48 protein-coding genes and 2 tRNA genes (1 of these 50 only partly in view) are annotated in these 57,060 nt (G+C 68.1%); 21 read left to right on the forward strand and 29 right to left on the reverse strand.

Going from position 1 to position 57,060, the window contains the following annotated elements; all coding sequences use genetic code 11:
- The 5 genes from EPN98_RS20240 to EPN98_RS20260 all read right to left on the reverse strand — a co-directional run.
- Positions 1–749 (reverse strand): hypothetical protein (locus EPN98_RS20240; RefSeq protein WP_293364741.1); only part of this gene is annotated, 749 nt, incomplete at its 3' end.
- Between the two features lie 161 nt (positions 750–910).
- Positions 911–1,444, reverse strand: coding sequence for an ATP-binding protein (locus tag EPN98_RS20245; protein ID WP_293364742.1), 534 nt, complete (start codon positions 1,442–1,444; stop codon positions 911–913).
- Positions 1,445–1,610: 166 nt separating this feature from the next.
- A complete protein-coding gene (locus tag EPN98_RS20250) occupies positions 1,611–2,666 on the reverse strand; it encodes a 2-oxoacid:ferredoxin oxidoreductase subunit beta (RefSeq protein WP_293364743.1) in 1,056 nt (351 codons plus the stop codon).
- Positions 2,663–4,486, reverse strand: coding sequence for a 2-oxoacid:acceptor oxidoreductase subunit alpha (locus EPN98_RS20255; protein ID WP_293364744.1), 1,824 nt, complete (start codon positions 4,484–4,486; stop codon positions 2,663–2,665). The genes EPN98_RS20250 and EPN98_RS20255 overlap by 4 nt, the downstream gene beginning before the upstream one ends.
- A gap of 28 nt (positions 4,487–4,514) precedes the next feature.
- Positions 4,515–6,299: an FAD-dependent oxidoreductase gene (locus EPN98_RS20260; protein ID WP_293364745.1), complete on the reverse strand. Its 1,785-nt coding sequence runs from the start codon at positions 6,297–6,299 to the stop codon at positions 4,515–4,517.
- Positions 6,300–6,641: 342 nt separating this feature from the next.
- Between EPN98_RS20260 and EPN98_RS20265 the strand changes: the two genes are divergently transcribed.
- Positions 6,642–6,821 (forward strand): hypothetical protein, encoded by a 180-nt coding sequence (locus EPN98_RS20265; protein WP_293364746.1) that lies wholly within the window; start codon positions 6,642–6,644, stop codon positions 6,819–6,821.
- A gap of 212 nt (positions 6,822–7,033) precedes the next feature.
- On the opposite strand, the gene tig is transcribed toward EPN98_RS20265, so the two are convergent.
- A complete protein-coding gene (tig, locus tag EPN98_RS20270) occupies positions 7,034–8,392 on the reverse strand; it encodes a trigger factor (protein ID WP_293364747.1) in 1,359 nt (452 codons plus the stop codon).
- Positions 8,393–8,580: 188 nt separating this feature from the next.
- On the opposite strand from tig, the gene EPN98_RS20275 reads away from it, so the two are divergent.
- Together EPN98_RS20275 and EPN98_RS20280 are read left to right on the forward strand one after the other, a co-directional pair.
- Positions 8,581–8,665: transfer RNA gene (locus tag EPN98_RS20275), tRNA-Leu, on the forward strand.
- Positions 8,666–8,795: 130 nt separating this feature from the next.
- Positions 8,796–10,022 (forward strand): glycosyltransferase, encoded by a 1,227-nt coding sequence (locus EPN98_RS20280; RefSeq protein ID WP_293364748.1) that lies wholly within the window; start codon positions 8,796–8,798, stop codon positions 10,020–10,022.
- On the opposite strand, the gene EPN98_RS20285 is transcribed toward EPN98_RS20280, so the two are convergent.
- Genes EPN98_RS20285 through EPN98_RS20295 form a run of 3 tightly spaced genes read right to left on the reverse strand, consistent with a single transcriptional unit; the run spans position 10,019 to position 12,268 of the window.
- The gene (locus tag EPN98_RS20285; RefSeq protein WP_293364749.1) at positions 10,019–10,345 is read right to left on the reverse strand and encodes an I78 family peptidase inhibitor; all 327 of its coding nucleotides are present in this window, start codon (positions 10,343–10,345) and stop codon (positions 10,019–10,021) included. The two genes, EPN98_RS20280 and EPN98_RS20285, sit on opposite strands and share 4 nt — an antisense overlap.
- The gene (locus EPN98_RS20290; RefSeq protein WP_293364750.1) at positions 10,342–10,818 is read right to left on the reverse strand and encodes a DNA polymerase III subunit chi; all 477 of its coding nucleotides are present in this window, start codon (positions 10,816–10,818) and stop codon (positions 10,342–10,344) included. The genes EPN98_RS20285 and EPN98_RS20290 overlap by 4 nt, the downstream gene beginning before the upstream one ends.
- 1 nt (position 10,819) lies before the next feature.
- Complete coding sequence (locus EPN98_RS20295) at positions 10,820–12,268, reverse strand: leucyl aminopeptidase (protein ID WP_293364751.1); 1,449 nt, start codon at positions 12,266–12,268, stop codon at positions 10,820–10,822.
- A 129-nt stretch (positions 12,269–12,397) separates the two neighbouring features.
- Between EPN98_RS20295 and lptF the strand changes: the two genes are divergently transcribed.
- From lptF to EPN98_RS20340, 9 genes are all read left to right on the forward strand, one after another.
- A complete protein-coding gene (gene lptF / locus EPN98_RS20300; RefSeq protein WP_293364752.1) occupies positions 12,398–13,543 on the forward strand; it encodes an LPS export ABC transporter permease LptF in 1,146 nt (381 codons plus the stop codon).
- On the forward strand, positions 13,540–14,643 hold the full coding sequence (gene lptG / locus EPN98_RS20305) for an LPS export ABC transporter permease LptG (RefSeq protein WP_293364753.1): 1,104 nt from the start codon (positions 13,540–13,542) through the stop codon (positions 14,641–14,643). Before lptF ends, lptG begins: the two co-directional genes overlap by 4 nt.
- A gap of 174 nt (positions 14,644–14,817) precedes the next feature.
- On the forward strand, positions 14,818–17,148 hold the full coding sequence (gene lptD, locus EPN98_RS20310; RefSeq protein ID WP_293364754.1) for an LPS assembly protein LptD: 2,331 nt from the start codon (positions 14,818–14,820) through the stop codon (positions 17,146–17,148).
- A gap of 42 nt (positions 17,149–17,190) precedes the next feature.
- The gene (locus tag EPN98_RS20315) at positions 17,191–18,534 is read left to right on the forward strand and encodes a peptidylprolyl isomerase (protein ID WP_293364755.1); all 1,344 of its coding nucleotides are present in this window, start codon (positions 17,191–17,193) and stop codon (positions 18,532–18,534) included.
- A complete protein-coding gene (gene pdxA, locus EPN98_RS20320; RefSeq protein ID WP_293364756.1) occupies positions 18,531–19,538 on the forward strand; it encodes a 4-hydroxythreonine-4-phosphate dehydrogenase PdxA in 1,008 nt (335 codons plus the stop codon). Before EPN98_RS20315 ends, pdxA begins: the two co-directional genes overlap by 4 nt.
- Before the next feature lie 7 nt (positions 19,539–19,545).
- On the forward strand, positions 19,546–20,373 hold the full coding sequence (gene rsmA / locus EPN98_RS20325; RefSeq protein WP_293364757.1) for a 16S rRNA (adenine(1518)-N(6)/adenine(1519)-N(6))-dimethyltransferase RsmA: 828 nt from the start codon (positions 19,546–19,548) through the stop codon (positions 20,371–20,373).
- A gap of 59 nt (positions 20,374–20,432) precedes the next feature.
- The gene (locus EPN98_RS20330; RefSeq protein WP_293364758.1) at positions 20,433–21,101 is read left to right on the forward strand and encodes a DUF969 domain-containing protein; all 669 of its coding nucleotides are present in this window, start codon (positions 20,433–20,435) and stop codon (positions 21,099–21,101) included.
- Positions 21,098–22,048 (forward strand): DUF979 domain-containing protein, encoded by a 951-nt coding sequence (locus EPN98_RS20335; RefSeq protein ID WP_293364759.1) that lies wholly within the window; start codon positions 21,098–21,100, stop codon positions 22,046–22,048. The genes EPN98_RS20330 and EPN98_RS20335 overlap by 4 nt, the downstream gene beginning before the upstream one ends.
- The gene (locus EPN98_RS20340; RefSeq protein WP_293364760.1) at positions 22,032–23,042 is read left to right on the forward strand and encodes a DUF2891 domain-containing protein; all 1,011 of its coding nucleotides are present in this window, start codon (positions 22,032–22,034) and stop codon (positions 23,040–23,042) included. The genes EPN98_RS20335 and EPN98_RS20340 overlap by 17 nt, the downstream gene beginning before the upstream one ends.
- A 17-nt stretch (positions 23,043–23,059) precedes the next feature.
- On the opposite strand, the gene EPN98_RS20345 is transcribed toward EPN98_RS20340, so the two are convergent.
- The 3 genes from EPN98_RS20345 to EPN98_RS20355 form a co-directional block, all read right to left on the reverse strand.
- Positions 23,060–24,982 carry an NAD(P)/FAD-dependent oxidoreductase gene (locus EPN98_RS20345; protein WP_293364761.1) on the reverse strand — a complete coding sequence of 641 codons (1,923 nt, stop codon included), beginning with the start codon at positions 24,980–24,982 and terminating at the stop codon, positions 23,060–23,062.
- An 89-nt stretch (positions 24,983–25,071) separates the two neighbouring features.
- Positions 25,072–25,983 (reverse strand): aldo/keto reductase, encoded by a 912-nt coding sequence (locus tag EPN98_RS20350; protein WP_293364762.1) that lies wholly within the window; start codon positions 25,981–25,983, stop codon positions 25,072–25,074.
- Positions 25,983–26,855, reverse strand: a complete 873-nt coding sequence (locus tag EPN98_RS20355) for an alpha/beta hydrolase (RefSeq protein ID WP_293364763.1) — start codon at positions 26,853–26,855, stop codon at positions 25,983–25,985. Before EPN98_RS20355 ends, EPN98_RS20350 begins: the two co-directional genes overlap by 1 nt.
- Before the next feature lie 39 nt (positions 26,856–26,894).
- On the opposite strand from EPN98_RS20355, the gene EPN98_RS20360 reads away from it, so the two are divergent.
- Positions 26,895–26,971: transfer RNA gene (locus tag EPN98_RS20360), tRNA-Val, on the forward strand.
- A 3-nt stretch (positions 26,972–26,974) separates the two neighbouring features.
- On the opposite strand, the gene EPN98_RS20365 is transcribed toward EPN98_RS20360, so the two are convergent.
- The 4 genes from EPN98_RS20365 to lon form a co-directional block, all read right to left on the reverse strand.
- The gene (locus EPN98_RS20365) at positions 26,975–28,375 is read right to left on the reverse strand and encodes a peptide MFS transporter (RefSeq protein ID WP_293364764.1); all 1,401 of its coding nucleotides are present in this window, start codon (positions 28,373–28,375) and stop codon (positions 26,975–26,977) included.
- Between the two features lie 25 nt (positions 28,376–28,400).
- On the reverse strand, positions 28,401–28,982 hold the full coding sequence (locus EPN98_RS20370) for a TMEM165/GDT1 family protein (RefSeq protein WP_293364765.1): 582 nt from the start codon (positions 28,980–28,982) through the stop codon (positions 28,401–28,403).
- Between the two features lie 277 nt (positions 28,983–29,259).
- Positions 29,260–29,535: an HU family DNA-binding protein gene (locus tag EPN98_RS20375; RefSeq protein WP_293364766.1), complete on the reverse strand. Its 276-nt coding sequence runs from the start codon at positions 29,533–29,535 to the stop codon at positions 29,260–29,262.
- 197 nt (positions 29,536–29,732) lie between these two features.
- Complete coding sequence (lon, locus tag EPN98_RS20380; RefSeq protein ID WP_293364767.1) at positions 29,733–32,129, reverse strand: endopeptidase La; 2,397 nt, start codon at positions 32,127–32,129, stop codon at positions 29,733–29,735.
- A 347-nt stretch (positions 32,130–32,476) separates the two neighbouring features.
- Here lon and EPN98_RS20385 point away from each other — a divergent pair, with 347 nt between their 5' ends.
- Positions 32,477–33,256, forward strand: coding sequence for a methyltransferase (locus tag EPN98_RS20385; protein WP_293364768.1), 780 nt, complete (start codon positions 32,477–32,479; stop codon positions 33,254–33,256).
- 13 nt (positions 33,257–33,269) lie between these two features.
- On the opposite strand, the gene guaA is transcribed toward EPN98_RS20385, so the two are convergent.
- The 6 genes from guaA to EPN98_RS20415 all read right to left on the reverse strand — a co-directional run bounded on the left by guaA (position 33,270) and on the right by EPN98_RS20415 (position 40,037).
- The gene (gene guaA / locus EPN98_RS20390) at positions 33,270–34,829 is read right to left on the reverse strand and encodes a glutamine-hydrolyzing GMP synthase (protein ID WP_293364769.1); all 1,560 of its coding nucleotides are present in this window, start codon (positions 34,827–34,829) and stop codon (positions 33,270–33,272) included.
- On the reverse strand, positions 34,826–36,103 hold the full coding sequence (locus EPN98_RS20395) for an RsmB/NOP family class I SAM-dependent RNA methyltransferase (protein WP_293364770.1): 1,278 nt from the start codon (positions 36,101–36,103) through the stop codon (positions 34,826–34,828). Before EPN98_RS20395 ends, guaA begins: the two co-directional genes overlap by 4 nt.
- A gap of 4 nt (positions 36,104–36,107) precedes the next feature.
- Complete coding sequence (locus EPN98_RS20400) at positions 36,108–36,515, reverse strand: MAPEG family protein (RefSeq protein WP_293364771.1); 408 nt, start codon at positions 36,513–36,515, stop codon at positions 36,108–36,110.
- 32 nt (positions 36,516–36,547) lie between these two features.
- Positions 36,548–38,008 carry an IMP dehydrogenase gene (gene guaB, locus EPN98_RS20405; RefSeq protein WP_293364772.1) on the reverse strand — a complete coding sequence of 487 codons (1,461 nt, stop codon included), beginning with the start codon at positions 38,006–38,008 and terminating at the stop codon, positions 36,548–36,550.
- Between the two features lie 71 nt (positions 38,009–38,079).
- Positions 38,080–39,252, reverse strand: coding sequence for an MFS transporter (locus EPN98_RS20410; RefSeq protein WP_293364773.1), 1,173 nt, complete (start codon positions 39,250–39,252; stop codon positions 38,080–38,082).
- A complete protein-coding gene (locus EPN98_RS20415; protein WP_293364774.1) occupies positions 39,249–40,037 on the reverse strand; it encodes a class I SAM-dependent methyltransferase in 789 nt (262 codons plus the stop codon). Before EPN98_RS20415 ends, EPN98_RS20410 begins: the two co-directional genes overlap by 4 nt.
- A gap of 54 nt (positions 40,038–40,091) precedes the next feature.
- Here EPN98_RS20415 and EPN98_RS20420 point away from each other — a divergent pair, with 54 nt between their 5' ends.
- Both EPN98_RS20420 and EPN98_RS20425 read left to right on the forward strand, forming a co-directional pair.
- Positions 40,092–40,994: a LysR family transcriptional regulator gene (locus EPN98_RS20420; RefSeq protein WP_293364804.1), complete on the forward strand. Its 903-nt coding sequence runs from the start codon at positions 40,092–40,094 to the stop codon at positions 40,992–40,994.
- 63 nt (positions 40,995–41,057) lie between these two features.
- Complete coding sequence (locus tag EPN98_RS20425) at positions 41,058–41,930, forward strand: sulfurtransferase (RefSeq protein WP_293364775.1); 873 nt, start codon at positions 41,058–41,060, stop codon at positions 41,928–41,930.
- A 12-nt stretch (positions 41,931–41,942) separates the two neighbouring features.
- On the opposite strand, the gene EPN98_RS20430 is transcribed toward EPN98_RS20425, so the two are convergent.
- Entirely contained in the window at positions 41,943–42,650 is a 708-nt protein-coding gene (locus EPN98_RS20430; RefSeq protein ID WP_293364776.1) for an RlmE family RNA methyltransferase, read from the reverse strand.
- Complete coding sequence (locus EPN98_RS20435; RefSeq protein ID WP_293364777.1) at positions 42,647–43,735, reverse strand: Ppx/GppA phosphatase family protein; 1,089 nt, start codon at positions 43,733–43,735, stop codon at positions 42,647–42,649. The genes EPN98_RS20430 and EPN98_RS20435 overlap by 4 nt, the downstream gene beginning before the upstream one ends.
- A gap of 164 nt (positions 43,736–43,899) precedes the next feature.
- Here EPN98_RS20435 and hspQ point away from each other — a divergent pair, with 164 nt between their 5' ends.
- Positions 43,900–44,229 (forward strand): heat shock protein HspQ, encoded by a 330-nt coding sequence (gene hspQ, locus EPN98_RS20440; RefSeq protein WP_293364778.1) that lies wholly within the window; start codon positions 43,900–43,902, stop codon positions 44,227–44,229.
- Between the two features lie 106 nt (positions 44,230–44,335).
- Positions 44,336–45,205 (forward strand): phenylalanine 4-monooxygenase, encoded by an 870-nt coding sequence (gene phhA, locus EPN98_RS20445; protein WP_293364779.1) that lies wholly within the window; start codon positions 44,336–44,338, stop codon positions 45,203–45,205.
- A 6-nt stretch (positions 45,206–45,211) separates the two neighbouring features.
- On the opposite strand, the gene EPN98_RS20450 is transcribed toward phhA, so the two are convergent.
- Both EPN98_RS20450 and EPN98_RS20455 read right to left on the reverse strand, forming a co-directional pair.
- Entirely contained in the window at positions 45,212–49,372 is a 4,161-nt protein-coding gene (locus EPN98_RS20450; protein WP_293364780.1) for a translocation/assembly module TamB domain-containing protein, read from the reverse strand.
- On the reverse strand, positions 49,369–51,138 hold the full coding sequence (locus EPN98_RS20455) for an autotransporter assembly complex family protein (protein WP_293364781.1): 1,770 nt from the start codon (positions 51,136–51,138) through the stop codon (positions 49,369–49,371). Before EPN98_RS20455 ends, EPN98_RS20450 begins: the two co-directional genes overlap by 4 nt.
- Before the next feature lie 276 nt (positions 51,139–51,414).
- Here EPN98_RS20455 and EPN98_RS20460 point away from each other — a divergent pair, with 276 nt between their 5' ends.
- The 3 genes from EPN98_RS20460 to EPN98_RS20470 are packed head-to-tail and all read left to right on the forward strand — an operon-like array spanning position 51,415 to position 54,770.
- Entirely contained in the window at positions 51,415–52,824 is a 1,410-nt protein-coding gene (locus tag EPN98_RS20460) for a circularly permuted type 2 ATP-grasp protein (protein ID WP_293364805.1), read from the forward strand.
- Positions 52,821–53,768 (forward strand): alpha-E domain-containing protein, encoded by a 948-nt coding sequence (locus EPN98_RS20465; RefSeq protein ID WP_293364782.1) that lies wholly within the window; start codon positions 52,821–52,823, stop codon positions 53,766–53,768. The genes EPN98_RS20460 and EPN98_RS20465 overlap by 4 nt, the downstream gene beginning before the upstream one ends.
- Positions 53,769–53,780: 12 nt before the next feature.
- Positions 53,781–54,770, forward strand: coding sequence for a transglutaminase family protein (locus EPN98_RS20470; RefSeq protein ID WP_293364783.1), 990 nt, complete (start codon positions 53,781–53,783; stop codon positions 54,768–54,770).
- A gap of 117 nt (positions 54,771–54,887) precedes the next feature.
- Here the strand turns inward: EPN98_RS20470 and EPN98_RS20475 are convergent, their stop codons facing one another.
- The 3 genes from EPN98_RS20475 to pstB form a co-directional block, all read right to left on the reverse strand.
- A complete protein-coding gene (locus tag EPN98_RS20475; RefSeq protein ID WP_293364784.1) occupies positions 54,888–56,063 on the reverse strand; it encodes an FAD-dependent oxidoreductase in 1,176 nt (391 codons plus the stop codon).
- A 135-nt stretch (positions 56,064–56,198) separates the two neighbouring features.
- Complete coding sequence (gene phoU, locus EPN98_RS20480; protein WP_293364785.1) at positions 56,199–56,867, reverse strand: phosphate signaling complex protein PhoU; 669 nt, start codon at positions 56,865–56,867, stop codon at positions 56,199–56,201.
- Between the two features lie 11 nt (positions 56,868–56,878).
- Positions 56,879–57,060, reverse strand: the 3' portion of a protein-coding gene (pstB, locus tag EPN98_RS20485; RefSeq protein ID WP_293364786.1) for a phosphate ABC transporter ATP-binding protein PstB. It continues 628 nt past the right edge of the window; 182 of the gene's 810 nt are visible here — the last part of the coding sequence; its start codon lies beyond the right edge, outside the window — the gene reads right to left on this strand; the stop codon is at positions 56,879–56,881.

The raw sequence follows: 57,060 nt of genomic DNA on the forward strand, positions 1-57,060 counted from the left end.
CTGGCGCCCAGGGCGGCGAGGACACCACCGCGCGCGGGCGTGCCCGCGCCATAGACCAGCACCGCCTTGGCGACGCGTTTCGCCGCGATGACGGCGCCGGCCGCCCAGATCTGGAACTCGGTGTCGCCCAGGGCGGGCGGACACTCGAACGACAGCGCCTGTAGCCCCGCGTCCTCGAGCCTCACAATCGACTTCGGGTTCGTGTCTGCGAGGCGCCCCACGACCAGAAGCGTGATCGGTTTCACCACGGTCACAACGGTCAGCAGCGACGCCGGCGGCACCCCGTCCGCGTCCAGGATCTCGCAAATCACGCCCAGCTTCACCAGGCTGCCGGCTTCCTTCAGGCGCGCGACCAATTCGGTGCGCCCCTTCAGGCCAGACAGGCTTGTGTAGGAGATCGGCACGATCAGGCTGAGGTGTTGGGCGGTGTCCGACCTCAGCCGGCTGATGCCCCGGGCGATAGTCGCCAGATCGACCCGCAGCAACTCGGCCGACGAGAGCTGGCTTACCTGCTGGGGCGTCAGCTCGTCTTCGCCGTTGTAGCGCTGCAGCATAACGCGCCGGATGAGGCGGAATCCGATGCGCGTGAAGCCTTTTGCCTCGAACACCGGATCGAGTGTGGCGGTGACACGAACCTGTCGACCGTCCGCCGTCGTGAACGGCGCGCAGGGATCGGCCTCAGTCGGCGCCTGATTGGCCGACGGGGAGGCATCGAGGTCTTCGACGTCTACGACGGGGGCTTCGTCCACAACACAACTCACGAATGTGCCTGGAGCGAATGTGATCTAACCGGGTGGACGCCCGGTTAACCGGCGAATGCGAAAATTCGTCGCAGGAGCGTCTCGACCGTGGCGGCCGCGTCGTGCGGGTCGCGGGCGTTGGGGCCCGCGAACAGTAGGGACGTCCGCGATCAGGTGACGGTGACGACCATCTCGCCTTCGTCGATGGGCGCCTGGAAACTTTCAAGGAAACCGGCGAGGACATCGACGCCGATGGGGAACGCCGCGTTCGCGTCGAAGCGCCGGCTTCTCGCCTCCAGGCGATCACGCAGGATGGGCTCAGGCGCCTTTAGGTAAACGAGCAGCCAGGCGCCGCCCGCCGCCTCGACCAGTTCCTTGAAGTCGTCGCGGTGCGCGCGGCTCCAGAAACTGGAATCTACGACCACTGACTGTCTCGCGGCCAAGCGCCGGCGCAGGACGTCTTTGAGGGTTTCCCGCGCGGTGGCCACATGTTCGGGGTACTGTTCCGGCGCGTAGTCCAACCCATATCTGCCAAAACGGGCCCAGATCTCTTCGTCGATCGACAGCCGCGCGAAGCCCTTCGACGCAAGCTTCAGAGAGAAGCTGGTCTTGCCACTCCCGGCGACGCCGCACATCAGGACGACCAGCCCCGGCTCAGGGGTCAGCATCGACAGGGCAGCATCTTCTGTCAGCGGCGCATGCATGGGAGGGTTCCTTAGAGTTGACCCTTACGATGCGAATGGCAGTAGGCGCCCGGGGCGCGATGCCCATCTCCACCCAACGCCCCGCCCTTCTCCTGACCTCATCACCCCTCCCCTTTTTCGCCAAGGCTACGAAGGGCTGCCCCTCCCCATTGGGGGAGGGAAAGGGTCAGCGGAGAGACTGGTTGATGCGGGCCAGGGCCGTCTGCCCCGGCACCAGCTCGTGCTCGTTCAGCTGGTTCAGCGGCGTCTCGACCGTGTCGACGGCGTCGTGCAGGTCGCCGGCCTTGGGATCGACGAACAACAGCCCGGTGACGATCTGGCCCCTTGCCTGCCGCGCCTGGAGATAACCCAGGGCCTGGGCGCGGCTGTTCGGATTGTAGAGCTCGTTCAGCTTGTGCAGCGACAGCACCGAGCCGTCGTGCTGCTGCACCCGCACCGTCTCGCCGGGCTTGTAGTCGACCTTGATCTCGTCGCGGGGCGTGATCACGTCCAGACGGTTCACCGCCTCGTTGTGCTCGCGCACATAGTCGAAGCTCTTGGTCGAGCCGTTGTGGTTGTTGAACTGCACGCACGGGCTGATGCAGTCGATGAAGGCCGCACCCTTGTGGCTCAGGCCGGCCTTGATGAGCGGGACCAGCTGGTCCTTGTCGCCCGAGAAGCTGCGCCCCACGAACGTGGCGCCCATCTGCAGCGCAAGGCTGACCATGTCGATGCCGGCGTCAGTGTTGACCACACCGCGCTTGGACTTGGAGCCCTTGTCGGACGTGGCCGAGAACTGGCCCTTGGTGAGGCCGTACACGCCGTTGTTCTCGACGATGTAGAGCATGTTCACGCTGCGCCGGATGGCGTGGGCGAATTGGCCCAGGCCGATCGAGGCGCTATCGCCGTCGCCCGATACGCCAAGGTAGATGAGGTCGCGGTTGGCGAGGTTGGCCCCCGTCAGCACCGAAGGCATGCGACCGTGCACGGTGTTGAAGCCGTGCGAGTTGCCCAGGAAGTAGTCCGGCGTCTTCGACGAGCAGCCGATGCCGGACAGCTTGGCCACCCGATGCGGCGGCAGCTCCAGCTCGAAACAGGCCTGGATGATTGCGGCCGAGATCGAGTCATGGCCGCAACCGGCGCAGAGCGTCGAAACCGATCCCTCGTAGTCGCGGCGGGTATAGCCCAGGCTGTTGGTCGGCAGCTTGGGGTGATGCAGTTGGGGCTTGAGGATGTAGGTCATTCCGCCGCCTCGCTCTGGCCAAGCTGCATTCGGCGCGCAATCTCGCCGGCGATGTAGCGCGCCGTGATCGGCGTGCCGTCGTAGTGGAGCATCGAGACCAGCTTGGCCGGATCGACCTCGCCCTCGGTCATGAGCAGCGTCTTGAGCTGCGCGTCGCGATTCTGTTCGACCAGGAACACGCGGTCGTGCTGGTCGATGAAGTCGAACACCTGGTCGGCGAACGGGAAGCCACGAATTCGCAGCGCGTCCAGGCTGCGGCCCTCGGCCTCCAGCATCTCCAGCGCCTCATGCATCGCCGGCGTCGTGGACCCGAAGTAGATCACACCGTCCCGGGTCTTGCGCTTGCCGGCCCGCAGCACCGGCGCAGGCACCAGGGCCTTGGCGGTGTCGAACTTGCGGAGCAGGCGCTCCATGTTGTCGACGTAGACCGCCCCTTCCTCCGAATAGCGGGCGTAGGGGTTCCGCGAGGTGCCGCGCGTGAAGTAGCCGCCCAAGGTCGGGTGCGTGCCGGGATAGGTACGGTACGGAATGCCGTCGCCGTCGACGTCCTTATAGCGGCCGAAGTCCGCGCCGGCCTCGAGCTGCTCGGCGGTCATTACCTTGCCGCGGTCGAGCTTGCGGCTGTCATCCCACTGGAAGGGATGGGTCAGCCACTCGTTCATGCCGATGTCGAGGTCGAGCATGACGAAGACGGTGGTTTGCAGACGATCGGCCAGGTCGAAGGCCTGAGCGCCCATCTCGAAGCACTCGCCCGGATCGGCCGGCAACAGCATCGGGTGCTTGGTGTCTCCGTGGCCGGCATAGGCGGCGGCCAGCAGGTCGGCCTGCTGCGTGCGCGTCGGCATGCCCGTGGACGGCCCGCCCCGCTGCACATCGAAGATCACCGCGGGAATCTCGGCGAAGTAGCTGAGGCCGATGAACTCGGTCATCAGCGAGATGCCCGGGCCCGAGGTGGCCGTGAACGAACGGCATCCGTTCCAGCCAGCGCCCACCACGATGCCGATCGAGGCGATCTCGTCCTCGGCCTGGACGATGGCGAAGCGGTTCTTGCCGGTCTCGGGGTCGACGCGCAGGTCCTGGCAGTACCCGGTGAAGGCCTCGGCCAGCGAGGTCGACGGCGTGATCGGGTACCAGGCGCAGACGGTGGCTCCGCCATAGACGGCGCCCAGGGCGGCGGCGTTGTTGCCCTCGACATAGATCCGGTCGCCCACCGCATCGGCGCGGCGCACCTGCAGGGGCAGCGGGGCCAGGAACTTCTGCACATAGCTCAGGCCCATGTGCAGGGCCTCGACGTTGGCCTTGATCAGGCGGTCCTTGCCGGCGAAATCGTCGGCGAGCAGGTCCTCGATCGCCTGGATCTCCATGCCGAGAAGGCCCGCCAGCGCCCCCACATAGATGGTGTTCTTGAACAGCTGGCGCTCGCGCGGCAGCTCGTAGGCCTCGTTGCACATGGCCGTCAGCGGCACGCCGATGACCGTGATGTCGTCGCGGAACTTCGACGGCGGGATCGCCCGGGTCGAGTCGTAAAACAGGAACCCGCCGCTCTCGATCTCGGCCACGTCGCGGTCCCAGGTCTGCGGGTTCATCGCGACCATGAGGTCGACGCCGCCGCGCCGGCCGAGGTGCCCGGCCTCGGTGATGCGGACCTCATACCAGGTGGGCAGACCCTGGATGTTCGATGGGAAGATGTTGCGGGCTGCCACCGGCACGCCCATCCGCATGACCGAGCGGGCGAACAGGCCGTTGGCGCTGGCCGAGCCCGAGCCGTTGACGTTTGCGAACTTGACCACGAAGTCGTTGACGCGGGACTTACCCCCCACGGACACGCCCCCTTGGGACTGGGCAGCCTCAGGCATTGCACCCCCCGGCGTGCGTCATCTCGAGGTAGAACTTCTGCATGTCCCAGGCGCCGGTTGGGCACCGCTCGGCGCAGAGGCCGCAGTGCAGGCAGACGTCCTCGTCCTTGGCCATCACCCGGCCGGTGGGCAGCTTGCCCGAGACGTAGAGGTCCTGGGTCAGGTTGACCGCCGGGGCCTTGAGGCGTCCGCGCAGGTCGTCCTCCTCGCCCTCTTCGGTGAAAGTGATGCAGTCCATCGGACAGATGTCGACGCAGGCGTCACACTCGATGCAAAGCTTGTCGGCGAAGACCGTCTGCACGTCGCAGTTCAGGCAGCGCTGAGCCTCCTTGAGCCCCAGCTCGCGGTCGAAGCCCAGCTCGACCTCGAGGCGCACGCTGGCCAGCGCCTCGGCCTTGTCGCGCATCGGGACGCGGTAGCGCAGGTCGTTGGAGACGTCGTTGTCGTAGCTCCACTCGTGGATGCCCATCTTCTGGCTGACCAGAGTGGCGCCCGGCGGCGGACGGTCGGCGACGTCCTGGCCCTGGCAGAACTTGTGGATCGAGACCGCCGCCTCGTGTCCGTGCGCCACGGCCCAGATGATGTTCTTGGGTCCGAAGGCCGCGTCACCGCCGAAGAAGACGTTCGGGATGGTCGACTGGAAGCTGGCGGCGTCCACCTTGGGCATATGCCATTCGTCGAACTCGAGGCCGATGTCGTCCTCGATCCACGGGAAGGCGTTCTCCTGGCCCACGGCCACCAGCACATCGTCGCACTCGTGGTGTTCGTCCGGCTCGCCCGACGGGACGAGCCGGCGCCTGCCCCGCTCGTCGTACTCCGCCTTGACCACCTCGAAGACGACGCCGGTCAGCTTGCCGTTCTCGTGCGTGAAAGCCTTGGGGACCCGGAAGTTGAGGATCGGGATGTCCTCGTGCATCGCGTCCTCCTTCTCCCAGGGGGACGCCTTCATCTCCTCGAAGCCCGAGCGGACGATCACCTTGACGCTTTCGCCGCCCAGGCGTCGCGAGGTGCGGCAGCAGTCCATGGCGGTGTTGCCGCCGCCCAGGACGATGACCCGCTTGCCGATCTTCTCGATGTGCCCGAACGAGACGCTGGAGAGCCAGTCGATGCCGATATGGACGTTCGCCGCGGCCTCGGCGCGCCCAGGAATGTCCAGGTCCCGGCCGCGCGGCGCGCCCGAACCCACGAACACCGCGTCATAGCCCTCGGCCAGCAGCGCCTTCAGGCTGTCGATGCGATGGCCGAACTTCATCTCGATGCCGCCGAGAGCGGCGATGTAGCCCACCTCCTCGTCGATCACCTCTTCGGGCAGGCGAAAGCGCGGAATCTGGCTGCGGATCATGCCGGCGGACTTGGTCTCGCCGTCGAAGATGGTGATCTGGTAGCCCAGCGGCGCCAGGTCGCGCGCCACCGTCAGCGAGGCCGGACCGCAGCCCACCAGCGCCACGCGCTTTCCGTTGGAATGGCTGACCGGCGGCGGCATCCGCCCCTCGACGTCGCCCTTGTTATCGGCCGCAACCCGCTTCAGCCGGCAGATCGCCACCGGCTCCTCCTCGACGCGGCCCCGCCGGCATGCCGGCTCGCAGGGGCGGTCGCAGGTGCGTCCAAGAACGCCTGGGAAGACGTTGGACTTCCAGTTGATCATGTAGGCGTCGGCGTAGCGGCCGTCGGCGATCAGTCGGATGTACTCGGGGACCGGGGTGTGGGCCGGACAGGCCCATTGGCAATCGACAACCTTGTGAAAGTAGTCGGCGCCAACCTCACGCGTGCGCTGCAAAGCTCACTTCCTTCCTGGGCGCTCTACTCCCGAGGTCGTGAGTCTCATCTGCACTCGGGCAGAGATGGCTCCGCAGCCCCGACGCGGCGTTAAGGTCGAAGGTTAAGTCCCACACCCTACGGAAGCCAACCGATTCATGGTCGGGGTTCACCGATTTCCACGCAGAGCGACCTCGACCACCTCGGTTCGCTCCGATTCCGCGAGGCAGGATCTTCCACACCAGACTGTGATCGCGGCCGGGAAGTTTCGCGCAGCTCCGATGTTGGCGAGTGTGACAGGTAAATGATACCTTAATCGCGGGAGAGGCTCCGCCTTGTGCGGAGGAATGGGAGACTCATGGACATGCCCGAGATCAGCGTGCCCGAAAACGCGCCCGTCAGCTTCGACGCATTCGACGACCTTCCGGCCTCGTCGCTGTCGCCGCTCGACCCGACGGACTCCTTCAACCTGCACCGCGCCATCAACGAGCGCCGCGCCCAGGTCGAGAACGCCGAGCTGCTGAAGCACCTGCGGTCGCTCTGAAATCATCCCTCCCCTTCATGGGGAGGGTGGCGAGCGAAGCGAGACGGGTGGGGAGGTCAAGATCCTCCCCGACCTCCGCACTCTGGCCTATCTATACTTCTCCACCCTGGCGGCTACGCCGCCTGTCCCTCCCGATGAAGGGGAGGGAAAGAATCGAAAACGGCGCCGCCCCTGGGGGACGGCGCCGTCTGACTGTCAGTCTGTAGCGCGGCTTATTCGCTGTAGCCGGCCGGCAGGTCGTCTTCCTTCATCAGGTCGTCCTTCGACACCTTCTTCTCCTTGACCTTGGCCTGGGAGACGATGAGGTCGACGACCTTGTCCTCGAAGATCGGGGCGCGCAGCTGGGCCTGGGCGTTGGGGTTCTCGCGCAGCAGGTTGTAGATCTGCTGGGCCTGAGCGCCGTACTTGCGGGCCTCGTTCATGATCGCCTGGTTCAGCTCGGCCTCGTTGACCTGGATGCTGTTGGCGCGACCGATCTCGGCCAGCACCAGGCCCAGGCGCACGCGCCGCTCGGCGATCTTGCGGTACTCCTTCTGGAGCTGCTCCTCGGTCTTCTCGGCGTCTTCAGGCGGCAGTTGGCCGGCTTCCTTGTCGGCCTGCACCTGGCCCCAGATCGAGGCGAACTCGGCTTCCACCATCTTGGGCGGCAGCGGGAAGTCGTGCTTGCTGTCCAGTTCGTCCAGCAGGGCGCGCTTCAGCTTGAAGCGGCTGGCGCCGGCGTACTGTTCTTCGAGGTTGCCGCGGACCAGTTCCTTGAGCTTGTCCAGGCTCTCCAGACCCAGGCGCGTGGCAAACTCGTCGTCGGCCGGGGCGTCGACCGGAGCCTTAACCTCCTTCACCTTGGTCTCGAACTCGGCGTCCTTGCCGGCCAGGTTGGCGGCCTGATAGTCGGCCGGGAACGTCACCTTCACGACGATGTCGCTGTCGGGCTTGGCGCCGACCAGTTGCTCCTCGAAGCCGGGGATGAACTGGCCCGAGCCCAGCACCAGCGGAACGTCCGTGGCCGTGCCGCCTTCGAAGGCCTCGCCGTCCACGCGGCCGACGAAGTCGATGATCACCTGATCGCCGTCCTTGGCCTTCACGGTCTTGCCGGTCTTGGTCTCGTAAGTGCGGTTCTGCTTGGCCAGGTCGGCGACGGCCTCGTCCACTTCCTTGTCGGTCGCGGTGTAGACGGGCTTGGTCAGCGTCAGCGTCGTGGCGTCCACCGGCGTGAACTCGGGCATCAGGTCGATGGTCAGCTCGTAGGCCAGGTCGGCCTTGCCATCCATGACGGCCTCGATGTCGCCTTCCGGCTTCAGCTCGGGCTCGCCGGCGGGACGCAGGTTGTTGTCGTCGAGCACCTTCTGGGTGCTTTCGTTGAGGCTGGCCTGGACGACTTCGCTCATCAGCGCCTTGCCGTACAGGCGGCGCACATGGGCCGCGGGCACCTTGCCAGGGCGGAAGCCCTTCACGTTGAGGGTAGGCGCGATTTCCTTGATCCGCGCTTCCAGGCGCTCATTCAGATCGGAAACCGGAACCGTCACGCCATAGACGCGGCTCAGGCCTTCACCAGACTTCTCAACGATTTGCATCGACATTCTCAAGTTTCCCGAACCAGGGCGGCCATCCGCCCCTGTCCGTCTTTAGGCCAAACGGGGAAGGCCGCCGAACAGGGCCCGGCGGCGCGAAGGCGCCCTTATGTCACGCCCCGCGGGCGCCTCCAAGCCCCCTGCCCCTTGACGCGGAGCCGCGGGGCCGCGATGGCAGGCGCCGGCCTCATGCGGATGTGGCGGAATTGGTAGACGCACTGGATTTAGGTTCCAGCGCCGCAAGGCATGGAGGTTCGACTCCTCTCATCCGCACCAGCCTTCGCTTGAAGGACCCCGCATCGGCAGGGCAGGCCGTTTCCGGCCAGCGCCGCCGCGCCGGAGCTCAGTGGGTGAAGGCAGGCGGCAGCGCGTGACAGGGCTCGGTCGGCCACGCTAAAGCCCAGCCATGCCACGCGGCGTTCTGTTCGTTCATAACAACTTTCCCGCCCAGTTCCGGGACCTGGCCTTGGGCCTCGTCGCGCGCGGCGTGCCCTGCTGCGCGATCGCCCAGGACCATGCCGGCGTCATGGGCGCCGTGCGAACCGCCCGGTACACCCTGCCGCGGGGCTCGACCCCCGGGATCTACCCGCTGGCGGTCCGGGCCGAGGCCGACCTGCTGCGGGCCCGGAGCGCCTATGACGCCGCGCGAGCGCTACAGAACGACGGCTGGGACCCCGAGGTGATCGTGGGCCATCCGGGCTGGGGCGAGATGACCTTTCTGCGGGAGGCGTTCCCCAACGCGAAGCAGGTCGCGTTCGCCGAGTTCTACTATCGCGGCCGCGGCCTGGACGTGGGCTTCGACACCGAATTCTTCCCGTTCGAGCAGGAGTCGGTCTTCAAGGCCGAGGCCAAGAACGCGGTGATGGCTCTGGCCTACGCCGAAGCCGACGCCATCGTTTCGCCGACCGAATTCCAAGCCGCGGCCCTGCCGCGCATCTTCCGCGAGCGGACCCGCGTGATCCACGAAGGCGTGGACGTCGAGGCGATACGGCCCGGGCCGCCCGAGCCCTTCGCCCTCGACGACGGACGCGTGATCGCACCGGGCACGCCGGTGATCACCCATGTGAACAACAACATGGAGCCGCTGCGCGGCCTGCACATCCTGGCCCGGGCCCTTCCCCGCCTGCTGCGCGAGGTCCCGGACGCCCAGGTCCTGATCGTCGGCGACACCGACAAGCGGGCTTATGGGGGCTCGGCGCCCGAGGGCCGCACCTGGCGGGATGTCTGCTTCGAGGGCGTGGACTACGATCCAGCCCGCGTGCATTTCCTGGGACGCGTCGCCCATGCCCGCATGCTGGCGGCGCTGCGGCTGGGGACGGCGCATGTCTACTACACCTACCCCTTCGTCCTCTCCTGGTCGCTGGTCGAGGCGATGGCGTCAGGTTGCTATGTGATCGGGTCGGACACGCCGCCGCTGCACGATGCGATCGAGGACGGCGTCAACGGCCGCCTCCTTCCGTTTTTCGACATCGACGCGCTGTCGGACGCCCTGATCGCCGCGTGCCGCGACCCTGCGGCGGCGGCCGGGATGCGCGCGGCGGCGCGCGCCACGGCGGTCGCGGCCTTTGATCGGACCAAGGGCCGCGCGGCCTGGCTGAGCCTGCTGCAGGAGCTGGGCCTGGCCCTGCCCTAGCCGCAGCGAACCTCGGTGATCTTCCCAGAGCCGGCGTCGAACAGGAAGTTCAGCCGGTTGGGATTGTGATCCATGGTCATCGGACAGGTGGTGCAGAGCACGCGCTGCAGGTTGGGCTGCACCGGCACCGGGATCTCTGAGCGCGGACGTCCGATCAGGTGGCGGTGGGCGGCGGCGTTGCACGCGTCGGCGACCGCATTGTCGGGCTCGCGGGGCGGCGTCACATTGGCGACTGGGGGCGGCGGCGCGGGCGGCGGAGCCTCCGTCGGCGTCGAGCAGGCCGCCACCGTCAAAAGAGTCGCCAGGAGGATCGCCCGCCTCAAGCCTGCTTCTCCCATCCGCGCGCCTGCTGCTTCCAGTATGAGACCGGCAGGCCTCTCGCCTTCACAGCGCTCCATTGGGCCCGGGCGTTCCGCAGCTGGTCGTCGTCATTGCCGTCGAACAGCACGACGCAGCGTTTGAAGGCCGCCAGTTCGCCGGGCTCGGCGCCATCCACCAGGAACAGCGCGTCGGCGGCGTTGGCGTTCTCGACACCCGTCGTCAGCAGGATCGGCTGGCGCGCGGCGCCCGGCTCGTCGGCTGGCGCATGCGGCAGGAAGCTCTCGTCACGGTACGACCAGAGCCAGCCATCGAGGTGCTCGATCCGCTCGGGCGCAGACGAGCGAACGATGGCTTTCCATCCCCGCTGCAGGGTCTTCTCGAGGAGCTCCGGCAAGGCCTGGTCCAGCCCGGTGCGTTCCAGGTGATAGAACCAGACCTCGCAGGCGGCGGCCCCCTCTGGATCCTTAGCGGACACCTCAGCCCTCGTACTTGTCCCGCACCATCCGGTTCAGCAGACGAATACCGTAGCCGACGGCGCCGTCCGGAATGGTCGGCACAGAGGACGGCTTCTTCCAGGCGGTGGACGCAATATCGAGGTGCGCCCACGGGACGTCGTTCACATAGCGCTTGAGGAAAAGCGCCGCGGTGATCGAGCCGCCCGGCCGGCCGCCGGTGTTCTTCATGTCGGCGATCATCGAGTCGATCTGCTTGTTGTAGGCGTCGGGCATCGGCATTCGCCACAGGCCCTCGTCCTCGCTCTTGGCGGCGTCCAGCAGGTTGCCGGCCAGTTCGTCGTTGTTCGAGAAGCAGCCGGCATAGTCGTTGCCCAGCGAGATGATGATCGCCCCGGTCAGGGTTGCGAGGTCGACCATGAACTTGGGCTTGAAGCGGTCCTGGCAGTACCAGAGCGCGTCGGCCAGCACGAGGCGTCCCTCGGCGTCGGTGTTCACCACCTCGATCGTCTGGCCCGACATTGAGGTCAGAACATCGCCCGGGCGATAGGCGTTGCCGTCGGGCATGTTCTCGACGAGCCCGAGGATGCCGACAGCGTTCACCTTGGCCTTGCGGGCGGCCAGGACGTGCATGACGCCGGCCACGGTGCCCGCGCCGCCCATGTCCCACTTCATGTCCTCCATGCCGTCGGCCGGCTTGATCGAGATGCCGCCGGTGTCGAAGCAGACGCCCTTGCCGACGAAGGCCACGGGCTGGGCCGTCTTGTCGGCCGCCCCGTTCCAGCGCGCGATCACCAGCTGGCTCTCACGGATGCTGCCCTGGCCGACGGCCAGCAGCGAGCCCATGCCCAGCTTCATCATCTCGGCTTCGCCCAGGATCTCGACCTCGAGGCCCAGCGACTCCAGCGCCTTCACCCGGGACGCGAATTCGGCGGGGTAGAGGACGTTCGGCGGCTCCGAGACCAGGTCGCGGGTGAAGCTGATGGCGTCGGCCAGCGCCGCCAGATCGGGGAACGCCGCCAGCGCGGCATCGGGGTCGACGGTCGCCACCAGGGTCTTGGCGATGGAGGGCTTCTTTTCGGCCTTTTCCTTGGTCCGGTACTTGTCGAATCGGTAGCTCGCCAGGCGCACGCCCAGCGCGGCGTGGGCGGCCAGATCGGCGCCGCCGGAAACTTCCACCCTCAGGGTCTCAAGGCCCGAGGCCTTCACGGCGTTGTAGCCGGTGGCCGCGGCATGCTCCGCGCCGATCAGGTCGAAGGCGTCGCGCTTGCCCGCGCCCACCAGGACCAGCCGCGCCGCGCCCAGGCCCTGAGGCGCCAGGATGTCCAGCGTCTGACCCTTGCCGCCGGTGAACCGACTCGCCGAGACGGCCTCGCCGACGGCGCCTTCGTGGACGTCGCCTTCAAAGACAATGCGGGCCACCGCCGTCTTGGCGGGGATGGCGGCGTCGGCCGCAACGAACTGGATATCCATCTTCCGTGTTCTCTCTCGGGCTCACTTTCGCCACAGCCACGGTGAGTTGTGCGGCGGGGCGACGCATGGTTTAGAACAGGTCCGCGGACGGGGCGCGCCCAATCTCAGCCTAGGCCGTTTTTTGCACTGATGCGCCTGATCGACCGATATCTCCTGCGCCAGCTGATGGGGCCGGTGGCCCTGGCCACCCTGGCGCTGACGGCGGTTGCGTTGCTCTCGCAGAGCCTGGCCGGCCTCGACCTGATCGTGAACCAGCGCCAGAGCGCCCTCGTGTTCCTGAAGGTGACGCTGCTGTACATGCCGCAGCTCATCAATCTGATCCTGCCGATCGCCGTGTTCGTGGCCGCGCTGGTGGCGCTGAACCGGCTGCACACCGAACAGGAGATCGTGGTCTGCTTCGCGGGCGGCATGAGCCGCTGGCGGGTGATCTCGCCGGCGATCCGACTGGCCTGCACCGTCGCCTTCCTGGCGTTGCTGATGAACATCTTCGTCCAGCCGCTGTCGTTCCGGACGTTGCGGCAGGAGTTGTTCGAGGTCAGGACCGACTTGGCCGCCACGCTCGTGCGCGAGGGCGAGTTCACCGAGCCGACCCCGGGCCTGACTGTCTATGCCCAGAGCGTCGATGGCCAGGGCAACCTGCGCAACCTGTTCATCCACCAGATCAAGCCCGACGGGGCCACCACCACCTATACCGCCGAGCAGGGCCGCGTGGGCCGCGCCCAGGGTCGGCCGGTGTTGTTCATGACCAACGGCACGAACCAGGAGTTCTCCAGCCGCGGCGTCCTGAACTACCTGACCTTCGACGAGTACATCTTCGACCTGGCTCCCCTCGCCCGCGCCGACGAGCTGATCCACTACAAGCCGTCCGACCGTTACCTGCACGAGCTGTTCTTCCCAGATCTGCAGCAGGACTGGGAGCGCAAGAACCGCCTGGACCTGTTGGCCGAGGGCAACGCGCGGATCGCCTCCCCGCTCTACAACATCGCCTTCATGGCGCTGGCGCTGAACGCCATCATTGGCGGGGGCTTCTCGCGCCTGGGCTATGGGCGGCGCATCGCCACCATGGGGGCCGTGGCGGCGGGCGTCCGGCTGGTGGGCTTCCTCGTACAGTCCGGGGCCGAGGACGAGGCGTGGCTGAACGTGCTGCAGTATCTCGTGCCGCTGATCACGATCTGGGCGGCCCTCGCCCAGATCTTCCGGGGCAAGGTCAGCCGCCACATCGACATCACCAAGCGACCGCTTCAGCTGGCCGATCGCGCCGGGGCTCGCGCGTGATGGGCCTGGGACGCATCGAGCGCTATGTGGTCGGCTACACCCTGCTGGGCGTGCTGATCTGGCTGGCGATTCTGTCGTCGGTCGTGATGCTGATTCAGTTCGTCGAGCTGTCCAGCCAGGTGGGCACGCGGGCCGACGTGGGCGCCAGCAGCATCCTGCAGCTGACGATGCTGCGGCTGCCCTCGCTGGTTCAGATTCTGCTGCCCTTCTGCTTCCTCTTCGGGGGTATCACCGCCTTCGTCGGGCTGAACCGCCGCAGCGAGCTGGTGGCGATGCGGGCCGCGGGCGTCTCGGCCTGGCGCTTCATCCTGCCCTCGGCCGCCGCGGCCATGGCGCTGGGCGTGCTGGTGGTGGCGGGCGTGAATCCGATGGCCGCGGCGATGAACGGCCAGTTCGAGCTGCAGCGCGCGCGACTGATGGCCAACTACCTGGGCGACCAGCCCAAGGACATCTGGCTGCGCCAGGGCGACGACACCAGCCAGATCGTTATTCACGCGAAGGCCCGCGACGCCCGCCAGGGAGCGGTGACGCTGCGCGGCGTCTCGCTGTTCATCTACGAGAAAAACGCCAAGGGTCAGCCGGAATTCCGGCGACGCCTTGAGGCGGCCGAGGCCACCCTGATGCCGGGTTTCTGGCGGCTGAAGGACGTACGCGAGGCGACCGCGGGCGACTCGTCGATCCGATCCGACACCCTGACGATCCGCTCAACCCTCGACGCCGAGGCCGCGATGGAGAGCCTGGCCTCGCCCGAGGCGATCGCGTTCTGGCGGCTGCCCAAGGCGATCCAGCTGACCGAACAGGCGGGGTTCTCGGCCTCTGGCTACCGACTCCGGTTCCACCAACTGCTGGCGACCCCGCTGCTCTTTGCGGCGATGGCGGTTCTGGCGGCCGCCTTCTCGCTGCGACTCACGCGGCTGGGCGGCCTGGCGGGCCTGGCGGGGGCCGGCGTGGCCCTGGGGTTCGTGCTGTTCTTCTTCAACCAGTTCGCGGGGGCCCTGGCGAAAGCCGACATCATCCCGCTGTTTGCGGCCGCCTGGGCGCCGGCGGTCGTCGCCGCGCTCGCAGGGCTCACCCTGCTTTGCTACACGGAAGACGGTTGAATCGCCGGCCTGCGGAGCTAGTACATCCCAGGCCTGACTGAATGAGCGCCGCCGCTGAGCTTCGCGCCGTAGGGGATCGAGAGGGTTGATGAGTCCGCGTCGGCGTACGCCGCGACCCCCGGAGCCGTTTGCCTATGGCGAGCGGCGCCTGAAGCTTGTCTGGAGTGCGTTCTAATGGCGAAACCGGCTTCCACTTTCGCCGAACGCGTTCCGGGTAAGCGCGCCCTGTTCGCGGGCGCCGCGGTCGCGTTCCTCTGGACGGCCTGCGCACATGCGCAGACGCCTGCCGGGCCTAGCCCGGACGGGCTCCAGAAGGACGAGATGTACATGGAGGCCGACGAGGTCATCCGTGAAGACGACGCCGGGCTGACGACCGCCAACGGCAACATCGAGGTCCGCTACAACGGCCGCACGCTGCGCGCCAATCGCCTGATCTACAACGACCAGACCGGCGTCATTCGCGCCTACGGCAACATCGTCATCATCAACTCGGACGGCACGTTCGAGTACGCCGAGGAAATCGTCCTCGACGAGGATATGCGCGCCGGCGTGGCCCTGGGCTTCTCGGCCCGCCTGCAGGAGAACGTGAAGATCGCGGCGGCCAGCGCCGCCAAGCGCAACGAGAACGTCGAGGAACTCAGCAAGGCGATCTACACGCCGTGCGAGATCTGCGCGAAGGACGGCTCGGTCAAGACGCCCACCTGGTCCATCGCCGCCGAGCGGGTGATCCGCGATAAGAAGCGGCGCGTCGTCTACTACCGCAACGCCCGCTTCAAGCTGTTCGGCGTCTCGGTGGTCTATCTGCCCCTGTTCTGGCACGCCGACCCGGCCGCCGAGCGGTCATCGGGCTTCCTGGTGCCGAAGGCCTCGGTGTCGGACCGGCGCGGCCTGTCGTACGAACAGCCCTATTACTGGGTGATCTCGCCCTCGACCGACGCGATCATCAGCCCGCAGGTGAACTCCAAGATCGCGCCGTTCCTGAACGGCCAGTTGCGCAAGCGCTTCTACTCCGGCGATGTGGATTTCCGGTTCGGCTACACCCACGCCCGCGACTTCGACGGCAAGGGCAACGAGCTGCCCGGCACCTCGACCGACCGCAGCTACATCCTGGGCCGCGGCTCGTTCCAGATCGATGAAAAGTGGCTCTGGGGCTTCACCGCCGAGCGCGCGTCGGATGACCTGATCTTCGACAAGTACGAGATCGGCAAGGTCTATGACACCCGCGGGCCGTACATCGCCGACGACCGCCGCCTGATCTCACAGCTGTATGCCATGCGTCAGGACGAGCGGTCGTACTTCTCGGTCGCCGGGATGACGATCCAGGGCCTGCGCCCGGGCGCGATCGACCCCGTGACAGGACGAGCGGTCGGTGAGAACGATCGCGTCTTCCCGATCATCGGTCCGCTGGTCGAAGGCCACTACGAGCCCGCCCCCAAGATCCTCGGCGGGCGGTTACGCGCCCACACCAGCGCCGTGGTGCTGAGCCGCGAGCAGTCGCAGACCGACCTGACGCGGCGGCTGCCCGGCCTCGACAGCGCCCGGGTCACCGCAGACCTGGACTGGCGGCGGGCCTATATTTCGTCGGCCGGTCTGCGGCTGGAACCGTTCGCCACCGTGCGCGCCGACGCCTACCGGATCCAGGACATCCTGACGGGCGTGGGCTCGGCCACCCGCAAGGACAACATGACCCGCGCGCTGGCGACTGCCGGCGTCGACATCACCTATCCGTTCTACAAGCGACTGAGCGACGCGACCGTGGTGGTCGAACCGGTCGTGCAGGTCGCCGCCTCGCCCAACGCCAAACAGGTCGTGATCGGGCGCAACACGGCCGGCGAGCCGATCTACCTGAACGAGGACTCGATCGCCTTCGAGTTCGACGAGACCACCCTCTTCCGGCCCAACAAGTTCCCCGGCTACGACCTCTACGAGGACGGCGTGCGCCTCAACATGGCGGGGCGCGCGACCGTGATGTGGGACGACGGCCGCCGGGCCAATTTCCTGATCGGCCGCAGTTTCCGCACCGAGGAGAACGCGGTCTTCACCAACCGCAGCGGCCTGCGCACCAAGGCCTCGGACTGGATCGTGTCAGCCGACGCCCAGCCGATGCGCGGCATGTCGGTGTTCGCCCGGGCCCGCCTCGACAGCGACTCGCTGGACGTCCACAGGCTGGAAGCCGGCGCGAACGTCTACAACAAGTACGGTTCCGGCTTCGTCCGCTACCTCACCGACGATTTCGACATCAACGGCACGAAGCGCGAGAACCTCGACCTCGGCGGCGAATTGAACCTCGGCAAGCGCTATGGCGTCAGCTTCTACGGCCAGCGCGATCTGTCGCAGGACAGTTGGGTCATTCGCGACGTCGGCGTGTTCTATCGCGATGATTGTCTACGGGTTGATGTGATCTATCGCCGCGAAGACACGATCATCGGTCGTCTGCTACCCAGCGAGTCGGTGTCCGTACGCCTAACGCTCGCCACATTGGGCGGCTCATTCAGTGGGCGTTAGAATGGTCACCGAACTGCGGTGTCTTATAAGGTTTTCCCACCCATGAAGCGTCTACTGTCAGGCTCTGCGGCGCTTGGCGCGATCCTCGTTTGTGCGCTCGGCGCGCCACACGCGCTCGCCCAGCAGCCGGAGGTGGTCGGCACGGCTCCGGCCGACGCTCCGGCCGCGCCCGCTCGCGCCGCCCCTGAGGGTCTCTCGGAATCCGTCGCCGCCGTCGTGAACGACGACATCGTATCGACCTACGACCTCGGCCAGCGGATGCGCCTGCTGATCGCCACGTCGGGCGTGCAGCCCACCCAGGAGAACCTGCCTCAGTTCCAGCGCGAGGCGCTGGTTTCGCTGGTGGACGAGCACCTGCAGTTCCAGGAACTGCGCCGTGTCGAGAAAGAGCAGAAGATCGACATCGTCGCTGACGACAATGACGTCAACGAAGACATCGACGACATGGCCAAGCAGAACAACATGAGCCGGGACCAGTTCCTGGCCTACCTGGCCTCGCGCGGCATCGGCGCCGACACCTTGCGCCAGCAGCTGCGGGCCCAGATCAGCTGGGGCCGATGGATCCAGGGCCGCTACGGCTCGCGCCTGCGTGTGGGCGACGACCAGATCGCCGCGGCCCAGGCCCTGCTGGCGGCTCAGGCCAGCAAGCCGCAGTACCAGATCGGCGAAGTGCTGATCGACGCCAACCGCGTGGGCGGCATGCAGCAGGCCATGGCCGGCGCCGCTCAGCTGGTGCAACAGATGCAGCAGGGCGCACCTTTCCCCTCGGTCGCCCGCCAGTTCTCGGCCCTGCCCACAGCGGCCAACGGCGGCGACGCTGGCTGGGTCAGCCCCGGCGAGATGCCGCCCGAGGTCGAGGCGGTCCTCGAGCAGATGCGTCCGGGTCAACTGTCGCAGCCGATCCAGGTGCGCGACGGCGTCTACATCCTCTACCTGCGCGACAAGCGCGCTGGCGGCAGCGCCGAGCTGGTGAACCTGAAACAGGCGGCCGTGGCCCTGGCCCAGGGCGCGTCGGCCGACGAAGAGGCCGCCGCCCGCGCAAAGCTGTCGGGCCTGAAGCCGCAGATCAAGGACTGCGCCACGCTGGAAGCCACCGCGGCCAAGCTGCCTGGCGTGGTGGCCGGAGACCTGGGCGAGGCCGAAGTCGCCGACTTGGCGCCGCAGTTCCAGGACGCGGCGAAGAAGCTGAAGGTCGGCGAGGTCTCAGACCCCATCCGCACCTCGGCCGGCCTGCACCTCGTGGCGGTATGCGCCCGGCGCGCGGCCGGCGGCGGCATCGCCGACAAGGAGCAGATCGAGCGCCGTCTGCGCGGCCAGCAACTGAGCATGATCGCGCGTCGCTACATGCGCGACCTGCGCAACTCGGCCACCATCGAGACCCGGTGAAGACCGGGCCGCTCGCCCTCACCCTCGGCGATCCGGCTGGCATAGGCCCCGAGATCGTCGTCAAGGCATGGCGGGCGCTCCGGCTCGAACGGACCCCTTTCTTCGTGGTCGGCGACGCGCGGACCGTGGCCTCGGCCGCGAACGGCGATTGCGACGCCGTGCGCACGATCTCGTCGCCCGACGAGGTCGAAGCCGTCTTCGCGGACGCGATCCCCATCCTGGATCTGCCGTTGACGACCCCGGTCGTGGCGGGCCAACCCTCGCCCGCGGCAGCCGGGGCGATCATCCAGTGGATCGAGACGGCGGTCGGCCTCGCCCTCTCCGGGGCAGTCTCGGGCGTGGTGACGGCGCCGATCGCCAAGGCGCCGCTCTACGCCGCCGGCTTCAAGTTTCCCGGCCACACCGAGTTTCTGGGCGAGCTGACCTCCGCAGCTAGGTTCGAGGGCGCGCGCGGACCGATCATGATGCTGACGGCCGCCGACCTGCGCGCCACGCTGGTGACCGTGCACGAGCCGCTGGCCAGGGTCGCGGACAAGCTGACTCTCGACGCCATCGTCCATGCGGGTCTCGTCACCGCCCAGGCCATGCAGCGCGACTTTGGCATCGCCGCGCCCCGGATCGCGGTGGCCGGCCTCAACCCCCACGCGGGCGAGAGCGGAACGATCGGGCAGGAAGAAGTAAGGCTGGTGGAGCCAGCCGTCAGGGCGCTGCGCGAGCTGGGCGTTGACGCCAAGGGCCCCTACCCGGCCGACACCATGTTCCCGGCCGAGGTGCGCGCCACCTATGACGCTGCGCTGTGCCTCTATCACGACCAGGCGCTGATCCCGGTGAAGATGCTGGACTTCTGGGGTGGCGTGAACGTGACCCTGGGCCTGCCCATCGTGCGCACCTCGCCCGACCACGGCACCGCCTTCGACATCGCCGGCCGCGGGATCGCCCGACCCGACAGCCTGATCGCCGCCATCCGGCTGGCCGCCGAGATCGCTGAGCGCCGCCCCCGATGAGCCTGACGTGAGCGGCCTCGACACCCTTCCCAGCCTGCGCGACGCGCTGGAGTCGCACGGTCTCTGGGCCAAGAAGGCGTTCGGGCAGCACTTCCTGCTGGACCTCAATGTGACGCGCAAGATCGCGCGGCTGGCGCAGGTGGGCGAAAGCGATCACGTGATCGAAGTGGGCCCCGGCCCCGGCGGCCTCACGCGGGCGCTGTTGGAAACCGGCGCGAAGGTTACGGCCATCGAGAAGGACGAGCGGTTCCAGCCGCTGCTGGCCGAGGTGGCCGCGGTGGCGCCCAGCCTGACCCTGGTGTTCGACGACGCGCTGAAGGCTGACGAGGCGGCGATCGCGGGCGGCCAGCCGGCGCACATCGTCTCGAACCTGCCTTACAACGTCGGCACGCCGCTGCTCATCAAGTGGCTGACCGGGCCGTGGACGCCAGCCTCTATGACGCTGATGTTCCAGCGCGAGGTGGCCGACCGCATCACCGAGGGACCAGGCGACGACGCCTACGGCCGCCTGGCGGTCATCGTCCAGGCCACCTGCCGCGCCCAGCGGGTGCTGGACGCGCCGGCGCGGGCCTTCACGCCGCCGCCCAAGGTGGACTCGGCGGTGGTACGGCTGGAGCCCCACGTGGAACGGCCCAGCGCGGAGCGCCTCGACGCCCTCCAGCAGATCACGGCCGCCGCTTTCGGACAGCGCCGCAAGATGCTGCGCTCCAGCCTCAAGCTGATGGGCGGCGAGAGCCTGATCCTGGACGCCGGCATCGACCCGCAGGCCCGCGCAGAGGTGATCCCGGTCGAGGGCTTCCTGGCCCTGGCCGACGCCTGGCTGGCGCACCGCTAGACCGTCGCCCACTATGGTCGCGGATTCGCCAAGGCGGATCAGGGGACGGGGGAGCTGCAATGCTGACGCTACTGGGCGTGGCGGCCGTGGTGGTCGGCTTCGCCATTCGGCTGAACCCGCTCCTCGTGGTGGTGATCGCCGCCTTCATCACGGGCCTCGCCGCCGGGCTTTCGCCGGTCGAAGTGCTCAAGGCGTTCGGAAAGGCGTTCAATGAGAACCGCTTCGTCAGCGCCGCCTATCTGATCCTGCCGGTGATCGGCGTGGTGGAGCGGGCGGGCCTGCAGGAGCGGGCCCGCACCCTGATCGGCCGGTTCAAGGGCGTATCGGTCGGCCCCTTCCTGATCGTCTACTTGGCGTTTCGACAGATCACCTCGGCGCTGGGTCTGACCTCGATCGCCGGCCACGCCCAGAGCATCCGGCCCATGGTGGCCCCGATGGCAGAGGGCGCGGTGGAGGCCCGCACGGGCCCCCTTAACGCCGAAACCCGACAGGCCACGCGCGCCATGGCGTCGGCCACCGACAACATCGGCCTCTTCTTCGGCGAGGACATCTTCATCGCTATCGGTTCGATCCTCTTGATGGTGGGCTTCCTGGCCACCGCGGGTATCACGATCGACCCGATCCACCTGTCGATCTGGGCGATTCCGACGGCGATCGTGGCGTTCCTGATCCACGGCGGCCGGCTGCTCGTCTTCGACCGCAAGCTCCGAGCGAGGGCCGGCGCATGATCAAGCTGGGCGCGGTCTATGTCCTGGCGGGCCTGGTTTTCGGCGCGTTCGCCGTTCTCAGCGCGATGGATCGCAACAACCGGAAGCGCTTCGGCAACGCCGCCTTCTGGGCCCTGGTCGCCGCCAGTTTCCTCGCGGGAGACTATCTCGGCGACCTGGGCAACGGCGTGCTTGTGCTGGCGTTGGCCCTGATCGCGGGCCTGGGTCTGCTGGGCCTAGGCGAACCCGCCACGACCTCACGGGAGGAGCGCCAGGCGCTGGCCGAGCGGTTCGGGGAAAAGCTGTTCATCCCGGCGCTGACCCTGCCGGTCGTCGTCGCGTTCGGCGTGCTGGTGCTGAAGCCGGCGACGATCGGCGGCGCACCCTTGCTCGATCCCAAGCAAGCGACACTGATTTCCCTGGCCCTGGCCGCGGTGATCGCCGTGGGCGTCGGCCTCATCCTCTTGCGCCAGCCGCTGATGAGCCCGCTGCAGGAGGGCCGGCGGCTGATGGACACCGTGGGCTGGGCGGCGCTGCTGCCCCAGATGCTGGCGGCCCTGGGCGCGGTGTTCGCCATCGCGGGCGTGGGCGAGCTGATCGGCCAGCTGGTGACCAGCTACATCCCGATGGACGCCCGGCTGACCGCCGTCGCTGTCTACTGCCTGGGCACGGCGGGGTTCACGATGATCATGGGCAACGCCTTCGCGGCCTTCCCGGTGATGACCGCCGGGATCGGATTGCCGATCCTGATCAAGCAGTTCGGTGGCGATCCTGCAGTAGTCGCCTCGATCGGGATGTTGTCGGGGTTCTGCGGCACGCTGATGACCCCGCTGGCCGCCAACTTCAATCTGGTGCCCGCCGCGCTGCTGGAACTGCCCGACCGCTATGCGGTCATCAAGGCGCAGATTCCGACGGCGCTCCCCCTGCTCATCGCCAATGTGATCCTGATGTATGTCCTTGCCTTCTGACCGCCTGACGCCGGAATTGGCGTCGAAGTTCGCCCGCATCGCGCTGCGCCACGTCGGGCGCGAGTTCCCCAACAAGATGGACACCGTCCTGACCGGGCCGGGCGACGTGAAGGGCCCGCGCGCGCAGCATCCGATCTTCTTCGGCAGCTTCGACTGGCACAGCTGCGTCCATGGCTACTGGACCCTGGCGACCGTGCTGCGGCTGCACCCGGACCTTCCCGAAGCGGCCGACATCCGCCCGCTGTTCGATGACAGCTTCACGGCCGCAAAGGTGGCCGTGGAGACCGCCTATGTCCTGCGCCCCGCGTCCCGGGGCTTCGAACGGCCCTACGGCTGGGCCTGGCTGCTGAAGCTGCAGGCCGAGCTCTTGGCGCATGACGCGCCCTGGTCGGCCACCCTGCGACCATTGGCCGACGCGTTCGCGCAGCGGTTCCGGGATTTCCTGCCGCTCGCAACCTATCCCATCCGGACAGGAGTCCATTCCTCAACGAGCTTCGCGCTGGCGCTGGCCAGCGACTACACCCGCGCCACCGGCGACGCCGAACTGTTCGACATGTTCGAGACCAAGGCGCGGCGCTGGCACCGTGACGACCGCGCCGCCCAGGCCTGGGAGCCGTCGCAGGACGACTTCCTGTCGCCGACCCTGATGACCGCCGTCTGCCTGCGACGGCTGCTGCCGCAGGAAGAGTGGCGTCGCTGGTTCGACAACTATCTGCCGCTGGCCGGAGATCGCCGTCCGGCCAGCCTGTTCAGTCCTGCGACCGTCAGCGACCGCACCGATGGCAAGATCGCCCACCTGGACGGCCTGAACCTCTCCAGGGCCTGGTGTTGGCGCGAGATCGCATCGGGCCTGCCGGCCGCCAATCCCGCCCGCGAGGCCGCCGAACGTGCGGCCAACGCGCACCTGGCTGTGGCTTTGCCCCATGTGGCAGGCGACTACATGGGTGAGCACTGGCTGGCGTCGTTTGCCCTGCTGGCCCTGCTGGCGCCCTAGCCGGACCCGCCGCCCAGTCAGGCCACCGGTTCGGGCGTCCGCTCCAGGACGTAGTCGTCCGGGTTGGGCGCCAGCGTGGCGCGCCAGTAGTCGATCAGGCCGAAGGGCCAGTTCTGGCTGACCCGTCCGAAGGCGTTCTTGTACCAGCTCGAAACGTTGGGCGAACCCCAGGCCCAGCCGGCGTTAGCCTCGTCGACCTTGCGATTGAACTCGTCGTAGACCGCCTGCTTCGGCTCCATGGCCGCGGCCCCGGTCTCGCCCAGCAGCTTGAGACAGCCCACGATGTAGCGGACGGCGCACTCCGAGAAGAAGATGATCGAGCCGTTCACGACGATGTTGGTGTTGGGCCCATAGATCGTGAACAGGTTGGGGAAACCCGGGTGGGTCATGCCCAGATAGGCGCGCGCGTCGCCACCCCAGGTCTCATGCAGGTCGCGCCCGCCCCGGCCCTTGATCTTGAGGAACGACAGGAAGTTCGAGGCCTGGAAGCCGGTGCCGTAGATCAGCACGTCCACCTCGTGCTCCTTGCCATCGGCGGTCAGCACGCCCTTCGGCGTGATCTTCACGACCTTGTCGGTGACCAGCTCGACGTTGTCGCGCTTCAGCGCCGCCAGCCACACGCCGTTGTCCAGCACCGAGCGCTTGCCGCCGATGGGGTAGCTGGGCGTGACCTTTTCCAGCAGGTCGGGGCGATCGGCGAGTTGGGTCCGGTAGGACTCTGTGGCCATCGCCCGCAGCATGGCGTTTTCGCCGCTGACCGAGTCGGTCGCGTTCCAGGCCGGGTCGGACTTCACCATCGGCAGGAAGCCCTCGGTGGTCATCCAGAAGAGCCAGAACCGGTACCACTTGTCGTAATAGGGCACGTGCTCGAGCGTCCACTTCACGCCCTCGGGCACATCCTCGTGGTAGTGCGGCACGGGCAGGCCCCAGGGCGGATTGCGCTGGAACACCGTCAGCTTGGCCACGTCTGGCGCAATTTCAGGCACGAACTGGTAGGCCGAGGCGCCCGTGCCGATTACCGCGACCCGCTTGCCCTTGAGATCGACGTCATGGCGCCATTCGGCCGAATGGAACGCGGGGCCCTCGAAGGCGCCCAATCCCTCGATGTCGGGGAAGCGTGGGCGGTTCAGCTGGCCCACGGCGGTGACCACGGCGGTGGCCTCGACCACCTCGGTCTTGCCGTCCTTACCCTTCAGCGTGGCGCGCCAGACGTTCCGGCCCTCGTCCCAGGCCAGGGTCTCGACCAGCGTCTCGAAGCGGATGTGCTTCTTCAGGTCGTACTTCTTGGCGATCCCGCGGAAGTACTCCAGCAGCACGGGCTGGGGCGAGAAATGCTGCGGCCAAGCGTGGTTGGGCTCGAACGAGTAGCTGTACATGTGGTTGGAGTTGTCGACCCGGCAGCCCGGGTAGGTGTTCTCGAACCAGGTGCCGCCGACGTCGGGGTTCTTGTCGACGATCTCGAACGGCACGCCGGCCTGGCTCAGCCGGATGCCGGTGAGCAGGCCCGACATGCCAGCGCCCACCACCAGGACCTTCATCTTCCGGGCGGCCTGCTGGAGGTTCGGCGCTTCGAAGTGCGGATCCTTGGTGCTGCGCTCTTCGAGCACCAGTTCATCCACCAGGAAGTCGACGTACTGCTCCGGGATCGGCGCGCCGGCCACGAAGTCCATCTGCTTGCAGATCGTGGCGTGGTCGGGACGCAGCATCTGCAGGGGTTTGCCGCCAAGGTACGCCTCGATGGCCTCGGCGGCGCGCCTGCGGATATCGGCCTGGACCTCCTCGGGCAGGCCCGTGTCGCCGCGCGACAGCGGATTGTAGACCGGCGTCCACTCGGCGCGGAGCCAGGAGAGGTCGCCCGTCATCTGTACGAGGGCGGCCATCAGCGCCGGGAGGTGGGCCTCCTTGAGGGCCTCTTCGATGTCCGCGCGCGCAACTGCCATCTGCCGTTCCTGCCCTAGGTTATCATTGTTCTGAAACCAGCATGCCCGCGGGCGGCGCGCGGCGGAAGTCCTCACGTCGCGTCAGGGACTTAGGTTTGCGCAGACCGTATCCTGGCCATGACCTCCGCAGGCAGTTCGCGGCCCGACGCCTGGAGGTTTTCGTGCAGGTGCGACAGGCGCGTGGCGCCGAAGACGGCGGCGCTGACGTCCGGGTTGGCCAGGACATACGCCAAGGCCGCCTGGGACCCTGACCATTCCGGCAATCGGTGCAGGAAGCCGAAGCGACGGCCGCGGCGAAGTTCGTCCCCGTGCTTGGCGAGGGCGCGGGCGGCATACCAGAGGTCCTGTGGCCCCCTGAGCCGCGCCAGCAGCGGCCGCGTATGGCCCATCGCCAGGGGCATGCCCGCCAGCACGCCCTTCCCCGCCGCAGCGGCGCGGGCGATCAGGGGTTCACGCTCGGGCCGCAGAACGTTGTAGTCGACCATGACCGCGTCGATGACCGGAAGGCCGATCGCGTGGTCGATCACCTCGGGGTCGAAGCTGTTGAGGCCGATGGCCTGCGCCACGCCCCTCGCCTTCAGGCTCTCAAGCGCCGCTTGCATCTCATCGTCCAGTTCGGTGGCGGACGGCCCGTGGAGCTGAAGCAGGCCCAGGGTCTCGAGGCCAAGGTTCCGCAGGCTGCGCTCGGCGCTGGCGACGATGGCCCCAGGCGTCATGTCGCGGGCGATGCGGCCGCCGCCCGCATGGTAGGTGCCGGCCTTCGTGGCGATGACCAGCTTCGAGACGTCGCGGCCCTTCAGCGCCCGCCCGAGGCGCGGCTCGGCCTCGCCCGCCGAGTAGCTGGCCCCGGTGTCGAAGAGCGTGACCCCCAGGTCGATCGCCTCGTGGACAAGACCCAATGCGGTCCCCTCGTCGAAGCGCGGCTTGCCCCACCAGCTGGCGCAACCGAAACCCAGCTCCGAGACGGTCAGCCCGGTGCGGCCAAGCGGGCGATAGTGCATCAGCGATGCTGGCCGAAGGCGCGCTCGATGGCCGGGACCACGACGGTCTTCCAGGCATCGGTCGTCGGGATCACCGGGTCGAAGTGGCCGACGCCCTTGATCTCGATAGCCTCCGCCGCGTCGCCCGAGGCGCGGACCTTGGCGGCGTAGTCCTGGCCGGTCTCGGGCGGCATGACATGGTCTAACTCCCCATGGATCATCGTCACCGCGGCGCCGGCGGGCAGCATTTCGCCCGGCGAGGTCTCAGCGTAGGTCCTAGGCGGGGCGATCTGAGAGATCGTCGGCCCGCAGGCGCCGGAGAAAACGCCGGCGTGCGCCTTGAGGTCACCGATCCCACCCAGACTGACGACCGCGCGGATCTTCAGGGGCCTGTCGCGCCAGAGCGGGCTGTTCTTGGGCAACTTGCCGCGCGACGCCGCCCAGAGGCCAAGATGCCCTCCGGCCGAATGGCCAACGGCCACAACTCGCCGAGTGTCGAGCCGGTACGTGGGCGCCTCGGTGCGAATCCGGTCAACGGCGTCGGCGACGTCCTGGAATGTGCCCGGATAGCCGGCGCCGTCCTCGCCCAGCTTGCGATACTCGACATTCCAGACGGCGTAGCTGCGGCCGGCCAGGTCGGCGGCGATGCCGCTGGTCTGGGACAGGCCCTGGTACTCGGCCAGAAAACAGCCGCCGTGAATCAGCACCACGACCGGATGCGGCCCCTTCCCCTTGGGCAGAAACAACTCGACCACCTGGGCCGCCGCGGGACCGTAGGCGATCCGCGCGTCGGCCTTGGCCTGAGGCTGGCCCATGTAGTCGTCGACGGTGGCGGGAGCCGCCTGGGCTGATGTGGCGCACATGAGAAGGATGATCGCGGCTCTCCAGCGCATTGCGCAATGGGCTCCTGTTGAGGCAGTAGAACGCGCCAAGGGCGGCTAGCTCAGCTGGTTAGAGCACCTCGTTTACACCGAGGGGGTCGGCGGTTCGAACCCGTCGCCGCCCACCATCGTCAAGCCGCAGGCGCCTCGCGTCCCGCCCCGATCGCAGCCGGGCTCAGCAGCGGCGAGAAGAACCGGCCCACGATCAGGAACACCACCGCCGCGCCTGCCGCGATCGCCGTGTGCATCAGCCAGAACCGGCTCGCGCCCAGGTCGTCAAGAAGCGTGCCCAGGATGCCGACCGTCTGATTCCCGGCGAACAGGTGCAGGTAGTAGATGCCGATGATCGTCGAGGTGATCGCCGCCGGCGCGGCGCGCGCATAGAGCGCCAGCGACACCGGCAGCATGTTGGCGAACGCGATGCTGTTGAGGACGTGGAACAGCACACACCACCAGATGCTGACCTGGGTCCCGTTCGCCTCGGCGATCATCGATCCCACGGCGAGCGACGCCACGCCTGTGACCGACACGAAGGCGCCGATGGTCAGCTTGCCGATCTCGTCCGGCTCCTTGAAGCGGGTGGCCCAGAGCCGCCAGAAGACCACCATGATGGCGAGAAAACTGACCGAGACGATGCTGTCGAGGCTGATCAGCCAGGTCGTGGGCACCTTGTCGCCCATGAGGGTCAGATCGACGCTGGTGTCGGCCCAAACCAAGTAGGCGTTGAAGATCTGCTGGTTGCACAGCACCGAAGCGGTCAGCACGGGGATCAGCAGGACCAGCAGAGCCACCACGCGCCAGTCGTGGGCCGTGAGCTTGGGACGCTCCACGCGGTCGGCGCGGCGCACGATCGGCTCGGGCGGCAGGTGGCGGCGGCCCCAGAGGTAGATCACCAGGGCCAGAAGCATGCCGATGCCGGCCGCGCCGAAGCCATAGTGCCACCCCACCTTCTCGCCCAGGGTGCCGGCCACCAGCGGAGCCGCGATCACGCCCGCGTTGATGGCCAGATAGAAGATCTGGAAGGCGTCCGCCCGCCGGAGGTCCTTTTCGGCGTACAGCGAACCCACCTGGCCCGCGATGTTTCCCTTGAAGCAACCGGTGCCGAGAACCAGGCACAGGAGCGCCAGCAGGAACGTCTGGTCGAAAGCCATCAGGAAGTGGCCGGCGGCCATCAGCAGGGCGCCCAGGACGATCGTGCGCGTCTTGCCCAGCAGCCGGTCAGCCAGGAGACCGCCCAGGATCGGGGTAAGATAGACGAGGCTGGTGTACATGCCGAAGATCGTCGAAGCGACGTCCTGGGTCGAGGGGCCGGGCCGGTAGATGAGCTGGATGACGGCCCTGAAGCCCTCGAAGGCCCAGATCTGATCGACGTGCGGGGCCAGCAGCAGCGATTTGGTCATGTAGAGGACCAGCAGGCCCTGCATGCCGTAGTAGGAGAACCGCTCCCAGGCCTCGGTGAAAGCCAGGTAGCCCAGAGCCTTCGGGTGGCCAAAGAAAGCCCTGTCCCCGTCCCTCACCGTCGTGGGCGCCATAAGATTCTCCAAACCCCGCCGAACCTTAGAAGGAAATGCCGGGCTTTAGGAAGGCTGCCGCCAGCACCCATGCCCCGAGGATCAGGAAGATGAGGGCAGCCCCGACGCGGACGTAGCGCAGCGGCACGATCCGGGTGGCGGCCTCGCCCAGCAGCACCGCCGGGACGTTGGCGATCATCATGCCCAGCGTGGTGCCGGCCGCCACCACCGCGATATCCTGGAAACGCGCGGCCAGCAGGGTCGTGGCGATCTGGGTCTTGTCGCCGATCTCCACCAGGAAGAACGCGACGGCCGTGGTCAGGAAGACACCGCCCGCCGCCCGGTTTGCGGCGCCCTCGTCATCCTTGTCGGGAACCAGCGCCCATAGGGCCATGGCGATGAAGCCCGCGCCCACCAGAATCTGGAACGTCGGGCCGCTCAGCCAGCGGGCGACCACGAAGCCCAGGGCGGCCGCGCCGGTGTGGTTCAGGATGGTGGCGACGAGGATGCCCAGGATGATCGGGACAGGCCGCCGAAACTTCGCGGCCAGGACCATGGCGAGCAGCTGGGTCTTGTCGCCAATCTCGGCGACAGCGACGAGCCCGGTTGAGACGAGGAAGGCTTCCAAGGCGGATACTCCGGGACGCGGCGTTCGACACGACGACGCAAGACCCCCGCCGCGCCCGTAGGCTATGGAGGCTGCATCGCCGGTCTCGCCAATCCAGGCCCGAAGGCCTGCCGCACGCGCCATGGTCCCGAAGGGCCAAGTTTGTTGACGCGGGCTCCGCTGTCGCGCGGACGGCTACTCCCCGAAGAGGCGGCTCTCCTAACCTGCCAGCGTGCGGCCGTCCAAACGAAAAGAGCGGCCGCGACGAGCGGCCGCCCCTTCTTTCTGTCGATACGCCCTAGCTGTTCAGCGTGCTCTTCAGCGCGTCGCCTACGCGGAATCGGCAGGTCTGCGTGGCTGGACGCTTCACCTTCTCGCCGGTGCGAGGGTTGCGCGCGACACCCGCAGCCCGCTTGACGGGCACAAAGCTCCCGAAGCCGACGAGACGAACCTCATCACCCGCCTTGAGCGAAGTGGAGACGGAGGCGATGAAGGCGTCCAGCGCCTCCTTGGCCTGCGCCCGGTTGAGACCCGCCTTGTCGGCTATCGCCGAGACAAGTTCGGCCTTCGTCATGGTGTGTTTTCTCCCAGCCCAATTCTATCTTTGGCGTGGAAGGTCTTGGGCCGCGCCCCCTACGCCTTGTTCGAATTCACGCATGACAAAGCGGAACCGTCAAACGGCAGCGGCGCGGGAATCCCTCCCGCGCCGCGCGTTGTCACAGAATTTGATCCCCGGCGGCTTTGAGCTACCGGGGATACCCGCCTTTCGAACTAGTGAATCCCGATCGCGTCGGACCCGTCCGAATCATCCACCGCCACGGCCACCGGCACGGGTTCGGTCCACTCGATCGCCACCGGCTGGCGGACGAGCGCCTTGGCGAGCACTTCGTCCATGGTGTTGACCGGGATGATCTCCATCGCGGACTTCACGTTCTCGGGGATGTCGGCCAAATCCTTTTCGTTCTCTTCCGGGATCAGCACCGTCTTCACGCCTGACCGCAGGGCCGCCAGCAGCTTCTCCTTCAGGCCGCCGATGGCCGTCACCCGACCCCGCAGAGTGACTTCGCCGGTCATGGCGATGTCGGCGCGAATCGGAATTCCCGTCAGCACCGAGACGATCGCCGTGGCCATGGCCGCGCCGGCGGACGGACCATCCTTGGGCGTGGCGCCGTCGGGCACGTGGATGTGCACGTCGGTCCGCTCGAACGAAGGCGGCTCGATCCCGAACTTGGTCGCACGGCTGCGCACATAGCTGTTCGCCGCCGCGATCGACTCCTTCATCACGTCCTTCAGGTTGCCCGTGATGGACATGCGGCCCTTGCCGGGCATCTTCACGGCTTCGATCGTCAGGATGTCGCCGCCGAAGTCGGTGTAGGCCAGGCCGGTGATGATGCCGACCGCGTCCTCCTTGTCCGTCTCGCCATAGCGGTACTTCTTGACGCCCGCGTACTTCTCGAGCCGCTCGCCGTCGACCGTGATCGAAAGCAGCTTCTCACGGCCCAGGTCACGGACCGTCTTGCGCGCCAGATTGCCCAGCTCGCGCTCGAGGTTCCGCACGCCCGCTTCACGCGTGTAGTAGCGGATCAGCTCACGGATCGATTCCTCGGGCACCGAGAACTCTTCCGGCTTCAGGCCGTGGTCCTTGGTGAGCTTCGGCAGGATGTGCCGCTTGGCGATCTCGACCTTCTCGTCCTCGGTGTAGCCGGGGATGCGGATGATCTCCATGCGGTCCAGCAGCGGCTGGGGCATGTTGAGCGAGTTGGCCGTGGTGACAAACATCACCGGCGACAGGTCGTAGTCGACTTCCAGATAGTGGTCGCCGAACGTCGAGTTCTGCGCGGGGTCCAGCACCTCGAGCAGCGCCGACGACGGATCGCCCCGCCAGTCGCTGCCCATCTTGTCGATCTCGTCCAGCAGGAAGAAGGCGTTGGTGGTCTTCGCCTTCTTCATCGACTGGATGACCTTGCCCGGCATCGAGCCGATGTAGGTGCGGCGGTGGCCACGGATCTCGGCCTCGTCGCGCACCCCGCCCAGCGAGACCCGAACGAATTCGCGGCTGGTGGCCTTCGCGATCGACTTGCCGAGCGAGGTCTTGCCAACGCCGGGCGGGCCCACGAGGCACAGGATCGGGCCCTTCAGGCTGCCGACGCGGCTCTGCACCGCGAGGTACTCCAGGATCCGCTCCTTCACCTTGTCGAGGCCGTAGTGGTCCTCGTTGAGGATGTCCTCAGCCTTCTGCAGATCGATGGGCTTCTGCTTGGCCTTGCCCCACGGGATCGACAGCAGCCAGTCGAGGTAGTTCCGAACGACCGTGCTCTCGGCCGACATCGGGCTCATGTTGCGCAGCTTCTTCAGCTCCGCCTCGGCCTTGGTGCGGGCTTCCTTCGAGAGCTTGGTCTTCTTGATGCGCTTCTCGAGCTCGATCAGCTCGTCGCGATGGTCGTCCTGCTCGCCCAGCTCGCGCTGGATCGCCTTCATCTGCTCGTTCAGATAGTACTCGCGCTGGGTCTTCTCCATCTGCCGCTTCACGCGGTTGCGGATCTTCTTCTCGGTCTGCATGACCGAGATCTCGCCCTCCATCAGGGCGTAGACCTTCTCCAGACGCTTCACGACGTTGAAGACCTCGAGCAGTTGCTGCTTCTCGGCGATCTTGACGCTCAGGTGGCCGGCGATGCGGTCGGCCAGTTCCGACGGGTTGTCGATCTGCGGGATCGCAGCCAGCGCCTCGGGCGGGACCTTCTTGTTCAGCTTCACATAGTTTTCGAATTGCTCGATGACGGCGCGGCTCAGGGCCTCGGCCTCAGGCGAACCCGCGCCGTCCTCCTGAACCATGGCGATTTCGGCTTCGTACCACTCGCCCTGGCCGGTGAACTTCGTGATGCCGGCGCGCGCCTTGCCCTCGACCAGCACCTTCACGGTGCCGTCGGGCAGCTTCAGCAGCTGCAGGATCGTGGCGACCACGCCCACGTCATAGATGGCGTTCGGCGACGGATCGTCGTCGTCCTTGTCCTTCTGAGTGGCCAGAAGGATCTGCTTGCCTTCCGCCCGCATGGCCTCTTCGAGCGCCCTGACGGATTTCTCCCGGCCCACGAAGAGCGGCACCGGCTGATGTGGGAAGACCACGATGTCCCGCAACGGCAGGATCGGCAGGATCTTGATCTCAGACATATTGCTCTAACTCCTGGCGGGCCCCTTTTGTGGCAGCTCGCCCTGCCGGATCGCGGTCACTCAAACGATGCGCTTGAGTCGGACGACCCGTCCGCCGATGCCCGGCGGCTTGCTCGATGATTTATGTGGACGGTTTCCAAGGCCTTTCAAGGATCACGCAAGAGGTGCGCGACACTGCGTCCATTCGCCTCTGATGTTCAGTCGACGGATTTGGACACGGATGGCGAAAGGGCCAGAATCCACTCACGCCGTTGAGATAGGCAATACGCCCGTTGGTCTCAAGGCTGTCGGCGGGGCTGCGCGAGTAGCTTAGCCTCGGCCGCGATCACGTTCGAAGGAGGCTGCCGATGCGCCCGATCCTGACCGTCGCCCTCGCCGCCGCCCTGGCGTCTGGCTGTTCCAAGTCCGAGTCCGCGGCGCCGGTTGCGACCGCGCCCCCGGCGTCGGCCCCGGCTCCGAGTATCGCCGCCGATCCGGCGCGCACGGCCGACGTGGCCAAGGACGCGACCCGGCACGGGCCCGAGCTGGTGGCCTTCGCCGAGGTGAAGCCGGGCCAGCGGGTCTATGACCTCATCCCGGGCGGCGGCTACTTCACCCGCCTGTTCAGCCTGACGGTGGGCCCGACCGGCAAGGTCTTCGCGGTGTGGCCCGACGAATACGACAAGGTCTCCAAGCCGGACTCCGACGTGATGCGGAAGATGGCCGCGACGGCGCCGTTCACCAACGTTGTCGTGATGACCCAGCCGGCCAACGCGTTCAGCGCGCCTGAGCCGCTGGACCTCGTCTTCACGTCGCAGAACTACCACGACTATCCCGACCCCTTCATGGGCAAGGTCGATCCGGCGGTGCTGAACGCGGCGGTGTTCAGGGCCCTGAAGCCCGGCGGCCTCTATGTGATCATCGACCACTCGGGCCGGCCCGGCACGGGCATGAAGGAGACCGACACCCTGCACCGGATCGACGTCGACACGGTCAAGCAACAGGTGACCGCCGCCGGCTTCGTTCTGGAGGATGAGAGCCAGCTCCTGGCCAACCCGGCCGACCCGCGCACGTCCGACGTGTTCGACAAGTCGATCCGCGGCAAGACCGACCAGTTCGTGCTGAAGTTCAGGAAGCCGAAGGCCTAGCCGCGCCGACGCCCTATTCCCACTCGATGGTGCCGGGGGGCTTGCTGGTCACGTCGTAGACGACGCGGTTCACGCCCCTCACCTCGTTGATGATCCGGGTGGCGCAGCGACCCAGGACCTCCCAGGGGAACTCGAAGAAGTCGGCGGTCATGCCGTCTGTCGAGGTGACAGCGCGAAGGGCCAGGACGTCCTCGTAGGTGCGGGCGTCTCCCATGACGCCGACGGTCTTCACCGGCAGCAGCACCGCGAAGGCCTGCCAGATCCTGTCGTAGAGGCCGGCCTTGCGGATCTCGTCGAGGTAGATGGCGTCGGCCTGCTGCAGCACGGCCACTTTCTCGCGGGTGATCTCGCCCGGGATGCGGATGGCGAGGCCCGGGCCGGGGAACGGGTGGCGCCCGACAAAGGCCGGCGGCAGGCCAAGTTCGACACCCAGGGCGCGGACCTCGTCCTTGAACAGCTCGCGCAGCGGCTCGACCAGCTTCAGTTTCATGTAGTCGGGCAGGCCGCCCACGTTGTGGTGGCTCTTGATGACGGCCGAGGGCCCGCCGGTGGGCGACACGCTCTCGATAACATCGGGATAGAGCGTGCCCTGGGCCAGGAACGCGGCGCCTTCGATCTTGGCGCTCTCCTTGTCGAACACCTCGATGAAGAGCCGGCCGATGGTCTTTCGCTTGGTCTCGGGATCCGTGACGCCCGCCAGCTCCCCCAGGAAAAGATCACTTGCATCAACGTGTACGAGCGGAATGTTATAGTGATCTCGGAACATGGTGACGACCTGGGTCGCCTCGTCCTTGCGCAGGAGGCCGGTGTCGACGAACACGCAGGTCAGCTGCTCGCCGATGGCCTCGTGAATCAGGACGGCGGCCACAGAGCTGTCGACTCCACCTGAGAGGCCGCAGATCACCTTGGCGTCGCCGACCTGGGCGCGGATCTTCTCGACCTGCTCCTGGCGGTAGGAGGCCATGGTCCAGTCGCCCGTCAGCCCGGCGATGCGGTGGGTGAAGTTGCGCAGGATCAGGGCGCCGCGCGGCGTGTGAACCACCTCGGGGTGGAACTGGATGCCATAGAAGCGGCGTCCCTCGTCGGCGATCACGGCATAGGGACTGCCAGGCGAGGTCGCGACCACATCGAAGCCCTGCGGGATCGCCGTGATCTTGTCGCCATGGCTCATCCAGACCGTTTCGGTGTGGCCCAGGGCGCCCAGCCCCTCGAGCAACGGCGACTCCCGCTCGATGCTGATCTCGGCGCGGCCGAACTCGCGGTCGTGGCCGCCCTCCACCGCCCCGCCCAGCTGAGCGCACATGGTCATCTCGCCGTAGCAGATGCCCAGGACCGGCACGCCGAGCTCGAACACCTTCTGGGGCGCCGCGGGACTGTGCGCCTCGTGAACGCTGGCCGGGCCGCCCGACAGGATGATCGCCTTGGGCCCGAAAGCCTCCAGCATGCCCTCAACCTTGTCGTAGGGGTGAATCTCGCAATAGACGCCCGCCTCGCGCAGCCGCCGCGCGATGAGCTGAGTCACCTGGCTGCCGAAGTCGACGATCAGGACCTTTTCGTGGGCGGGCGGGCTCAAGTGCGTTTCTCCAGGACCGCGACGTAGAAGCCGTCGGTATTCGAGGTTCGGGGGGTCAGCCGCAGGTCGCCCGCGGCGGTCACGAAGGGTTCGAGTTCGGGCGCCCAGGCGGCCGGACGGCGCGCAAAGGCCGTGTTGCGGACCAGAAAGGCCTCGACGCGGTCCTCGTCTTCCTCGGGCAGCACGGAGCAGGTCACGTAGACCATACGTCCCCCGGCCTTGGTGAACGTCGCCCCGTCGTCGAGCACCTGATCCTGGTCCTTCTGCCGCTTGGCCAGCGTGTCAGGAGTCAGCCGCCACTTGGTGTCGGGGTGACGGCGCCAGGAGCCGGTTCCGGAACATGGCGCGTCGATGAACACGACGTCCATCTTGCCCAAGAGGTCCTTCAGCGGCTCGGGATTGAGCGGCGTGCGGACCTGCAGATTACGAACGCCGGCGCGATCGCCGCGACGGATCGTGTCGGTCAGGCGGCGCGCGTCGCTGTCGTAGGCATAGATCTGGCCGGTGTTGTTCATGGCGGCCGCCAGCGCCAGCGTCTTGCCGCCGCCGCCGGCGCAAAGGTCGAGCACCTGCTTGCCCTTCACGTCGCCCGCCGCCGCCGCGGCCACCTGGGAACCCAGGTCCTGGACCTCGAACCAGCCCTTCGAGAACTGTGGGATGGCCTCGATGGCGGCGCCCCGATCCGCGGCGGCCGGCGCCGCGACGCGCAGTGCGTTGGGCATGAGGCCCGGCGGCAGGGCGTCGAACGTCTTCAACGCGTTCAGCGCTCGGGCCGGATCGGTCTTGATCGTGTTGACCCGAAGGTCCACCGGCGCGCGCTCCGCCAGGGCAGCGCCCTCCTCCGCCCGGTTCTCGCCAAAGGCGCGGGTGAAGGCCGGCTCGAGCCAGTCGGCATAGTCGCCACGAACCGCCGGCGGCGCGTCAGCAAGGTCACGCGGCGCGGCCAGAGCGGCGCGTTCGGCTTCGGTGAGCGGTCCGTGGCCATGCACCTCGTCGCCCGCGGCTTCGGCCAGCCGGTCGAGCGGCCAACCCCAATGCAGATGCAACGTGGCCAGGACGGCGGCGCGCAGGCTGTCGTCGCCCATCTGCCAGCCCAGCGAACGCCGACGGCGCAGGACGTCGAGCACCAGTCCCGAGATGAACGCGCGGTCCTTCGAACCCGCATAGCGGGCGCCTTCACCCCAGGTCTTCATGGCGAGGCGGACGGGCTTATGCCGCGTCTCGATCTCGGTCAGAACCTCAATGGCCGCCGTCAGACGTCCGCCGTCGCGCATCAACTCACCTGAAGAGGGCCACGAGCACCATCACGAGCCCCGCCATCGCCGCGAGCCAGACCAGCGTGCGGATGGTCGGGATTCCCGAGGCGTAGAGCGGCGCATAGAGGGCGCGGGCGGCGACATAGAGGCCGGAGCCCCAGACGGTCAGATCGGTCCCGAGCTTGCCCGCGAAGGCGCAGGCCAGGACCGCGACGGCGAAGAAGGGGAACGTCTCGGCGAAGTTCCAGAAGGCGCGTTCGAGCCGCGCCGCCACGCCGCCCAACGGCATGGGCGTGTCGCGCGGGCCGGCGGCCCACTTCAGGTCGCCCTGATGCGCGCGCGCCGCCGCGGCGGCCCACAGCAGCTGGACCAGCCCGACGACGATCGCCGCGCCGAGGAGCTTCAGCTCCACAGCCATCTCACCCACCATTCCAGCCTCCCACGTTCGCCCGGGCGTGAACCCTAGACAGCGCTCGGATAGTTCGGCGCTTCCCGCGTGATCATCACGTCGTGGACGTGGCTCTCTCGCAGGCCCGCGCCGGTGATGCGGATGAAGCGGGCGCGCTCGCGGAACAGCGCCAGGTCGGGCGCGCCGACATAGCCCATGGCCGCGCGCAGGCCGCCCACCATCTGGTGCAGGATCGGCGCGATCGGTCCCTTGTAGGGGACTTGGCCTTCGATGCCCTCAGGCACCAGCTTCAGCGCGTCCTTCACGTCCTTCTGGAAGTAGCGGTCGGCCGAACCTTGGCCCATGGCGCCCACCGAGCCCATGCCGCGGTACGACTTGTAGGACCGGCCCTGGTACAGGAACACCTCGCCCGGCGCCTCGTCGACGCCGGCGAACACCGAACCCATCATGGCCACCGAGGCGCCCATGGCGAGCGCCTTGGCCAGATCGCCCGAATACTTGATGCCGCCGTCGGCGACGATCGGCACATCGCTGTCCTTGGCCGCGCGCACCGCATCGGCGATGGCGGTCAGCTGGGGCACGCCCACGCCGGCGACGATCCGCGTGGTGCAGATGGAGCCCGGCCCGATGCCCACCTTCACCGCATCGGCGCCGGCGTCGATCAGCGCGCGGGCGCCGTCGTAGGTGGCGACGTTGCCGGCGACGATCTGTACGCGGTTGGTCTCGCGCTTCACCCTGGCGACGGCGTCGGCGACCGAGCTGTTGTGGCCGTGAGCCGTGTCGATCACGACGACGTCCACACCCGCGTCCACCAGCGCCATCGAGCGTTCATAACCCGCGTCACCCACCGTCGAGGCGGCGGCGACCAGCAGGCGGCCCTGGGCGTCCTTGGCTGCGAACGGGTGAGCCTGGGACTTCTCCATGTCCTTGACGGTGATCAGGCCAACAGCGCGGTAGTCATCGTCGACGACGATCAGCCGCTCGATCTTGTGGCGCCGAAGCAAGTCGCGCGCCTCGGCCTGGCTGACGCCTTCGCGGACGGTGACCAGACCCTCATGCGTCATCACCGACTTGGCCGGCGTGGCGTCGCTGCCCTCGAAGCGCATGTCGCGGTTGGTGAGGATGCCGCAGAGACGCCCGTTGTGGTCGACCACCGGGAAGCCCGAGATGTGCCGACGCGCCTTGATCTGGCGAACCTCTCCCAGGGTGGTCTCGGGTCCAATAGTCAGCGGATTGATGACCATGCCGCTTTCGTAGCGCTTCACTTCGCGCACCTGGTCGGCCTGCTCGTCGACGGTCAGGTTCCGATGCAGCACGCCGATGCCGCCCGACTGGGCCATGGCGATGGCTAGCCGGCTCTCGGTGACGGTGTCCATGGCCGCGGACACGAGCGGGATATTCAGACTGATTTCGCGCGTGAACCGGGTCGAGACGTCCACCTGCGTGGGCATGACGTCGGACGGGCCGGGCTCGAGCAAAACGTCGTCGAAGGTGAGACCTTCTCGGATCTCCATGCGACTCTCCATTTTGCGATCCGCGTATAGGGGCTCGGCGCCGTGAGGAGCAAGGGGCGTGAAGGGGGCGTTCATGCGATTACCTGCTGCTGGAGGGTTGAGCGGCTTCGGCGGAGGCCGAAGGTCATGGCGAACATGACGAGACAGAGGGCCGATGTGCCGAGCGCCGCGCCGCTCGCAGAGCGCTCCAGCGCCGCGGCGAAGACGGTCGGTCCCAGCACCTGGGCCCAGAGCGCGGGGCGCCCCAGGATCGCGGAGCGGTAGGCGTAGCCCTCAGGTCCCCAGATGGTGAGCGGCAGGACGCCCTTGGCCACGGCCAGCATCCCGTTGCCGGCCCCTTGCCCGATCGCCATCGCTGCGCCGCCCGTGACGCTCCCGGAGCTAAGCAGGACCAGCGCGCCGGTCGGGTGCATCAGCGTGGCCGTTCGCGTGGTGGCGATGGGGTTCAACCTGCGCAGCACCGTGAACTCCAGAAACCGGACCGTGACGGCGGCGATGCCGACCAGGCCGGCGGCGGCGGAAGCCTGTGCGAGGTTCAGGCCGAAGTGCGTGAGCAGCCTGGGCAGATGGGCGCTCATGCAGGTGGAGACGAACCAGGCGCAGGCGAACAGCACCGCCAGCTGGATCATCGGCCGATCCCAGCGGATTTCGGCGTGGGCCGCGTCGTGCCGGGGGCGGCCCTGGGTGCGTGGACACAGCCAGGCGGTGAGCGGCAGGCAGACCAGAACCTGGACGCCCGCCCAGACGAGGCAGGCGCCGCGCCAGCCCAGTTCGCCGGCGAACCACGCGGTGAGCGGCCAGCCCAGGGTCGAGCCCAGGCCGCCGATCAGCGCGACCCCGGTGATCGGTCGCCGCGCCGCCTCTCCGTAGAGCTGGACCAGGATGGCAAAGGGCGTCGGCGAGAGTCCCAACGACTGGCCGAAGCCGATCACCGTCATGGCGACCGCCAAGCCTAGGCCGTCGCGGGCGGACCCGATCATCACAAGGCCCAGCGCCAGCACCGCGTGCGAGAGCAGCAACACAGGCTTGCCGCCCTGCTCGTCGATGCGGCGGGCGACCCGCGGCGCGATCAGCGCCGGGACCACCAGCGACAGCGACACGGTGGCGAAGACGAAGGTGGCCGAGACGCCGAGGTCGCGGCCGATGTCGTCGCCCAGCACGCCCATCAGGTAGAACGAGCAGGCGAACGCCACGATCTGACCCAGGCCCAGGCCCCCGACGACCAAGGCCGGCGGTCGGGTCATTGCGGAGCCTCGAAGACGACGAAATCGCCGTAGGTGGATTTCTCGACGATGGTCCCGGCGGCGAGGTCGGCGTCGATGCGCGCGAAGCCCTCGTCGAGCTCCTCCCCGGTCATGTGCTCGAACACTGAAACAGCGCGCAGCTTCAGGCGCGCCACAAGGGCCGCGATATCGCCCTTGAATGGGATCTCCATCCGCACCGAGGCCAGCGTGCGGAAGCCGGCGCCCTCGAACAGCGCGCGGGTCTCGGCCTCGCTCGCGAACATCGCCACCTCAATGTCATGACTGCGCGGGAAGTAGCTGCGCCACCAGTGGTCGGGGATGCGATCCTTGAAGGTGCTGCGCAGGATCAGGCGGCCGCCGGGCTTCAGGACGCGGAGGATTTCCCGTGCCCCGGCCGGCTTATCCGTCACGTGGTGCCAGGACAGGAACATCAGCACGAAGTCGGCGATGGCGTCGGGCAGCGGGATCGCTTCGGCGCGGCCGGCCCGGTAGCTCACCCGGGGGTGGCGACTGCCTGCCTCGGCGGCGTCGCGCATGCCGTCCGCGGGCTCGACCCCGTAGACGGGGCCGCCGAACGCGCCCGCAAGCGCTGGGGTGAAGCGCCCGGTCCCTGAGCCCAGATCGACACCGACCAGAGGGCGGACGGCCGGCAAGTGGGCCCCGAAGACGTTCATGTAGCGCTGGATGGCATCGGCCGGCAGGGCGCGGCCCTGGGCGTAGCCCTGGTGCTGGACCCGGTTGTAGTCGACCGGAGCGAGGGGCTGAGGGGTCGTGTCGGCTTCCATGACCAGCTTGTGCCGGAATTGCCGTTCGGAGGAAAATGACTTATCCGGCCTATGATGTTCGAAAATCTCACATCTGGATCACTGCCGTCCCTGAACGCACTCCGGGCGTTCGAAGCGATGGCGCGCACCGGTCGGGTCGTACTCGCGGCCGAGGAACTGCATGTGACCCACTCGGCGGTGAGCCGGCAGGTGAAGGCGCTGGAGCGGAGCCTTGGGGTGCGGCTGTTCTCCGGACCCAAGAACCGCCTGGAGCTGACGGCGGCGGGGCGCGAGCTGCTGCCGCAATTGACCGAAGCGTTCGACCAGATCGCCGGCGCCGTGCGTCGCGTCCGCATCGGCGGCGAGGACCTCCATATCGCGGTCAACGCCAGCCTGTCGGTGAAGTGGCTGATCCCCCGACTCGCGGGATTCCAGGCCGCCCACCCCGAGATCCGGCTGCACCTGTCGGAGCTGTCGGCCCATGCCACCTCGCACCGGGGCGCCCAGGCGGTGGTTCGGATCGTGCCGTTGAGCCGGACCAGCGACCCCCACTGCACAGCCTTCATCCGTAACGCCCTGGGGGCCGTGATGTCCCCTGACATGGCCGAGCGCTGCGGGAATGACCCATTGCGCGCCCCTCGGCTCGCGGCCGCGACGCATCCTGAAGCCTGGCCGATCTTCGCCGAGCATGCGGGCATCGAGTTGCCGCCCGCCAACGAGCGGCCCTTCCCGCACGTGCATTTCGCCATGGACGCGGCGCTGGCTGGACTGGGCGCGGCGGTGGTGTCCTGGCCGCTCTGCGTGCACGAGGTGCAACAGGGTCAGCTGGTTGCGCCGCTTGGCTTCGTCACCTCGGGCAGCGCCTTCGCCATCCTGACCGCGCCAGGCGCCGAGAGCCGGGCGCTGGACCGCTTCCGCGCCTGGCTGGTGGCCGAGGGCGCGAAGACGCCGCCGCCGCCGGCCGCGATCAGAGGCTAGGCCGAGATTGCGCGGCGCCTCGGAAGTTGCGACGGATGGCGCCTGAGCGACGGAGGACCGCGAATGGAGACCTGGGATGGCCGAGGCCTTGTCTCGGCAGACTGGCTGCAGGCGCACCTCAACGACAGTGACCTGCGTCTCTTCGACGTCACCGTTCACCTGAGGCCGGCGACGCCCGGGCCGTATCGGATCGAGAGCGGGCGCGCCGACTACGAGACGGCGCATATTCCGGGCGCGGCCTTCCTGGATCTGGCGGCCGAGCTTTCCGATACGTCGTCGGCGCTCAACTTCACCCACCTGCCGGCTGACCGTCTCGCGGTCGCGCTGGGCCAGGCCGGGATCGGGGGGGACCATCGCGTCGTCGCCTACAGCAGCACTACGCCGATGTGGGCGACGCGGTTCTGGTGGATGCTGCGGGCGGCCGGGTTCGAAAACGTCGCGATCCTCGACGGGGGCTTGCCGGCCTGGATGGCGGCCGGGCGGCCGGTCGAGGCCGAAATCCGAAAGTATGCGCCCACCGCGGCCCCCGGCCTGGCAGATCGGCCTGGCGCGTGGGCCGACAGGTCCGATGTGCTGGCCGCCATCGGCGACGGCGGGGTGTGCACGATCAACGCCTTGGCGGCGAGCGTTCACAGCGGCGAGTCGTCCACCAACTATGGCCGCAAGGGCCACATCAAGGGCAGCGTGAACGTGCCCTACGCGGGCCTCGTGGATGCGCAGGGCTGCTACGTGAGCGACGCCAGGCTACGGGAACTGTTCGACGGCGTGGGCGCGCTGCAGAAAGCGCGGGTGATCTGTTACTGCGGCGGCGGGATCTCGGCCACGATGGATGCGCTGGCGCTCACCCGGCTAGGTCATCCGTCGGTGGCGGTCTATGACGGGTCGATGTCGGAGTGGACCCGCGACCCCGACCTGCCGATGGAGACCGGCGCCTAAACGGCTTCGATATCACCGCCCCTTGAACCCCGTCGCGACGAGGAAAACCTCGGAGCTGTCCTGGCGGCTGGCCTTTGGCTTGAAGTTGCGCACGTCCTTGAAGTGGACCTTCAGGCCGGCGATCAGCCGATCGGTGCCGCCGCCCTGAAAGGCCTTGGCGACGAACGTCCCGCCGGGCTTCAGCACTTCGATCGCGAAATCGATGGCCGCCTCGATCAGCCCCACGATCCGCAGGTGGTCGGTCTCGCGGTGGCCGACGGTGTTCGGCGCCATGTCCGAGAGCACCACGTCCGGAGCGCCACCCAGCAGCTCGATCAGCCTGGGCGCGCACTCGGGGTCGGTGAAGTCCATCTGCAGGATCTTGGCGGGGGGGAGAGGGTCGACCTCAAGCAGGTCGACGCCCACGATGTTTGTGACGCCCCGCAGGATCGCGATCTGGGTCCAACCGCCCGGGGCCAGCCCCAGGTCGACGACGCGGGCGCCCGGCTTGAAGAAACGGTGCTTGTCGTCGATCTCGGTGATCTTGAAGGCCGCACGGCTGCGATAGCCCATGGCGCGGGCCTTCGCCGAGAAGGGGTCGTTGACCTGGCGGTTCAGCCAGGCCTGCTGGCTGGGGGTGCGCTGCTTGGCGGTCTTCAGCCGCGCGGGCTTGCCACGCCCGCCTTCCAGGCCGCCGGTGGGCGGCTTCACCATGCGCTTGCGGGGAGTGTCGTCGGTCATTCCGCCGCAATAGCACGCTTCGGGGCCCGGCCGCGGCGGCGCTTGCGACGGCGGCGTCCGGCGCGTTCGGACATCAGCGACAGGAGGATGCCCTCACGCAGGCCACGGTCGGCCACGCGCACGCGGCTGCAGGGCCACTGTTCCTGCACGGCTTGAAGGATCGCGGCGCCCGCCAGCACGAGGTCGGCGCGATCCGGGCCTATGCAGGGCTGTGCGGCCCGCTCAGCGGCGCTGAGCGCCAGAAGGCTTCCGGCCGCGGCGTCGCACTGGTCGCGGGTCATCCAGATGCCGTCGACGCGATTCCGGTCGTAGCGCGGCAGGCGCAGGTGCATGCCGGCCAGACTGGTTATGGCGCCCGAGGTGCCCACCAGATGGGCCTTGTCGGCCTCGAACAGCGGCTTCATCGGATCGGCCCGCTTGAAGGCGGCGATTTCGGCCTTCACGTGGTCGACCATCTGGCGGAACCAGCCCTCGGTAGGAACCTCGCCTTCCGGAAAGCGCTCGGCCAGCGTGACCACACCGATCGGCACCGACAGCCAGGCCCGCACCGGCGGCGGGCCCACAGTCGGCGCAGCCTTCAGATCGACCCAAGAGAGCTCGGTGGACCCCCCGCCGACATCGACCACCAGCGCGGCCTCGTGGCGGTCGTCCAGGAGGTTGAGGCATCCGGTCACCGACAGGCGGGCTTCCTCCTGCGGCGTGATGATCTGCAGCTTGACCCCAGTCTCGTTGGCGACGCGGTTGACGAAGGCCTGACCGTTCGCGGCCATGCGACAGGCCTGGGTCGCGATGGCGCGGAACTTCACCACCTTGCGGCGACGCACCTTTTCGCCCGACACCTTGAGCGCCGCCAGCGCGCGTTCCATGGCCGCTTCCGACAGCCTGCCGCTGTGCGACAGTCCTTCGCCCAGGCGCACGATGCGGGAATAGGCTTCGACCACGCGGAAACTTCCGCCGGCCGGCGTGGCGATCAGAAGTCGGCAGTTGTTGGTGCCGAGATCCAGCGCGGCGTAGCAGACCTGCTCGCCCAAAGACCTCCCCCGGCCGTCACTCTTCGGCCCGGGCGCGCGCGGCGCCTCACTCATGGACTTGTCATTCCGTCCTACGCAGGCGCCGCCGCCCTGGGAGGCGCCTCATTTCGCAGCGACCTTAGCAAGCGTCGAAGATCGCAGGAAGACGACGGTTGAATGACGCCCGCGCGGCACTACGTTCATCTTCCAGTCAGAAGCAGGGGTTTAGATTCGCGCCTATGAGCACGCGACTCGCCAAATTCACGATCGGCCAAGTCGTCCGCCACCGCGTGTACCCGTTCCGTGGCGTGATCTTCGACGTCGATCCGATGTTCTCGAACACCGAGGAGTACTGGCTGTCGATCCCGGAGCACATCCGGCCGCACAAGGACCAGCCCTTCTACCACCTGCTCGCCGAGAACGACGACAGCAGCTACGTCGCCTATGTCTCGGAACAGAACCTCGAGCTGGACGCGACCGGGCAGCCGGTGGGACACCCGCAGGCCTCGCTGATCTTCGACGCCTTCAAGGAAGGCCAGTATCACCTGCGCCCGGGCATCGGGCACTAGCGCCGATCCGCCGCACGGCCTGCCGGCGCATGATTTTGCCGGCGTTCGTCGATTTTGAGGCCAATTCCGAACGGAACTTTCCGAGAAACGTCGCCATGCTTCGCGCATGGCCGACGATCTGAGCCTCATTCCGCCGCCCGGGGCACGCGCTGACTGGACCATCGACCAGGGCTGGGAACGCTATTCTCAGGCCGAGCACGACGTCTGGATCACGCTCTACGAGCGCCAGGCGAAGCTGCTGACAGGCCGGGCCTGCGATCCGTTCCTCAAAGGCCTGGACGCGCTGGACCTGCACCGGGCCGGCATCCCCGACTTCAGCCGCATCAACGAGGAGCTGACGAGGCTTACCGGCTGGAGCGTCGTGGCTGTGCCGGGGCTCGTGCCGGACGCGGTGTTCTTCGATCATCTCGCCAACCGCAGGTTCCCTGCCGGGCAGTTCATAAGACGCGCCGATCAGCTTGATTATCTTCAGGAACCCGACGTCTTCCACGATGTGTTCGGCCACGTTCCGATGCTGACCGACCCCACCTTCGCGGACTACATGGCGGCCTACGGTCAAGGCGGACTTCGGGCCCTCGGACTCGGCCAGCTGCACAATCTGGCGCGCCTCTACTGGTACACGGTGGAGTTCGGGCTGCTGCAGACGCCGGCGGGTCTGCGGATCTATGGCGCCGGCATCGTCTCCAGCCGGGCGGAATCGATTTTCGCCCTCGACGACCCTTCGCCCAACCGCCTGGGCTTCGATCTCGAACGCGTCATGCGCACGCCCTACCGGATCGACGACTTCCAGCAGGTCTACTTCGTGATCCCGTCGCTGCAGGCGCTTCTGGACTCCACCCTGGCCGACTTCGGCGCGCTCTATCCCCGGCTGGAGGGCCAGACGGACATCCCGATCGACGCGATCACGCCCAGCGACAAGGTGTTCACGCGCGGCACACAGGCGTATGCGCGCGAACAGGGCGCCCACGCTTCGTAGAGCCCCCTAGTAGTCCTTCCGCCACCGGATCGCGATGCGGTTGCCCGACTGGCCGGTCAGCCGCGACAGCAGCGACAGGTTCTTGCGGATCCGCCATTCCACCTGGGCCGAAGGCCCGTCGCGGCCGCCCCCCGCGATCTCGAGGTAGATGTCGTCGGTCAGGTACTTGCCGCCTGAGACGGTGACGCCCGAGGCGTCGTCGCCGCCGAACGCCAGCCGGTCGAGGCCTGCGAACGCGCGCAGGTTGCCGATGATGTCGAAGCCGCCGCCTCCGGCCAGCGACGACAGCGCCGAGGCCAGTTGCGCGGCCTCCACCGCCGAGAGTTGCGAGGCCGAGCGTCCGAACAGCACCTCGGACAGGATCTCGTCATTAGGCAGCGAGGGCGACGAGGCCAGCGTGATCTCGGGCCGGGCCGCCGTGCCGCGAATCCGCACGGTGACGGTCAGGGCCGGGTCGGTGCGGGTCGCGTCCAACTGCAGGCGGATGTTCTGCAACTGGCTCGAGAGGTAGACCACGCCGCGGTCGTCGAACTCGAACCGCTTGCCGGCGAAATCGTAGTCGCCGCGCACCACGCGGGCGGCGCCCGACAGTTCGGGTCGGGTGGTCGTTCCCGTCACCCGCGCGTCCAGCGACAGCTCCACATCGAGACCGCGCCCCCTCAGGTAGACGTGGCGGGGCGCGCGCAGTTTCACATCCATGGCCCAGCCGTCACCGCGGCGGACGCGAGGCGGCAAGGCGGCGGGCAGGTCGTCCGGGCGGTTGATCTCCTTCACGTCCATGGCGACCACCCCTGACGGGACAGGCGGATCGGCGGCTACGTCGGCGCGGTCGATGATTAGGTCGCCGGTCAGACGCACCTGACCATCGGCGGCGCGGTTGATGGTGGCCTGGCCGGTGGCCGAGGCCGTGGCGATCTCGTTGTCGATCAGCCGGAACTGGCGCAGGTCAAGGCGGAAGGTCGAGACACCGTCCCGCGCCAGGCTGACGCGGCCCTGCCCGCTCACCTGGCCGCCGCGGCCATCGACGCCGCGGGCTTCGGTGACATTGACCGCACTCTCGTCGAACACCGCCTTGAGTGTCACGTCGCGCAGGGTCAGGCCGGTGCCGCCGTCGTCGAAACGGCCCTGCTCCACCGAGACCCGTCCGGTGGCCCGGGGCGCCGCCAGCGTGCCGGCCAACGTCCCTTCCGTACGGACGAAGCCGGCCAGCGCGCGCTCGCCGCCGATGGCGATGTCCCACAGCGGGCTCACCTCGCCCTCGGCGAAAAAGCGGCCGCGCATCGGGCGCTGGCGCGCGATAGCGATCCGGAAGGGCTTGGCCGAGGCCTCGGTGGGTAGCACCAGATTGGCGTTGGCCCGCAGCCCCTGCGCGTTGTTGGTGACGACTTCCAGGGTCAGGCTCTGATCGGCCAGGGTGGCCTTCAGAACGCCATCCATGCCCAGCTCGGTGGGCGTGCCCTTGCCGCGCGCCTCGCTCAGGCGGGCGTTCAACGTGCCGGTGAGCTGCTCGCCACGCCCCTGTATCGCCAGGGTGGCGTCGATCCGGCCGTCGAGGTCGGCATTGAACAGGTTCAGGCCCATCCGGGTGACCCGCGCGTCGATGTCGGCCGCGTCGCCCCGCAGGGCCGCGTCCAGATCCAGGCGCCCCCCATCCGATCCGGCCAGGCGAACTCTCGCGCTCTGGTCAGGCCCGCCGAAGCGGAACGACGCCGTTTCGGTGGTGTGCAGGTCGCGGCCGCCCAGCGTGCCCTTCCCGTCGAAGGTGGCAAGCCAGCCGGACTGCTGGTCGTCGAGCACGCCGCGCCCCTCGGCGGTCCAGGCGCCCTGTCCTGACGAACCGCGCGCATCCACGGAGAATGGCAGCCGGCCCAGCGGGCCGTCGGCGGTCAGCCGCACCGATCGGAACAGAATGTCGGACGCGCCCTGGCGCACGTTCTGACCGGTGAGGTTCAGCGTGGCGCGCGGTCCGCCAGGCGCATCGACGATCCGCGCGGCGCCCGCGATACGGCCCGAGTCGATGAAGGCGCCCCTGGTCACGTCCAGGGTCAGATCGGCGGCCGACGGGCTGCGCGCGCACAGGGAGAGCGCGCCTTCCGCCTTGAGGCCGCCCGCGTCGACTGAAAGGTCCGTCAGGTCGACGCCGCCGCGCGGGAAGCGGAAGTCCGACCTGGCGCGGGCCGGCCCGTATTGACTGCTGGCGGTGAGCGCGACCTGCCCCGACGAGCCGTCGGCCTGGCGCTGGAAGGTGAGCGTGAGGCGGCCGTCGCGGAGCGGCAGGCGCGGAAGATCGATCTGTTCCAGCTCGGCGGTCAGGTCGAGCCGGGGCGCCGAGAGCTGACCGGTGACGCCGCCGGTTCCTTTCGCGCGGCCGGTGATTTCGACCGGGCCGGCGCGGAAGGGGCCCGTCGCGGTCCAGTCGGCTTTGAACGCCAGACGTCGGTCGCGCTCCATCACGCCCGCGGCGCTGGCGTCCAACGAAGCGCCGTCCAGGTCGGCCTTGGCCACGGCCAGGCGGCCCGCCTGCCAGTTGGCCTGGACCTCCAGGCGCGGCCTGGGCCCCAGCAAGCGGTCGAGCTCGGCCATGCCGACGGCGAACCTGTCGCCCGTGGCGTCGGCGGTAAAGGTCCAGGGGGCTCCCGCGCCGGCCTGTGTCGCCGACCAGTCGAGGCTGGCGCCGCCAGAGGCGCCCAACCGCGCCTCGGCGAGGTTCGACAGCTGGGCCTTGCCCTTGAAGTTCAGGCCGCCCAGCAGGCCCCGGCCGCCGCTGGCCTGCACCTTGAGGCCCCGCCCCTTCAGATCGAGCGACGTCATCAGGAACTGCCCGTTGGCCAGGCGCTGGCCTTCGAAGTCGGCGGTGGGCGCCCCGCCAAGGAACGTCGCCACGAACCCGGAGCCTCGCCCGCCCGCGCCCGCCAGCCGGGCCTTCAGGGCATAGCCGGCCTTGCTGCGCGACAGGCTCAGCGGCCCCGAGATCCGCGCCAGCCCGTAACCGCCCAGTTCGGCTTCCGCGACCATGCCCGAACCCGCAAACACCCAGTCCGAGCCGTCGGCTGTGATGGCCCCAGTGATACGAGCCGGACCCATCTTCGGGCCGCCAGTGATCCGCGACAGTGAGCCCGCCTGTGCGTCCAGCCGAACCTGACTCAGTCTCCGCTTTCCCAGGTCGCCGGGTCCCCAGGCGTGCAGGCTCAGCGCATCGGACGCCAGCCTGGCGTCCAGCGCATAGACCCCGGGGCCGGTCCTGCGACCGGTCACCCCGAACCGAACGTCGCCGCCGAACCGCTGGGCAAGGCCTGTCGTCAGCCGCGACGCCGTGAGCAGGATGCGCCCCGACGCCTCCCCGCCCCGCGGGTTCCAGGCGCCGCTGGCGACGAGGGGCGACGCCGCGCCCGATGTGGCCTTGGCGGTGAAGCGGCCCTGTGAGGCGGTCCCATCTGCGCGGATGTCGAGGCCGAACGGTCGGTCGGGCGCGAGCCCGATCGCGCCGGCCAGGGCGCCGCCCCGCGCCTCCTCGGCGTCGGCGACCAGCCTCAGAGGCCCCACTCCCCCCAGGGCGAAGTCGAGCTCCAGGTGATCGCCGGGGTGCAGGACGCTCTTGGCGCTGAGCTTTCCTGATCGCCGGCCCCCGCGCTCGAGGTCCAACGCCAGCCGCATGTCGTAGACGCCGCGCGTGTAGCTGAACGCGGGTTCCATCGTCAGGCGGCTGCGGATCTGGTCGATGTGAAACGACACCGGCAGGCCGCGATCCTTGCCCTTGGGGGCCAGCGTAGGCCTCCGTAGGACACGAACGCTGTCGGCCTCGATCAGGTCGGCGTCGAACCGCCGCCTCAGGAGCTCCAGGTAGCGCCAGGACACATGGACGTTTCGGGCCTCCAGCCAGATGCCCTGTTCGTCGCGAATGGTCAGCCGCGCCACGCGCGCGTCACGCCAGATGTCTCCCGACAGGCCCTCGATCTTCAGCCGCCCGAAGCGGCCGATCTTCAGGCCGTCGGTCCGGGCCTCGATCAGTATCCGGGCCTGAGGCAGGAGCACGCCGTAGCGCAGCGTGGCGACGCCCAGCAGCAACAGCGCCAGCAGACCCAGCGCGACCGCCGTGATCGCCTTCGGGATCGCCGAGCGCTTCAGCGCCGCCGGGATGGCGGGCGAGGTGTGGGGGTCCGAGCTCAAAAGCTCTGACCAATGCTGACGTAGACCTGGAAGGGCGCTTCGCCGCGCCGCTTGACCACCGGCGTGGCGACGTCGATGCGGATCGGCGCGAAGCCCAGATTATAGCGCACGCCGAGGCCCGCCCCGACCGCAAGGTCCATGAAGTCGATCGGACCCGACGAGCCTACGGCCCCGGCGTCCACGAAGGCGGCGAAACCCCACTTCGGCGTCAGGTCGCGCCGCACTTCGAACGACGACTCGAACAGGAAGACGCCGCCGCGCGGTGTGTTGTCGGCGAGCCGCGGGCCCACCGCCTGGTAAGGAAAGCCCCGCACCGAGCCTCCGCCACCGGCATAGAAGCGCTGCGAGGCCGGGATCTGGTCGACGGTGCCGTTCAGGATGCGCCCCAGCCGCAGCCGACCGGCCAGCACGGTGCGGGCCTGCTTGTCCAGCGACTGGTAGTACGAGCCCTGAGCCACAGCACGCAGGTACGGCAGGTTGGTGTCGCCCAGGATCAGGGTCGGCTCCAGCCGCGCGCTCAACTTCCAGCCGCTGGTGGGGTTGAGCGGGTCGTTCGACTTGTCGAGCAGCAGGTCGCCCAGCGTGCCCACCGTGATGAGGTCGCGGCCCAGCGATGTGAGCGTCCCGGCCTTCAGCTCCTCGGTCTGGCTATAGTCGAGCGAGCCGCCCACCGTCACATAAGAGGTGCGGCCGTAGCGTCGGGTGACGTCGGCTTCCACGCCGACCCCGGTCTCGTCGTAGGCGTCGGTGCGCACGCGATAGGCGGCCGCGGTGGTCTTCAGCGTCTGCTGCGGCCGTCGCCAGTGAGGCAGCGAGAGGTCAGCGCCCACACGGCTGTCGCGCGTCGAGACCTGGCCGAACAGCGCCGAGGTGTCGGCGCGGCGGAAGCGGTTGTAGTGCGTCCAGCGCGCGTTCACGCCCAGGCCGTCGGCGGTGTCGTAGCTGGCGCCGGCCTCCAGGGTGTGGCGGGCCCGTTCGGCGACGCTCACGACCACCGGACGCAGGCCCTCGGACGTCGCCTTCTCGGGCGGCGCAAGGGCGACGGTGACGCTGTCGTAGACGCCGGTGTCCAGCAGCCGGCGCTCCAGTTCGGCCACGTCCTTGGGGTCGTAGATCTCGCCCGACTTCCAGGGGGCGAGGCGATGCATCCAAGCGGACCTTGTCCGCAGGCCCGGCGTGACGTCCAGCCCGTCCAGGCGCACCAGCCGCCCGGCGGCGATCTTGTAGGTCGGCCTTACGGTGAAGTCGGCGTGGTCCACAATGACCTCGCGGGGTTCCGAGACGACGTCGGCGTAGCCGCGCTCCTGCATCGCAGCCACGGCCCGCCCTTCGGCGGCCACCACATCGCCCGCGCGGCCCGGAGCCCCCGGGGTCAGCGCCAGCGCGGCGCGGGCAGCCTCCTCGGCTTGGGCGTCGGGCTGCTCTCCCTGCCAGTCGATGGCGGGGGCGGCCAGGTTGAAGCGGCGCCCTGGGACGACGCGAACCAGCGGCGCCGGTGGATCGGTTTCACTGACCTCGGGCTCGACCACCGCGGCGTAGTAGCCTTCGGAGCGCAGGACGGCGATGGCGTCCTCGGCGGCGGCGCGGGCGCGTCGGCGGGCCTCGAAGCGGTTCTCGATGGGTCGGTCGGTCTCGCCCACGACCCGTTGGATCGTCGCGCGCAGGTCGGCCGGCATATCGCCCTGGATCACCGCGCGAGGTTCGGCGGCTGCGGCGGGGCTGCAGATGGCCGCCGAGACGGCGGCGGCGTAGAGCAGTCGACCCAAGCCACGAATCCTCAGGTTTAGCCCCCGCCCCAGGATTAGCCGTGCGAGGCAGATGTGTCATCCGACGTGGGCGCCCAATTCCTAGGCAGTCTCAGCCCGCATCTCTTGCGCGGACCGAATTTGAGGGCCCGGCTATCGGCGGGGCCCTAAGCGTCCTACAGATTTGAAGTCTGTACGGCGGCAAGCGTGGAATCGATCGTGAGCGTGAAGCGGGACGACCCGGCCCTGGAAACGCCTTCTCCGGCGGCGGTTGCGCCGGCCACGCCCTACGACGAGATGCTGACCCCCGACGGCCGGGTGCGCCCGCACTACGCGGCTTTGGACGCCCGGCTCTCTACCCTTTCTCCCGACGAGCTGGCCGAGCGGCAGCGGACCCAGGAGCGGTTCTTCCTGCTCCAGGGCATCACCTTCACCGTCTACGGCGCCGAGAGCTCGACCGAGCGGATCATCCCCACCGACATACTGCCGCGCATCATCGCGGCGGCCGAGTGGGCGCGCATCGAAGCCGGCCTGACCCAGCGCCTGCGCGCGCTGAACATGTTCCTGGCCGACATCTACTCGGAACAGCAGATCCTGATGGACGGGGTGGTCCCACGCGAGTTGGTGCTGAACGCGCCCAGCTATCGGCGCGAGATGCAGAACCTCTACGTGCCCCACAAGGCCTACGCCAACGTCTGCGGCTCGGACCTCATCCGCCAGGAGAACGGCGAGTTCGCGGTGCTGGAGGACAACCTGCGGGTCCCGTCCGGCGTCTCATACATGCTGGCCAACCGTGAAGCGTCGCGCCGCGTGTTCCCGGGCACCTTCCGCGCCTCGGGCGTGCGCTCGATCGACCGCTATCCCGACCTCTTGCTGACCACGCTCAAGAGCATGGCGGCCGATTGGCGGCCCAATCCGCAGGTCGTGGTGCTGACGCCGGGAGTCTACAACTCAGCCTACTACGAGCACGCCTACCTGGCGCGGCTGATGGGCGTGCCGCTGGTTGAGGGCCGCGACCTCGTGGTCCACGACAACATGGTCTACATGCGGACCACGACGGGCCTGCGGCGGATCGACGTGATCTATCGACGGGTGGACGACGACTTCATCGACCCCCTCACCTTCCGGCGCGACAGCTCGCTGGGCGCGGCTGGCCTGTTCAACGCCTACCGGGCCGGCAACGTGGTGATCTGCAACGCGCCCGGCACCGGCGTCGCCGACGACAAGGCGGTCTATGCCTACGTCCCGGAGATCATCAAATATTACCTGGGCGAAGACGCGATCCTCCCCAACATCGAAACCTACCTTTGCCGCGAGAAGTCCCAGCTCAGCCACGTGCTGGCCAACCTCGACAAGCTGGTGGTCAAGGCGGTGGGCGCGTCGGGCGGCTACGGGATGCTGGTGGGCCCGCATTCGACCAAAGCCCAGCAGGCCGAGTTCGCCGAGGCCCTGCGCGCCGACCCCGAGAACTACATCGCCCAGCCGACCATCCAGCTCTCGACAGCCCCCTGCCTGATCGATCACGCCGTCGAGGCCCGGCACGTCGACCTGCGGCCGTTCATCCTCTCGGGCGAGAAGATCGTGGTGACGCCGGGCGCTCTGACCCGTGTGGCGTTGAAGAAGGGATCGCTGGTGGTCAACTCCAGCCAGGGCGGCGGCTCGAAGGACACCTGGGTGCTCTCCGACGGCAAGGGTGACCGCACATGATGCTGGCTCGGGTGGCGGACAGCCTCTACTGGATCGGGCGCTACGTGGAGCGCGCCGAGCACATGTGCCGACTCTCGGACGTGATGCTGTCGGCCACGCTGGACCGGTCGGAAGCGGCCTCCCAAGTGGCGCGGATCGCGCTGTCGGCGGTGGGCGACCCCGACGTGGCCAAGGCCAAGACGCCCTATGACGCGGCGCTGGCGCTGGCGCTGGACAAGGACGACGACGGCTCGATCATCTCGTCGATCTCTCGGGCCCGCGAGAACGCGCGGCAGGTGCGCGACCAGATCACCACCGAGACCTGGGAACGGCTCAACCTCATCTACCTGCGCATGACCGACCCCGACGCGGGCAAGTCGTTCGCCGAAGGCAGCCAGCTGTTCCTGCACGACACCATCGCCGACCTGCACCTGTTCAAAGGGGCCGGCGACGCCACCATGAGCCACGGCGAGGGCTGGAGCTTCCTGCTCCTGGGCGTCTATCTCGAGCGCGCCCAGCTGATTGGGTCGTTGCTGGAAGTGGTGTTTGGCGAGGGCCGCCGTCGCCGTCCGGTGGGCGATCACTTCGCGCTGACCAGCGTGCTGCGCATGGGCTGCGCGCTGGAGCCCTATCTGCGGGTCTACACGGCCGAGATGCAGCCTCGCTACATCCTGCAGTTCCTGCTGCTGGACGAGGACTTTCCCCGCTCGATCCGCTTCTGCACCCAGGAGATCGAGTCCCATCTGTCGGCGATCATCCGCCACGCGGGCATGGCGGGCAGCGTCGGCCCCGACCGTCTGGCGGGCCGCCTGCGGGCCCGCCTGCAGTACGCCGACCTGGACGAGATCGAGGTGCAGGGCGCCAGCGCCTTCCTCAAGAACGTGCTCGACGAATGCGCCGCGATCCACCGCAGCCTCTACGACGCCTTCGTCGCCTACTCCCTCGAAGACCGGCTCCCGGCCTAAGGATATCGCAGCGTGCTTCTCGAGATCCGCCACGTCACCCAGTACCGCTACGCCGTCCCCGTGCGCGAGAGCGTCATGGAGATCTGGATGCAGCCGCAGAAGAGCATCCGCCAGCGGCTGGTGAGTTTCGACCTGGACCTGGAGCCGGCCGCGCAGGTGTTCAGCTACGCCGACAGCTTCGGCAACGCCGTCTACCATTTCGACGTGCCGCATCCGCACGACAAGCTGAGCATCACCGCCCGCGCGGCGGTGGAAACCCAGGCGCCCACGCCCGTGCCTGAGAACCTGGACCAAGGCGAATGGGACCGGCTTCGCTCGGATTTCCTGCGGGGCGAGTGCTTCGACTTCCTGCGCCCCCATGGCTTTGCGCGCGAGAGCGAGGCGCTGCACAAGTATATGGCCGATCACGATATCGACGGCCTTCGCGGACGCGATCCGCTGTCGGCCCTGAAGGCGCTGAACCAGACCATCTACGACAGTTTCGGCTACGAGGCGGGCGTGACGCGCGCCGACAGCCCGATCGACGACGTGCTGAAGGCCAGGAAGGGCGTCTGCCAGGACTTCGCCCACGTGATGATCGCCATCTGCCGGTCCTGGGGCATCCCGGCGCGCTACGTGTCGGGCTATCTGTTCACCGACCGCAAACATGGCGACCGCTCGGACCCGGACGCCACCCACGCCTGGGTCGAGGTATTCCTGCCCAGCCTCCGCTGGATCGGCTTCGACCCCACCAACAACACACCCGCCACCGAGCGCCACGTGGCGTGCGCGGTCGGCCGCGACTACTCCGACGTGCCGCCGTCACGCGGTGTCTACAAGGGCGAGGCCGACAGCCAACTCGCAGTGGGCGTCACGGTGCGCAAGGCGCGCGCCGCGATCAGCGAGCCTGAGTTTCTGCGCGTCTCCGCCATGTCGCGCGGCGGTGGCCAGGCCAACCGCCGGGTCCAGGGCGCCGCACAGCACCAGCAGCGCCTTCACCAGATGCAGCAGCAACAGCAGTAGGGGCGCTGCGGCGGGAGAGCGCTCTTGCGATGACGCTCTGACCCACCGTCCTGAACGGGGCCCGGAATGGGCGCGCCGGTCGGCCGTCGTAGCCCGCCGCAGCGGGGCCAATATAGGTCAGCTTCGCTTCCGGAACAGGGTCGCGATCGTGGCGACTGCGGTTTCGGCCTCGACGCGATCGGGCGCCTCGTTGGCGTCATTGTAGCCGTGCGACTCGTCCGGTCCCATCACCTGAACGCCAATCCCGTCCCGACGACCGACCGTGGCGACGCCCTGATACGTGACGCCGTAGTTGACCTCCGGCTGCGGGATCAGCCAGGCGATCTGTCCACGGACGGGGACGATGCTCTCGTCCTTCCAGAGGTCGCGGGCGCCGTAGCCGGTGCAGTTGATCACCACCTTCTGCTTCAGCGCCGACAGCTGGGCCGGTGTCTGGAACTCCATGAGTTCGAAGCGACCCCCGCCGATGAGGAAGTCGTTCATCAGCGTGTGGCCGTAGGCGGCCAGGTTGAACATGGGGAAGGTCGCGCGCCGGACATAAGGGGCCGGGAACGGGTGCTCCCCTGGCTCCAAGGCGATGGCGCGCGGGGTCAGGTCGGCGACCCGACTACCGTAGTGAGCGAACCCCATGGGGTCGGGGGCCTGTGCCGGCGGCGTGTTCGAGATCATGTAGCGGGTGGTCCATTCCACCGGGGCATCGGCGAGGCCCAGGTACTGCTGGTGCATCCGGAACGACCTGCGCGCCATGTCCTCCCAAAGCGCGGGAAACGCGGCGTCCACCGATCCGGCCAGCGCGATGCGGCTGTCGGGCGACCAGACCCCCGTGGCGCGCGCCGAACGGGCGTCGGGCAGCCGCTCCTTAGCGTAGATCGTCACCCGAGCCCCGGCCCGCTGGGCGACGGTGGCTGCGGTCAGGCCCAGGGCGCCGCAGCCGATCACCGCGATGTCGCGCTCACCGCCCGCCAGCGCGGTCTTCACCGCGATCAGCGCCGAGCCCCAGCCCAGCGACCAGCCCGAGCCGCCGTGGCCGTAGTTGTGCACCACCAGCTTGTCGCCAACGGTCTCCGCGTCCATGCGGGGGCCGGCCGCTCGGAAGGGGCGCAGGCAGACGGTGACGCCCATGATCCGGTCGGCCTTGGCGTCGATCGGCGCCAGCTGCGGCGGGGCCCGGAAGCCTGGCGCGGCCGACGCGCCCTCCCCCACCGTCGCGCAGCCTCCCAGCAGGCCGAGCCCGCCGATCGCCGCGGAGCGCTGGAGGAACAGCCGACGGTCGGCACGGGATAGAGATTCCATGGACCGACTGTCGAGGTATGCGGGCGCGCAAGGCAAGCCGTCTCGCCGACGCCGCTTTGCTGGGGATTCATGCGATGCGGAAAGAGGCGCGTGCAAACGCGTCTGCTCGATTCCGAGCCGTCCGAATTCCGGCGGCTAGAGCTTGGGTCGCTCGGTGAGGTCCGACCCCGTGATCTGGTAGTAGACCAGCTCAGCCACGTTGGTGGCGTGGTCGCCGATCCGCTCCAGATTCTTGGCGATGAACAGCAAATGGGTGGAGTCCTCCACCGCGGCCGGATCCGCCACCATGCCCGCCACGATCTCGCGCAGCACGCCATCGTGGCGCTCGTCGATCTCGGTGTCCTTGAGCCAGACGTTGTAGGCGCCTTGGGCGTCCTCGGCGCGGTAGGCGTTGACCACGGCCGCCAGCCGCTCCGCCGCCAGGTGACCCAGTTCCGCGATCAGCGCGGCTTTGTCCTCCGGCGCGGCGGCGCCCAAGCGCCCCACCCGCTTGCCGATGTTCTTGGCCAGGTCGCCGCAGCGTTCGAGCTGCATGGCGATCTTCATGGCGGCGATGGGCCGACGCAGGTCGTCAGCCATCGGCTGGTGCAGCGCGATGAAACGGATGGCGTTCTTCTCGATCTCGGCGTCCTGCAGATCCAGCGCATCATCGGCCCGAACAACCTTGGCGGCATCGGCCAGATCGTGGCGGACAAAGACGTCGATGGCGGCGCGCACCTGCGCGACCGCCAGGTCGCCCATGGCGGCCACACTGTGGGAAAGCGCGCCGAGCCCCGTGTCGACCGACTTGAGAGTATGATCCATCGGGGACGCTCCTAGCCGAACCGGCCGGTGATGTAGTCGCGGGCCCGGGTCGTGACCGGGCTGGTGAACAGCTGCTCGGTCTCGCCGAATTCCACCAGCTTGCCCAGGTACATGAACCCGGTGTGGTCCGAGAGGCGTGCGGCCTGACCCATGTTGTGTGTGACGATGACGATGGTGTAGTCGCGCTTCAGCT

Origin of the sequence: Phenylobacterium sp. (assembly GCF_004299445.1) — a bacterium.
In the GTDB taxonomy this organism is placed as follows: domain Bacteria; phylum Pseudomonadota; class Alphaproteobacteria; order Caulobacterales; family Caulobacteraceae; genus Phenylobacterium.

Excerpts from the sequence above, each read along its gene's own strand:
- EPN98_RS20245 (WP_293364742.1), bottom strand. The coding sequence starts at position 1,444 with ATGCATGCGCCGCTGACAGAAGATGCTGCCCTGTCGATGCTGACCCCT.
- EPN98_RS20250 (WP_293364743.1), bottom strand. The coding sequence starts at position 2,666 with ATGACCTACATCCTCAAGCCCCAACTGCATCACCCCAAGCTGCCGACC.
- EPN98_RS20265 (WP_293364746.1), top strand. The coding sequence starts at position 6,642 with ATGCCCGAGATCAGCGTGCCCGAAAACGCGCCCGTCAGCTTCGACGCA.
- tig (WP_293364747.1), bottom strand. The coding sequence starts at position 8,392 with ATGCAAATCGTTGAGAAGTCTGGTGAAGGCCTGAGCCGCGTCTATGGC.
- EPN98_RS20280 (WP_293364748.1), top strand. The coding sequence starts at position 8,796 with ATGCCACGCGGCGTTCTGTTCGTTCATAACAACTTTCCCGCCCAGTTC.
- EPN98_RS20295 (WP_293364751.1), bottom strand. The coding sequence starts at position 12,268 with ATGGATATCCAGTTCGTTGCGGCCGACGCCGCCATCCCCGCCAAGACG.
- lptF (WP_293364752.1), top strand. The coding sequence starts at position 12,398 with ATGCGCCTGATCGACCGATATCTCCTGCGCCAGCTGATGGGGCCGGTG.
- lptD (WP_293364754.1), top strand. The coding sequence starts at position 14,818 with ATGGCGAAACCGGCTTCCACTTTCGCCGAACGCGTTCCGGGTAAGCGC.
- EPN98_RS20315 (WP_293364755.1), top strand. The coding sequence starts at position 17,191 with ATGAAGCGTCTACTGTCAGGCTCTGCGGCGCTTGGCGCGATCCTCGTT.
- EPN98_RS20330 (WP_293364758.1), top strand. The coding sequence starts at position 20,433 with ATGCTGACGCTACTGGGCGTGGCGGCCGTGGTGGTCGGCTTCGCCATT.
- EPN98_RS20335 (WP_293364759.1), top strand. The coding sequence starts at position 21,098 with ATGATCAAGCTGGGCGCGGTCTATGTCCTGGCGGGCCTGGTTTTCGGC.
- EPN98_RS20340 (WP_293364760.1), top strand. The coding sequence starts at position 22,032 with ATGTCCTTGCCTTCTGACCGCCTGACGCCGGAATTGGCGTCGAAGTTC.
- EPN98_RS20345 (WP_293364761.1), bottom strand. The coding sequence starts at position 24,982 with ATGGCAGTTGCGCGCGCGGACATCGAAGAGGCCCTCAAGGAGGCCCAC.
- EPN98_RS20350 (WP_293364762.1), bottom strand. The coding sequence starts at position 25,983 with ATGCACTATCGCCCGCTTGGCCGCACCGGGCTGACCGTCTCGGAGCTG.
- EPN98_RS20355 (WP_293364763.1), bottom strand. The coding sequence starts at position 26,855 with ATGCGCTGGAGAGCCGCGATCATCCTTCTCATGTGCGCCACATCAGCC.
- EPN98_RS20365 (WP_293364764.1), bottom strand. The coding sequence starts at position 28,375 with ATGGCGCCCACGACGGTGAGGGACGGGGACAGGGCTTTCTTTGGCCAC.
- EPN98_RS20375 (WP_293364766.1), bottom strand. The coding sequence starts at position 29,535 with ATGACGAAGGCCGAACTTGTCTCGGCGATAGCCGACAAGGCGGGTCTC.
- lon (WP_293364767.1), bottom strand. The coding sequence starts at position 32,129 with ATGTCTGAGATCAAGATCCTGCCGATCCTGCCGTTGCGGGACATCGTG.
- EPN98_RS20385 (WP_293364768.1), top strand. The coding sequence starts at position 32,477 with ATGCGCCCGATCCTGACCGTCGCCCTCGCCGCCGCCCTGGCGTCTGGC.
- EPN98_RS20395 (WP_293364770.1), bottom strand. The coding sequence starts at position 36,103 with ATGCGCGACGGCGGACGTCTGACGGCGGCCATTGAGGTTCTGACCGAG.
- EPN98_RS20400 (WP_293364771.1), bottom strand. The coding sequence starts at position 36,515 with ATGGTGGGTGAGATGGCTGTGGAGCTGAAGCTCCTCGGCGCGGCGATC.
- guaB (WP_293364772.1), bottom strand. The coding sequence starts at position 38,008 with ATGGAGATCCGAGAAGGTCTCACCTTCGACGACGTTTTGCTCGAGCCC.
- EPN98_RS20410 (WP_293364773.1), bottom strand. The coding sequence starts at position 39,252 with ATGACCCGACCGCCGGCCTTGGTCGTCGGGGGCCTGGGCCTGGGTCAG.
- EPN98_RS20415 (WP_293364774.1), bottom strand. The coding sequence starts at position 40,037 with ATGGAAGCCGACACGACCCCTCAGCCCCTCGCTCCGGTCGACTACAAC.
- EPN98_RS20420 (WP_293364804.1), top strand. The coding sequence starts at position 40,092 with ATGTTCGAAAATCTCACATCTGGATCACTGCCGTCCCTGAACGCACTC.
- EPN98_RS20425 (WP_293364775.1), top strand. The coding sequence starts at position 41,058 with ATGGAGACCTGGGATGGCCGAGGCCTTGTCTCGGCAGACTGGCTGCAG.
- EPN98_RS20430 (WP_293364776.1), bottom strand. The coding sequence starts at position 42,650 with ATGACCGACGACACTCCCCGCAAGCGCATGGTGAAGCCGCCCACCGGC.
- EPN98_RS20435 (WP_293364777.1), bottom strand. The coding sequence starts at position 43,735 with ATGAGTGAGGCGCCGCGCGCGCCCGGGCCGAAGAGTGACGGCCGGGGG.
- hspQ (WP_293364778.1), top strand. The coding sequence starts at position 43,900 with ATGAGCACGCGACTCGCCAAATTCACGATCGGCCAAGTCGTCCGCCAC.
- phhA (WP_293364779.1), top strand. The coding sequence starts at position 44,336 with ATGGCCGACGATCTGAGCCTCATTCCGCCGCCCGGGGCACGCGCTGAC.
- EPN98_RS20460 (WP_293364805.1), top strand. The coding sequence starts at position 51,415 with ATGCTGACCCCCGACGGCCGGGTGCGCCCGCACTACGCGGCTTTGGAC.
- EPN98_RS20465 (WP_293364782.1), top strand. The coding sequence starts at position 52,821 with ATGATGCTGGCTCGGGTGGCGGACAGCCTCTACTGGATCGGGCGCTAC.
- EPN98_RS20475 (WP_293364784.1), bottom strand. The coding sequence starts at position 56,063 with ATGGAATCTCTATCCCGTGCCGACCGTCGGCTGTTCCTCCAGCGCTCC.
- phoU (WP_293364785.1), bottom strand. The coding sequence starts at position 56,867 with ATGGATCATACTCTCAAGTCGGTCGACACGGGGCTCGGCGCGCTTTCC.